The following is a 56,946-nucleotide window of genomic DNA, read 5'->3' on the forward strand; positions in this document are numbered from 1 at the left end:
TGTTAAGCACGCCGCCAGCGTTCGTCCTGAGCCAGGATCAAACTCTCCATAAATGCTTAAACGCACGACCACCCGAAAGCGATCGGCACATCTAAAGCCAGACGTGAACGGGAATCGAACACGAACCAGCAAGTTTGAAACCGACAGAACAAATCATTACTGACTTGCTTGTTTGTTTAAATGTATTCCAAAGGAATCCGAAACGAGCATCCGAAGGACACTCGCAACGGGTATTTGGCATTTGACATTGTGCACGCTGTTGAGTTCTCAAGGAACGGACGCTCCCGACACCGACCATCACAGCCAGCCATCGGAGCTCACACTCCACCGCTCCCCGTGGGAGTGATCCAGACAACAAAGCCCAGCACTCACGTCGGAAGCAGAATCAGACCCTAGCTCAGTTGATGGTAAACACGCAACCCTTCAGGGCCACGGCAACTTCTGTTTCACCAGGATCACCCACCAGAACAGCTCCGGAAGCTTCTCAGCTCCCCGCCCGTTCCGGCGACAAGAGGAGACATTACGCGGACCACCCCACCCCCGCAAAACAACCCGCATCCCGGGCGTGTCGCGAAGGTGTCCCGGAGACGACGGAGCGGCGGCCCCAGGGGGCCGCCGCCGCGGGCATCAGTGGAAGAAGTGGCGTTCTCCCGTGAAGTACATGGCGACGCCGGCGGCACGGGCGGCCTCGACTACCTCCTCGTCGCGCACCGAGCCCCCGGGCTGGACCACCGCGCGGACGCCCGCGTCGAGCAGCACCTGGAGTCCGTCGGCGAACGGGAAGAACGCGTCGGACGCGGCCACCGATCCGGACGCACGGTCACCCGCGCGCTGGACGGCGAGCTGGCAGGAGTCCACCCGGTTGACCTGGCCCATGCCCACTCCCACGGATGCGCCGTGGTGCGCCAACAGGATCGCGTTCGACTTCACGGCCCGGCAGGCCTTCCACGCGAACTCGAGATCCGCGAGGGTCTGCTCGTCCACGGGATCCCCGGTGGCCAGGGTCCACGTCGCCGAGAGGCGCGTGCCGTCCGTGGGGAAGGCATCGCCGGACTGCACGAGGTAGCCCCCCGAGATCTGCCTGGCCTCGAGGGCCTCGCGGTGGTACCCCTCGGGGAGCGTCAGCAGGCGGAGGTTCTTCTTGGTCTTGAGGAGGGTGAGCGCGTCGTCGTCGAACCCGGGCGCGACGAGGACCTCGGTGAATATCTCCTTCACCGTCTCCGCCATCCCCAGCGTGACGATGCGGTTCGCCGCGATCACCCCCCCGAAGGCCGAGACCGGGTCGCAGTCGTGCGCGCTGCGATGCGCCGCGGCGATCGCGTCGACCGCTCGGGGAGCCGCGACGGCGATGCCGCACGGGTTCGCGTGCTTGATGATGGCGACCGCCGGCTCCGCGAAGTCGTAGGCGGCGCGGACCGCCGCGTCCGCGTCGACGAAGTTGTTGTAGGACATCTCCTTGCCGTGCAGCTGCACCGCCTGCGCGATGCCGGCGCCGTCCGGTCGACGGTAGAGCGCCGCGTCCTGGTGGGAGTTCTCGCCGTACCGGAGCACCTGGGCGAGTTCGCCCCCGACGTCCCAGCTCACGGGCCAGGTGGAGTCGACCCGCTCGGAGGATCCCGTGCCGACGACGGTCGAGCGGAAGTAGTCGGCGACTGCCCGGTCGTAGTCGGCCGTGTGCGCGAAGGCCGAGGCCGCGAGGCGACGGCGCTGCGCGAGGGTGGTCCCCCCGGACCGCACGGCCTGGATCACCTCGTCGTAGCTCGACGGGGACACGACGACAGCCACGTTCGCGTGGTTCTTGGCGGACGCCCGGACCATGGCGGGGCCGCCGATGTCGATCTGCTCGATCACGTCCGACGCCGGGGCTCCCGACGCGACCGTCTCCACGAACGGGTAGAGGTTCACGACCACGAGCTGGAACGGGGAGATGCCGAGCTCCGCCAGCTGCACCTCGTGCGACTCGAGCCGCAGGTCGGCGAGGAGGCCGGCGTGCACGGCGGGGTGCAGGGTCTTGACGCGTCCGTCGAGCGCTTCCGGGAACCCGGTCACGTCCTGCACCGGCGTGACAGGGAAGCCCGCGTCTGCGATGGTGCTGGCCGTCGACCCGGTGGAGACGATCTCGACCCCGGCCTCCGCGAGCGCCGCGGCCAGCTCGAGCAGCCCCGTCTTGTCGCTGACGGAGACGAGGGCGCGCGCCACCTCGATGGCGTCTCGATCGCGGAACAGGGACGGGTCGTGACGGGGTCCGCTCATGCCGGGGACAGCTCCTTGAGGTCGATGGTGCCGAGGGAGATCGCGCGCACCGTGTCGACGAGGAGCCTGCGCTCCACGACCTTGATGCGCTCGTGCAGGGTGTGCTCGGTGTCGCCGGGTTCCACGGGTACGCGCTCCTGCGCGAGCACCGGCCCGGTGTCGACCCCGGTGTCGACGACGATGATGGACGCCCCGGAGCTCGTGGCCCCGGCGGCGATGGCGTCCCGGACGGCGTGGGCTCCGGGGAACTCCGGCAGGTACGCCGGGTGCGTGTTGACGATGCGGGGCGCGAACGCCGCGACGGCGCGCGGCGGGAGGAGGCGCATGAACCCGCTGAGGACCACCAGGTCGGGCTCCCAGCCTGTGATGGCCGCGGCCAGCTCGTCGCCCCAGGCCGCCCGATCCGGGAAGCTCGCGAACGGGACCGTGAAGGTGGGGATGCCGCGCTCCTCGGCGAAGCGGAGGCCGTCGGCGTCGCGATCGGCTCCGACCGCGATCACCCGAGCCGGGTAGTCCGCGTGGTCGGCCGCCTCGAGGAGGGCGTGGAGGTTGGTCCCGCTGCCGGAGATGAGGACGACCACGTTGAGCACGCGCACAGCCTATCCGCGTCCTTCCGGGCTGCGCCGGACGAGGGGGGCCATCAGGCCCGAGACGAACATGCCCGCCACCGCGGCGACGCCGATCTCGAGGAAGCCGACGAGGAGGATCCACCCGGCCGCCGGGCCGACGTCGGCCAGGCGGCCCGGCCCCGCCGCTCCGCCGGAGATGACCGCCAGCAGGGCGAGCACCGCCGCGCCGACCACGCCCATTCCGAGGCCCGCGGCGAGGAACCAGGGCCAGCGCCGCGCCTCGGGCTCCGGGATGCGGGCGACGCGGGGCGACAGGGCGACCGCGGCGACGAAGGCCACGACGACCGGGACGAGGATCCCCAGGTAGCCGAGGTCGAACGCGCCCTGCGGCAGGATGCCGAGGACGGGCACCGACGGGATGGGCCCGACGGTCGTGCCGAGCGGCGAGATGGACGACCCGGTGCCGAGCGCGAAGCCGGGTCCGACGAGCCACGACGCCGTGAAGATCACCAGGTTCGGGAGGAGCGCGATCTGCGCCAGCGTCAGGGCGACGCCGCCGACGATTCCGGTCTGCAGGGTCTCGTAGAGGGTGATGACGGTCGCGTACTGGAGGCCCAGCAGCACGGCGACGACGACAGCGGAGATCGCGACGACCCCGAACGCCGCGGCCGCTCCCCCGCGGACGGCCGTGGCGGCGACGGATGCCGCGCCGTCCGGCAGGCGGTCGAGCGCGTCCCGAGCGCTTCGGACGGCGCCGGCCGCTCGGCCGGACGACAGGGACGCCCCCCAGCGAGCGGCCCGCGCTCGATCGGCGCGGGCAATTCCTCCGACGAGGAGGCCGAGGGCGAGGACCAGAGTGGGCAGGATCGCACCGCGCACGACGGCCGGGGAGACGCCCTCGTGCTGTGCCGCGAGCGCGAGGCCGAGGGACAGCACGGCGGTGGTGGCCACGGCGGAGAGCGCACCGACGCCGGGGTGGTCGGTCTCGACGATGCGGCGGCCGGCGCGGATCCCGAGGAGGAGCGTGAGGAGCGCGAAGCCCAGCGGCGCGAGCGTGAGCGCGAACGGCGCGTCCACGCCCGGGAGCCCGAAGGACGAGGCGAGCGCCGGATCCAGCGACGCCGTGAGCGGGACGCCGTGCCCGAGGAGCCACAGGTCGATCGCCGTGCGCGCGAAGACGCCCCAGTCGATCTGCAGGTCGTACTGGCCGGCCCACAGCGCCGTGAGCGGCACGAGGGGCAGGGCGACGCCGACCCCCACCACCAGGAGCGCCTCGAGTGCCGCGAACAGGGCGGTTGCGTGTCGGTTCATGCCTCGACGACCCTACCGGCCGGGCCATGCGCGACCCGTCCGGCGACGGGCGCGCCGGGGCATCCGTGGGCCGATCCGGATGTGGAGGACCCGGGTACGGCGACGGCCCGCATCCACCGGGGATGCGGGCCGTCGTCGTGCGCTCGCGAGCGCGTCGGCGCTACAGGGCGGCGAAGACCTCGCGGAGGAGGTTGGCCGTCTCGGTCGGCGTCTTGCCGACCTTGACGCCGGAGGCCTCGAGGGCCTCCTTCTTGCCCTGGGCCGTGCCGCTGCCGCCGGAGACGATGGCGCCGGCGTGACCCATGGTCTTGCCCTCGGGAGCGGTGAAGCCCGCGACGTACGCGACGACCGGCTTGGTGACGTGGGCCTTGATGTACTCGGCCGCGCGCTCCTCGGCGTCGCCGCCGATCTCGCCGATCATGACGATGGCGCGCGTCTCCGGGTCGGCCTCGAACGCCTCGAGGGCGTCGATGTGCGTGGTGCCGATGATCGGGTCGCCGCCGATGCCGATCGCGGTCGAGATGCCGAGGTCGCGCAGCTCGAACATCATCTGGTACGTGAGCGTGCCCGACTTGGAGACGAGGCCGATGGGGCCGGCCTCGGTGATGGTGGCGGGGATGATGCCGGCGTTCGACTTGCCGGGGCTGATGATGCCGGGGCAGTTCGGGCCGACGATGCGCGTCTTCCCGCCGGTGCTCTTGGCGTGCGACCAGAACTCGGCGGAGTCCTTGACGGGGATGCCCTCCGTGATGACGACCGCGAGCGGGATGGCGGCGTCGATCGCCTCCACCACGGCGCTCTTCGCGAAGGCCGGCGGGACGAAGATGACCGACACGTCGGCGCCCGTCTCCGTCATGGCCTCGGCGACCGAGCCGAAGATCGGGAGCTCGACGCCCTCGATGGTGACCGTGCTGCCGGCCTTCCGCGGGTTGACGCCGCCGACGACCTTGCTGCCGGACGCGAGCATGCGGCCCGCGTGCTTGGTGCCCTCGGAGCCCGTGAGGCCCTGGACGATGATCCTGCTGTTCTCGTCGAGAAGAATCGACATGTTCGTGTTCCTGTTCTCTCTCGGGAGTTACGCGGCGGCGAGCTCGGCGGCCTTGTCGGCCGCCTCGTCCATGGTGCCGACGACGGTGACGAGGGGGTGCGCGCGCTCCTCGAGGATGCGGCGGCCCTCCTCGACGTTGTTGCCGTCGAGGCGGACGACGAGCGGCTTGGTGGCGGCGTCGCCGAGCTTGTCGAGCGCGCCGACGATGCCGTTCGCGACCGCGTCGCAGGACGTGATGCCGCCGAAGACGTTGACGAAGACGCTGGTGACCTGCTCGTCGCCGAGGATGACGTCGAGGCCGGCGGCCATGACCTCCGCCGACGCTCCGCCGCCGATGTCGAGGAAGTTCGCCGGACGCACGCCGCCGTGCTGCTCTCCGGCGTAGCTGACGACGTCGAGCGTCGACATGACGAGGCCCGCGCCGTTGCCGATGATGCCGACCTGGCCGTCGAGCTTGACGTAGTTGAGGTCGGACTCCTTGGCCTTCGCCTCGAGCGGGTCCGCGGCGGCCGCGTCCTCGAGGGCCGCGTGGCCCTCATGGCGGAAGCCGGCGTTCTCGTCGAGCGTGACCTTGCCGTCGAGGGCGATGATGTCACCCGACTCCGTGAGGACGAGCGGGTTGACCTCGACCAGCGTCGCGTCCTCGTCGCGGTAGACCCACCAGAGGCGCTCGAAGACGGGCGCCACCTTGGCGATGAGCTCCTCGGGGAACGACGCCGCGCGGGCGATCTCCTCGGCCTTGGCGGCGTCGATGCCGGCGACCGGGTCGATCTCGATGCGGGCGAGCGCCTCGGGCCGGGTGACCGCGAGCTCCTCGATCTCCATGCCGCCCTCGTAGCTGGCGAGGCACAGGTAGGAGCGCTCGGCGCGGTCGAGGAGGATCGAGAAGTAGAACTCCTGCGCGATGCGGGCGCCGGCCGCGACCATCACCCGGTGCACGGTGTGGCCCTTGATGTCGAGCCCGAGGATGGCCTCGGCCGCCTCGTGGGCGGCGTCGGCGCTCTGGGCGACCTTGACGCCGCCGGCCTTGCCACGGCCCCCGGTCTTCACCTGCGCCTTCACGACGACGGTGCCGCCCAGCTTCTCGGCCGCGGCGCGCACCTCCTCGGCGGTGTCGGCGACGATCCCCGGGAGGACCGGGACGCCGTAGGACTCGAAGAGGTCCCTGGCCTGGTATTCGAAAAGATCCACGCGTGTCATCCCATCCGCACCCGCGCCTGGCGGTTACGTGCGTCATTCGAGGCTGCGGTGCCGCGACCGTCTGGTGGCGGCACCCGGTGTGTTGCGGCTGGCCGACGCGCCCGCCGCCCACCTGGATGGGCCGGCCCGCCGCGTCGGCGACCGTGGAGAGCCTATCGGGTCGCACGTGGGCCGGTCCTGGTGCGCGTCGACCGTGCGCCCGGGCGCGATCGGCGGGCTGGGGAGGGGAGACTGGGCGGATGAGACCGTGGACGCATCCCGCACGTCGGTCCGGCGGCTCGATCCGCGACGTCGCGGGCGAGGGGATCCTCCTGGCAGCGGGCGCCCGGGCGATCCTGCTCCAGGTCGCCGACCCGTCGGTGGCGCGCGGCGTGGCCGAGCACAGCGACTTCGCGACGCGTCCGCTGGACCGGCTCGAGGGCACGCTCGGCTACATCTACGCCGTCGTGTTCGGCTCCCCCGACGAGGTCGCGCGCGCCCGGCGGATCGTCGGCAGAGCACATGCGCCCGTCCGGTCCACGGTCGCTGCGGCCGACGGCTCGGCGCCGGCCTACTCCGCCTACGACCCCGAGCTGCAGCTCTGGGTGGCGGCGACGGTCTACCAGTCGGCCGTCACGATGTTCGAGCTCTGCTTCGGCCCGCTGCACGAGGAGGCCGCCGACAGGATCCACCGGCAGTACGCGGTCCTCGGCACGGCGCTGCAGGTGCCGGACGGGATGTGGCCCGAGGACCGGGCGGCGTTCCGCGCCTACTGGGACGCGCGGATCGCGACGCTCGAGCCGACGGCGGACGCGCGTCGGATCGCGCGGACGCTGCTGGAGGGGCAGGGAGCGCCGAAGGCGGTCCGCGTGTCCATGCCCCTCGTCGCGCTCGTGACGGCATGGCTCCTGCCACCGCGGATCCGGGCCGGCTTCGGGATGCGGTGGGACGCGCGGCTCGAACGCCGCTGCACGCGCCTGCTCACCCCCGTCCTCGTCGTGTACCGGGTGCTGCCGCGCCTCGTCCGAGAGACTCCGCGCACGGTCATCACGCGCAGGTACCGGCGGCGCGACGCCGGGTAGCCGACGGTCGGCCGCTCCTGCACAGGCGCGCAGCCGTGGATCCCGTCCCCTGGTCGCCACCCGGCGCGCGGGGACGGCTCGATCGACCCGCACTGTGCGGCCATGACACGGAACCCATCGGCAGCTCGCTCCTCCTCCTCATCGTCGACCCGGCACCGGCATGCCCGTCCGCCGCGGCGGCCGCGGACCGCCCGGAGCGTGTCGGTGCTCGTGGGCGCCGGACTCGCGATCGGCCTCGCGGCGAGCGCCGTTCCGCCCGCGCAGGCGCTGAGCGCGGTCTCCCATGGAGTCGGCTACGCGTCCGGGAGGGATGGCCGTTGGCTGGGCTCGTACCGGATGGACGACGGGCGGCTCGGCTTCTGCATCGACGTCGGGCTCGCCGCGCCACCCGGCCACGACTACTCCCCCGTCGAGGACGCGGGCACGACTCCCGACGACCGGGCGCGCCTCGCCTACATATCGAGGCGCTGGGCGGGATCCACGGATGCCGACACCGCGGCGGCGGGGCAGTTGGCGACCTGGATCATCACCGGCCTCGGCGGGCACGACCTCTCCTGGTACGCGGACCGGGCCGGCGATCACGCGGGGGCGGTCGAGTCCCGTGCGCGCGAGATGCTGGCGGAGGCGACGTCGGGCGCCTCGCGCTCGGTGTCCGCCACGGCGACAGCGGCTCTCGGGGACGACGGACGCGGGACCGTGCGCGTCGACCTGCGCGCCGACCTCGTCGCGACCGGCCCGACGGACGTGGCGGCAGGGTCGCAGTCGGGCACCATCGCCCTCGACGGCGCCGTGTTCGACGACGGGAGCACGACAGAGCAGGTGACGAACGGCATCGCGGTGCCGATCCGGGCGACGGGTTCGTCCGCGGTGCTGCACGTGACGGCGAGCGCTGCCTTCTCGTCGCTCCCCTTCGGCGACGCCCTCGACGCCGTGGGCGACGGCGGGGCGTCGCAGCGGATGATCCTGGCCCGGCCTGCGGACGCACGCGCCGAGGCGCGGGCCGATGCGCAGGCACCGAGCCCGCTCCCCTTCGCCCCACGCGTCGTCACGCGCACGTCGCGCGCCGTGGCGGCGGTCGGCGACGAGCTGGCGGACGCGCTCCGGGTGTCCGCCGACCCGGCGGGATCCGCTGACCACGGGAAGCCGGCGACATCCGACGGCTGGGGGCTGACCCGCGGAGCGGACGGGCGCCTGGCGCCCGTCCCGGTCACGGTCCGGAGCAGGCTCCTCGGGCCGTTCTCGGAGCAGGTCGGGCCCGAGCGCGACGAGGTCCCGGCCAGCGCCCCGGAGGTGTGCGAGGTCGTCACGCGCGTCGACCGCGGGCCGGGCGACTACGACTCACCCGCGTGCCGGCTCCCGGCCGGCGGCTTCTACACCTGGGTCGAGTCCATCTCGCCCGACGACACCGCCATCGCGGACGGACGCGCTCGGGTGCTGCCCTGGCATTCGACCTTCGGCGCGGCGACCGAGACGACGCAGGTCCCGCAGCCGCCGCGGGTCACGACGACCATCGGGGCCTCGGAGATCGCGACGGGCGCATGCCAGACCGACACGCTGCACACGACGTCGTTCGTCGGGGTGGGCCCCGTCCCCGTGCACGTCCGCCTCATGGGTCCGTTCGCCACCGCGCCCGTCGACGGGGAGACGGTGGCCGTCCCCGAGGGCGCTGGCTCGGATGGTCCCGCGTCCGACGTCACCCTCACCGACGACGGCGAGGTGACGACGCCCTGCATGCGCGTGCTCGCGCCCGGGTGGTACGTCGCCGTCCTCGACAGCCCGGGCCGTCCCGCCGGCGACGCGGACGGGGCCGCCATCGCGCCGTTCGCCGATCACACGGCGCACGCGGGCGAGACCTTCCACGTCAGTCCGCCGCCTCCGGGCGAGGTGCATCCGGCGCAGGGGCATGCCCAGCTGGCCATGACGGGCGGGGCTCCGGGCATCGACGTCCCGGGCTCCGGCGGGGCGCGACGCATCGGCGCACCGCAGCTCTCGTGCGCCGCCTCGCTCCTCGGCGCGCTGGGTGCCGCCGGCATCGGCGCGCGTCGTGCCGGACGACGCCGATCCCCGGCTAGAGCTTCTCGATGGGCGCGATCTTGATGAGCAGCCGCTTGCGGCCCGCCGGCCCGTCGAACTGCACCTCGGCGATGCGCTTGCGGCCCTCCCCCGTCACGCCCGTGACGCGGCCCTCGCCGAAGTCGGTGTGGCGGATGCGATCGCCGAACGCGAGCTCCAGGTCACCGTTGTCGCGCACCTGGCCGGTGACGGTGTTGGCCCACTGCGTCTTGGGGCGCGGGGGCGGCGGCAGGGCGGGATCCTCGAAGCCGCTCGAGGACCGCGAGCGGCCGCCGTACCCGCCGCCCTCACGTCGGGCGTTGAGGGCTCGCGGTTGAGTGCCACCGCGCGAGGTGGCCATGCCGGGCGACTGCTTCCAGTCGATCAGCTCGGCCGGGATCTCCTGCAGGTACCGGCTCGGCATCGCGACGTTGACCTCGCCGAACTGGGCCCGCGTCATCGCCAGGGAGATGAAGAGGCGGCGACGAGCCCGGGTGATGCCGACGTAGAAGAGGCGACGCTCCTCAGCCGGGCCACCTGGCTCGTTGGCCGACATCCGGTGCGGCAGCAGGTCCTCCTCGACGCCCGTGAGGAACACGGAGTCATACTCCAGGCCCTTCGCCGTGTGCAGGGTCATGAGGGAGACGGTGCCGCTCGAGTCGTCGAGCTCATCCGCCGCGGCGACGAGCGAGACCTCCGTCAGGAAGTCCACCAGCTGGCCCTCGGGGTTGTTGCGCGAGAACTCCTTGGTGACGGCGACGAGCTCCTCGACGTTCTCGGCGCGGGCCTCGTCCTGGGCGTCCTTGCTCGCCCGCAGCGCCTGCACGAGGCCGCTCCTCTCCAGGAGGGTCGTGACCAGGTCGCCCACGGACGTTCGTCCCTCCGGCCGATCGGGATCCAGCAGCAGCGCCACCTCGTCGAGCATGCGCGAGAGCGTGAGGATGGCCTGCGTCACCTTGGGTCCGAGCCCCAGCTCCGATGCGCGGCGCATGGCCTCGCGGAAGGTCACGCCATGCGACTCGGCGAAGTTGGCCAGGGCCGTCTCCGTGGCGGGCCCGATGCCCCGCTTCGGGGTGTTGAGGATGCGCCGGAGCGCCAGCACGTCCGCGGGGTTCGCCACGGCGACGAGGTACGCCATCGCGTCCTTGATCTCCGCCCGCTCGTAGAACTTCGTGCCGCCCATGATCCGGTACGGCACGGCCGAGCGGATGAGGATCTCCTCGAGCGCGCGCGTCTGCGCGTTGGTGCGGTAGAAGACGGCGATCTCGGAGTAGGCGGTGCCCTCCTCGTGCAGCTTCTGGATCTCGTCCGCCACGAACTGCGCCTCGTCATGCCCCGAGTACCCGGTGAAGCCGATGATCTTGTCGCCGTCGCCGATGGAGGTCCACAGCTTCTTGTCCTTGCGGTCGAAGTTGTTCGAGATGACGGCGTTGGCGGCGGTGAGGATGTTCTGGGTCGACCGGTAGTTCTGCTCGAGGAGCACGACCTTCGACTGCGGGAAGTCGCGCTCGAACTCCGTGATGTTGCGGATGTCCGCACCGCGGAATGCGTAGATCGACTGGTCGCTGTCGCCCACAACGGTGAGCGAGGCCCCGTCGATCCCGCCCATTCCGTTCGTGGACATGCGCGTGTCGACGGGCACGTCCTCCGGTGCCACCGGGCGCGTCAGCTCGCGGATGAGCGAGTACTGGGCGTGGTTCGTGTCCTGGTACTCGTCCACCAGGACGTGCCGGAAGCGCCGCTGGTAGAGCGCCGCCACCTTGGGGAACGCGCGGAAGAGGTAGACGGTCTGGCCGATGAGGTCGTCGAAGTCGAAGGCGTTGGCGGCCGCGAGCGAGCGCGTGTACTGACGGAATATCTCCACGAACATGGCCTCGGCCGGGTCGTTGAAGTTCGCCGTGCGCGCGAACGTGTCCGCGTCGGACAGCTCGTTCTTCAGCTTCGAGATGCGGCCTGACACCGACGAGACGGTGAAGCCGAGCGTGTCCGCGTCGAGCTGCTTGATGATCCGCTTGATGAGCACACGGCTGTCCGCGGAGTCGTAGATGGTGAAGTTCTGCGTGAAGCCGAACGCTTCCGCCTCGCGTCGGAGGATGCGGACGCACGCGGAGTGGAAGGTCGAGATCCACATGCCCTCGGATGCCTGACCGAGCAGCGACTCGACCCGCTCCCGCATCTCGGCGGCGGCCTTGTTCGTGAAGGTGATGGCGAGGATCTGGCTCGGCCACGCCTCCCGGGACTCGATGAGGCTCGCGATGCGGTGGGTGAGGACGCGTGTCTTGCCGGACCCGGCGCCCGCGACGATGAGGAGGGCGGGACCTCGGTAGACGACGGCCTCCCGCTGCTCCGGATTGAGGCCCTCCAGCAGCGGATCCGTCGCGCCGCCCGCCCCTGTGTCGGCACCCGACCGGCCGTCGAGGATGATCGGCGTGCTGGAGGGGGAAAGGGCGGCGGGGTCGGCACTCATGTCGGCATCGATCCTAGGCGCTGCCCCCGACGCGCGACCGGGCGGGCGGGCTGCCCCGCCTGCTCCGCCTGCCCCGGCCAGCGGACCGAGCGCCGCCCGCTACCGCCCCGCGGCCTCCGCCCGCTCGGCCACGAGCCGAACCGCGAGATCCGGGTGGTCGGCGAAGACCCCGTCGACGCCCGCGTCGAGGAGCCGACCCCAGTGCGTGCCGAAGTCGCCGTGCGCGGACTTCGGACCGGGACCGCGGAGAGGCCGGGGCAGGAAGGCGTTCTCGGGGCGCAGCGTCCAGGTGAACACCGAGAGGCCGGCGTCGTGCGCGCGAGCGACCAGATCGGACACGGGCGCGGCCTCTCCTGCGGATCCGAACCCCGCGGCGGGGCAGATGCGCTCGAGGCCCACGCTGATGCCGTCGACCTCGGCCGCGAGCGCCGCGAGCCCCTCCTCGGTCAGCTGCTCGTCGAAGGTCACGGCGGACTCTCCATGACGCGCGACCTCGTCGATCGCCGCTCCGCGCCCCTCGAGGAGGTAGACGAGGCGAGCTTCGATGCCGCGCGCGCGGACGCCCAGGAGCGCGGTCCGCTCGAACGACTCGATGGTGAGCCGCGACGCGTCCGACGCCCAGCCGTGCGCCTCGAGGTCGCGGGCGAGCAGATCGTCGAGCGGCATGCCGAGCGCGGCGAAGTGCGTGGCGTGCTTGATCTCCGCGACCATCCCGAGCGGGCGGCCGTGGCGTGCCGACTCCTGGTCGATGATCCGCAGCAGGTCGGGCAGGGAGAGCACGGTCTCCTCGTCGTCGTGGGACGCGCTGTCCGGTCGGGCAGCGGGGATCCGCTCGCGGCAGCGCAGCGTGCGGATCTCGGCCCACGTCATGTCCTCCGTGAACCAGCCGGTGCGCTCGACGCCGTCGACGACGCGCGTGCTGCGGCGGTCCGCGAATTCGGGGCGGTGAGCGACGTCGGTCGTGCCGGACAGCTCGTTCTCGTGCCGGATGACGAGGACGCCGTCGGAGGAGGCGACGAGGTCGGGTTCGACGGCATCCGCGCCCTGCGCGAATCCGAGACGCACGGCGGCGGCGGAGTGCTCGGGGCGGTAGCCGCTGGCTCCGCGATGGGCGATGACGAGGGGGCGGGGGCGGGGGCGAGGGGCGTGATCCACGCGGGGCACGCTACAGGCGCCGGGTGGACGACGAGCTCGTACTCATCTGAGGAAATACACGGCTCGCGCCTGTGGTCTCCCAGCCTGGCCAGCTAAATTGGTGGTCGATCACGTTCAACCACCATTGAGAGTAGAAGGACCATGGCCAACCCCACGTTCTCCAACAACCCGGTCTTCAACGGCCGGGGTGCGACGCCCACGAGGGATGTGACCCCGGAGAGCCTCGACGAGCTCTACAACCGCCCGTCGGCGACGCCGCTCGAGACCGACCGCATGTCCTTCGAGGACACGACCGTCAAGACGGTCAGCCTGCTCGCGATCGTCGTCGTCCTCGGCGCCGTCGCGTGGCTCTCGGGCCCGCTCGCCCTCCCCCTCGCCATGCTCGGCGCCATCGGCGGCCTCGTGCTGGGCCTCGTCAACTCCTTCAAGAAGGAGCCGTCCGTCCCGCTGATCGTCGCGTACGCGGCGTTCGAGGGGCTGCTCGTCGGCGGCATCTCGCGCGTCTTCGAGGGCATCGCCCCCGGTGTCGCGACCCAGGCCCTCCTCGGCACGGCCGCGGTCTTCGCGACTGTGCTGATCCTGTTCCGCAGCGGCAAGATCCGGGCCTCCGCGAAGGCGACCAAGATCTTCATGATCGCGATCATCTCCTACGCGGCGTTCTCGCTCGTGAACTTCGCCCTCATCGCGTTCGGCGCCATCCAGAGCCCATACGGCATGCGCGACGTCATGATCTTCGGCATCCCGCTCGGCGTCGTCCTCGGCCTGCTCGCCGTCGTGCTCGGTGCTTACTCGCTGGTCCTGGACTTCGACTTCATCCAGCGCGGCGTCCGCGCCGGCGCGCCCCGCAAGTACGGCTGGACCGCGGCGTTCGGCCTCGTGGTCACCATCGTGTGGCTGTACGTCGAGCTGCTGCGCCTCTTCGCGATCCTGCGCGGCAACAACTAGCACCACCGCAGGTCCCTGGCACAGCACCGCGGACCGGCAGAACGACGAAGGCCGCTCCCCGAGGGGAGCGGCCTTCGTCGTGTCAGCGCCGGGGCGCCGGCGTGAGGATCACTCCCACTCGATGGTGCCCGGCGGCTTCGACGTGACGTCGAGCACGACGCGGTTCACGCCGTCGACCTCGTTAGTGATGCGGTTCGAGATGCGCGCCAGCACGTCGTACGGCAGGCGCGTCCAGTCGGCGGTCATGGCGTCCTCGCTGGAGACGGGGCGCAGCACGATGGGGTGGCCGTAGGTGCGGCCGTCGCCCTGCACGCCGACCGAGCGGACGTCCGCGAGGAGCACGACCGGGCACTGCCAGATCTCGCCGTCGAGGCCGGCCGCGGTGAGCTCGGCGCGCGCGATGGCGTCGGCCTTGCGGAGCAGCTCGAGGCGCTCGGCCGTGACCTCGCCCACGATGCGGATCCCGAGGCCGGGGCCGGGGAACGGCTGGCGCCCCACGATGACCTCGGGAAGACCCAGCTCACGGCCGATGGCGCGGACCTCGTCCTTGAAGAGGGTGCGGAGCGGCTCGACGAGCTCGAACTTGAGGTCCTCCGGGAGGCCGCCGACGTTGTGGTGGCTCTTGATGTTCGCGGTGCCCGTGCCGCCGCCCGACTCCACCACGTCCGGGTAGAGCGTGCCCTGCACGAGGAAGCGGATGGGCTCGCCGTCGGCCTTCGCCTCGAGGACGAGCGCCTCGGCGGCGCTCTCGAAGGTGCGGATGAACTCGCGGCCGATGATCTTGCGCTTGGCCTCGGGATCCGTGACGCCCGCGAGGCCGTCGAGGAACTGGTCCGCGACGTCCACCGTGACGAGGCGGACCCCCGTGGCGGCCACGTAGTCCTCCTCGACCTGGCGGCGCTCGTCCTGGCGGAGGAGGCCGTGGTCGACGAAGACGCAGGTGAGCTGGTCGCCGATGGCGCGGTGCACGAGGGCGGCCGCGACCGCGGAGTCGACGCCGCCGGACAGCGCGCAGATGACGCGGGCCTCGCCGACCTGGGCGCGGATCCGCTCGACCTGCTCGGCGATGACGTTGCCGCTGTTCCAGTCGCCGGGGATGCCCGCGGCGCGGTGCAGGAAGTTCTCGAGCACGGCCTGGCCGTGCGCGGAGTGCTTGACCTCGGGGTGCCACTGCACGCCGTAGAGGCGGCGCTCGTCGCTCGCGAAGGCGGCGACGGGCGTCGACGCGCTCGAGGCGAGCACCTCGAAGCCCTCCGGCGCCTTCGACACCGAGTCGCCGTGGCTCATCCACACGGTCTGGTCGTCGGGCTGGCCGTCGAGCAGCGTGCTACCGGGCGTGAGCGTGACGGCGGTGGATCCGTACTCGCGGGCACCCGTGTGCGCGACCTCGCCACCGAGCGCGCGCGCCATGACCTGGAATCCGTAGCAGATGCCGAGCACGGGGACGCCGAGGTCGAGGATCCCCTCGTCGAGGCCGGGCGAGCCCTCCTCGTACACGCTCGACGGGCCGCCGCTGAGGACGATGCCGGACGGGTCCTTCGCGCGGATCTCCTCGGCCGTGATCGTGGACGGCACGATCTCGGAGTAGACGTTGGCCTCGCGGACGCGGCGGGCGATCAGCTGCGCGTACTGGGCGCCGAAGTCGACGACGAGGACGGGGCGCTGGTTCGTGGGGTTGTCGACGCTCAAGTGGTGGCCTCCGGGGTGGTGGTCGGGTCGATGGGGCGGGGATCCGCGTCGTCGTCGCCCGCCGAGGCAGCCGGCGCCGTGCGGCGCGGCGCCTCGAGCTCGGCGATGGTCGCCCGCACCTGACGGGCGATGCGCGCTTCGACGATGAAGGAGAGGAACGGCACGACGCCGCCCGCGGCGATGAGGATGAAGCGGGTGAACGACCAGCGCATCTTCTGCCAGAGCAGGAAGTCGCTGATGAGGTAGACCACGTAGATGTTGCCGTGGACGATCTGGATCAGGAGGCTCAGGTTGGTGCCCGTGAGCGTGTCCGCGGGCGACAGGGCGAGGAAGCCGGACGGCCCGTTCAGCTCGAGCTCGTAGCCGGCGCCGGCGAGGTACTGCAGCGATCCGTCGACGAACTGGAAGCCGGGCAGGTACTTGATGCCCATCTCCACGACGAGCAGGAGGAGGAAGGCGCCGGTGACGAACGCCATGACGCGGTAGAAGCCGAGGACCCTCCGGATCTGCGGGACGTCGGAGCGCTTGAGTCCGTAGGCCATGCGAGGATCCTACCGGTCGGCGTCTGCGCGGCTCCCCCGCCGGGGAGCGTCGAGGGCGGCGTCGGAGGCGCCCGCGGGGAGCGGGTCGTCGTCCTCGTCATCGTCGTCGTCCTCGCGGTAGCCGGGCTGCTCGCGGGTCCAGGTGTCGCGGACGGTGCGGTACCAGATGACGATCGCGAAGATCGCGAACACGGCCCACTCGGCCGCGTAGAAGATGTTGAGCCAGTTGAGCTGCACGGCCTCGCTCGGCGGCGGCGAGTCGATGGCCGTCAGGCCGGCTACGGGCGCCGACGCGACGATGAAGCCGTTGTAGACGTCGCCCACGTCGCCCGGCCAGAGGTTGACGAGCGCCGCCGTGCTGAGCCGGGTCATGCGCTGGGGGTCCTGGCCCTCGGCTGAAGGCTCGGGCTGCTCGCTCGGCAGGAAGCGGCCGACGATCTCCTGGACTCCCGTCGGGGATCCGTCGCCCGCGTCGAACGACGCCGCGACGGCCGCCGCCTCCTCGTCGGTCGCGGCCCACCCGAGCGCGACGGGGACGCTGGCGGGAAGCGCGTCGGGCGCCGGATCCGCCACGGCGCCGTCGTCCGTGATGGACAGGTGGCCGACGACCCAGGCGCCGGTGCGGCCGGCGTTGAGGCGGTCGGAGACGACGACGAAGTCGCCGGGGACGAACGCGCCTGCCACGGTGACCATGTGCCCGGCGGAGGTGTCGGTGACGTAGCCCTGCGGCGCGACCAGCGTGCCGAGCGGCAGCGCCGTCTCGGTGTCGCGCTCGATGACGACGCCCGACTCGACCGCGCGCGCCAGCTGCCACTGCCCGAGCGCGGCGAAGCCCGCCGCGATGACGAGCGCGAGCGCGAGCAGCGCGAGCGAGCGGGGGCGGCGGGCGACCTGGCCGATGGTGGGGCCGGTGGCGTCGGGTCCGCCCGGGCCGGATCCGGTGGGCGCGGCGTCGGGACGCGGTGCGGCGTCGGAGCAGGGGTCGGGTGCGTTCGTCATCAGTAGTCGGGTTCCCGTTCGCGGGTGGGTGGGGTCCAGGTGTCGTGGTCGGACTGCTGGCCGGCCTGCTCGGCGCGGCGCCGGTCGGGTGCGGGCCGCGGGCCGTCGCCGGACGAGTCGTCGGTGGTCTCGGCGTCGTCCGACCCGCGCGAGGAGCCGGCGCCGCCCTCGGCCTCGGGCCCGGTGCCCGGCGTGGTGCCGCGCGCGGCGGCGCCCGGACGGGGTGCCGCCGCCGCGAGCCCGTCGTCGAAGGCGTCGCCGCGCGCCTGCTCGCCGCGCTCGGCGGCCTCGAACAGGGCGAGCGCGCCGGCCCGCTCCGCGTCGCGCCCGGCCTTCTCGGCCGCGCGCTTCGTGGCGGAGCGGTACTTCGTGGGCAGCACGGCCGTGCCGATGCGCACGGAGTTCGCGGCGAGGAGCGGCCCCATGATCGCCATCACCAGCACGTAGAGGCCCGCGAACGGCTGGATCCGCTCGTCGAGCCCCGCCGACAGCGACAGCGTCGCGAGGATGAGCGCGAACTCGCCGCGGTTCTGCAGGATGAACGCCGTGTTGATGCCGGCCTGCGCACCGTGCCCGTTGAGCCAGGCGACGAACTGCCCGGCGATGATGTTGAGCACGACCGTCATGAGCACGGCGCCGAGCACCGGGACGACGACGGTGGGGAACTCCCCCGGATCCAGTGCCAGGCCGAAGTTCAGGAAGAAGAACGCGCCGAAGACGTCGCGCAACGGGATGGCGATCTGCTCGATGCGGTTGCGCACCCGCGTCGCGCCGAGCACGAGCCCGATGAGGAACGCGCCGATCGCGTCCGTGACGCCGAGCACCTCGCCGATGCCGCCGAAGAGGATCGCGAGGCCGAAGAAGAGGACGGTGAACAGCTCGACGTCGCGCGTGCGCATGAAGCGCGACAGGAACGCCCCTCCCTTGCGCGCGACCGTGAACATCACGACGAGGAAGGCGAACGACACCGCCAGCTGGCCCACCACCGCCCAGGGCTCGGTCTCGCCGCTCAGCACGACGGACACGATGGCGAGGTAGACCGCGATGAAGATGTCCTCGACCACGGTGACGCCCAGGATCATGGGCGTCTCGTCGTTGGCCAGCCGGTTCAGCTCGATGAGCAGCTTGGTGACGATGGCGCTCGAGGACGTCGCCGTCATGCCCGCGATGATGAGCGCCTCGCGTGTGCCCCAGCCGAGGGCGAAGCCGAACGCGAACCCGACGCCCATGTTGATGAGCACGTACGAGCCGCCCGAGATGATGAGCTTGCCTGCGTTGCCGAAGAACTCGTCCTGGTCGAACTCCAGTCCCAGGTTGAACAGCAGGAGGATGAGGCCGAAGACGGCGATCAGCTCGATGTCGCCCGAGGCGAAGTCGAGCGGGAACCAGTCGACGCTCGGGCTCGCGAGGAGCCCGACGAGCATGTAGATGGGGATCGCGGGCAGGCCGATGCGCTTGCCGAGCTGGCCGAACGCGTAGGCGAGGACGAACAGCAGGCCGAGGACGATGAGGTCGTGGCCGTGGTGCACCCGCTACCCTCCGTCCGGCGCGGAGCCGGGCGCGGGGCGGTGCGGGAACTCGCCCGTCCGGTAGAACGCGAAGGCCTTGGCGACCTTCTCGGGGGATCCGGCCACGACGAGCGTGTCGCCCGGGTAGACGGTGAAGTCGTCGGAGGGCGCGGGGTTCGCCGACTCGCCGCGCACGACCGCGACGACCGTGAGGCCGACGACGCCGCGGGACGCGAGGTTGCCGAGCGCCTGGCCGGCGATGTGGTCGTCGTAGTCGACCGTGAACCAGTCGATGCTGAGGCCCGGGATCTGGTCGAGCTTGTCGAGCGACTCGGTGATGCGCGTGCCGCCGAGCAGCTCGGCGAGCGTGTGCGCCTCGTCCTCGCTCAATCGGAGCGACACCTTCTGCGTGTCGGGCCCGTCCTGCTCCTCGGAGAAGGTGATCAGGTCGCTGTGACCGGAGCGGTGGGCGATGACGCCGACCTTGCCCCCGTCGTCGGTGATGAAGGTGTGCAGCACGCCGACACCCGGCAGCTTGACGCGACGGACCTCCGCCATGCGCGCACCTCCCTCTTCCTGTGGATCACAACGCGGGCCGCGCCCCGCATGTTCCCGGACCGCTCGACGCGGGACGGGTCCGGCCGGACGGCCGGTGCGGACTACTTGCCGTAGGGCGCGACGACGACCTCGACGCGCTGGAACTCCTTGAGGTCGGAGTAGCCGGTGGTGGCCATGGCCCGGCGCAGCGCGCCGACCAGGTTGGCGCTGCCGTCGGCCGTGGTGGACGGGCCGTAGAGGATCTGCTCGAGCGGCGCGACCTGGTCGACGCGCACGCGGTGGCCGCGCGGCAGCTCGGAGTGGTGCGCCTCGGCACCCCAGTGGTAGCCCTGGCCGGGTGCGTCCGTCGCCCGCGCGAGCGTGCTCCCGAGCATGACGGCGTCGGCCCCGACCGCGATGGCCTTGACGATGTCGCCGGAGCTGCCGAGGCCGCCGTCGGCGATGACGTGCACGTAGCGGCCGCCCGACTCGTCCATGTAGTCGCGGCGCGCGCCCGCGACGTCGGAGAGCGCGGTGGCCATGGGCGCGTGGATCCCGAGGGTGGAGCGCGTGGTGGACGCCGCTCCCCCGCCGAACCCGACGAGCACGCCCGCCGCGCCCGTGCGCATGAGGTGCAGGGCCGCCGTGTAGGTGGCCGCGCCGCCGACGATGACCGGGACGTCGAGCTCGTAGATGAACTTCTTGAGGTTGAGCGGGGCCGCGCCCTTGGAGACGTGCTCGGCCGAGACGGTGGTGCCGCGGATGACGAAGAGGTCGACGCCGGCCGCGACCACCGTCTCGTAGTGGTCGGCCGTGCGCTGGGGCGAGAGGGCCGCGGCGACGACGACGCCGGCGGCACGGATCTCCGCGATGCGCGCCGTGATCAGCTCCGGCTTGATCGGCTCCGCGTAGATCTGCTGCATGCGGGCCGTGGCCGACTCGGGCGGGAGCGAGCGGATCTCCTCGAGCAGGCGCTCGGGGTGCTCGTACCGCGTCCAGAGGCCCTCGAGGTCGAGCACGCCGAGGCCGCCGAAGCGACCCATCGCGATGGCCGTCGCGGGGGAGACGACCGAGTCCATGGGAGCGGCGAGGAACGGGATCTCGAACTGGTACGCGTCGATGGACCAGGAGACCGAGACGTCCTGCGGGTCGCGCGTGCGCCTCGACGGGACGATGGCGATGTCGTCGAACGCGTACACACGGCGGGCCCGCTTGGCGCGGCCGATCTCTACATCACTCACCCGCACAGCCTAGCGGCGGGCTCCTGCGCGACCTGCCGACCACCGGATCCGCGGGCGCCCGCTCAGGGGCGCGCGGCCCGACGCTCGGGCGCGAGACCCGCGTGCAGCAGGAGCGCGCGCAGCCGCCCCGCGCCCAGCACGTCCCCTTCCCCCGCGAGCACCACGCGCCAGCCGCTGGCCTCCCGGGGCGACGCGCGGCCGGGATCGTCACCGGCATCGGACCTGATCCGCCCCGCGGACGCCGGCCCGGCGATCCGCAGCCCGACCCGCTCGCGCGCCCATGCCAGCGCGAGCCGCCCGTGATCGCCGACCACGATCCCCACCTCGGGCGGCGCGAGCCCGGCCTCGTGCGCGACGCCGCGTGCCACGGACTCCATCGGGCTGCGCGCGGCACCGTCCGCCGCCCGGACGAGCTGCTCCGCGCGTCGGCTCCACGGACCCGGACCGCGGAGCTCCCGCTCGCGCTCGAGGTCGGCGTGCGTCGTCGGCGACGCGCGCGGCGGCGCGAGCGCGTGGTCGAGCGCGACCAGGCCGTGCGCGAACCACCCCGGGCCTCGCGACGCGGCACCCCGCACCGCGAGCATGGCCGCCTCGTGCGACGCGGCGAGCGCCGTCGCCGCGAGCCCCGGCACCCGCACGCCCTCCGCCGCCGGCACGAGACGTGATCTCCCGTGCGCGGGATCGCGGACGAGGCGCGTGCCCGCGGGGCGCCCCGACCGGATCCCCGGCACCTCGAGCAGCGTCACGAGCGCGGGCCACGGGGCGAGACGCGGCAGCCCGTGCACGGCGGCAGCCGACGCCCCGCCGAGCACCACCCGGTCGGGCGCCACCCGGGCGAGCGCGCGGATCCGCAGCAGGTGACGATCGCGCGCCGACACCGCCTCCCACTCGGAGCGCCGCACGTGCACGCCGGCGCGCAGCCGCACGAGCTCGCCGCGCGCCTCCGCCCGGGCGACGGCCGCCGCGTCCGCGCGCTCTTCGTCTCCCGTGAGGCGCCACGAGGCCGCGGTCGACGACCCCGACAGGATCAGCGCCGCCGCGGGCGGCCCCAGCGACGCCGTCTCGAGGGGATGGGCGACGTGGCGCGGCGGGGTCGATGTCATGCGGGCAGTGTCGCGGGCTGCGGGCGCCGAGGACGCGTCGCGCCGCGACGCGCCGGACGTGCGTCCGGACCCGCGCCCTGTGAGGGACTCCGGCATGCGCGAGGGGCCGGTGCGCACGGCACCGGCCCCTCGTCGTCACCGCGCGGGATCCGCGCGTCTCACCGCATCAGCGCCGGTAGTTGGGCGCCTCGACCACCATCTGCACGTCGTGCGGGTGCGACTCCTTGAGCCCGGCCGCCGTGATCCGCACGAAGCGACCGCGGTCCTTGAGCTCGCCGACCGTGCGCGCGCCGACGTAGAACATCGACTGCCGGAGGCCGCCGGTGAGCTGGTACACGACGTTCGCGAGGGATCCGCGGTAGGGCACCTGGCCCTCGATGCCCTCGGGGATGAGCTTGTCGTCGTTCGGCACGTCCGACTGGAAGTAGCGGTCCTTCGAGTAGGAGGTCTTCGAGCCGCGCGTCTGCAGGGCGCCGAGCGACCCCATCCCCCGGTAGCTCTTGAACTGCTTGCCGCCCACGAACATGAGGTCGCCGGGGCTCTCGTCGCAGCCGGCGAGGAGGCTGCCCAGCATCACGGTGTCGGCACCGGCGACGAGCGCCTTGGCGATGTCGCCCGAGTACTGGAGACCGCCATCCGCGATGACGGGGATGCCGGCTGCACGGGCCGCGAGCGACGCCTCGTAGACCGCGGTGACCTGCGGCACGCCGACGCCCGCGACGACGCGCGTGGTGCAGATGGAGCCGGGGCCCACGCCGACCTTGATGGCGTCAGCGCCCGCCTCGATGAGCGCCTGGGCGCCCGAGCGGGTGGCGACGTTGCCGCCGATGACGTCCACGTGCGAGGTGGCCGGGTCGGTCTTGAGGCGGCGGATGATGTCGAGCACGCCCTTGCTGTCGCCGTTGGCCGTGTCGACCACGAGCACGTCCACGCCCGCCTCGACGAGCGCGAGCGCGCGCTGCCACGCGTCGCCGAAGAAGCCGATGGCCGCGCCGACGCGCAGGCGCCCCTCGGCGTCCTTCGTCGCGTCCGGGTACTGCTCCGACTTGTCGAAGTCCTTCACGGTGATGAGGCCGCGCAGCTTGCCCGCGTCGTCCACCAGCGGGAGCTTCTCGATCTTGTGCTCCGCGAAGATCGCGATCGCGTGGTCGGGGTCGATGCCGACGCGGCCGGTGATGAGCGGGGTGCGCGTCATCACGTCGCGCACGAGCGTCGTCGCGGCCTGCACGGGCGAGACGAAGCGCATGTCGCGGTTGGTGATGATGCCGACGAGCGTGCCGTCGGACTCGACAACCGGGAGGCCGGAGACGCGGAACTGGCCGCAGAGCGCGTCCACCTCGGCGACCGTCGCGTCGGGGCGCGTGGTGACCGGGTTCGTGATCATGCCCGACTCGCTGCGCTTCACCTTGTCGACGAAGGCGGCCTGGTCCTCGATGGAGAGGTTGCGGTGGATCACGCCGAGCCCGCCCTGCCGCGCCATGGCGATGGCCATGCGCGCCTCGGTGACGGTGTCCATGGCGGAGGAGAGGAGCGGAGCGGCCACGCTGATGTTGCGCGTGAGGCGGGACGTGGTGTCCGCCTCGCTCGGGATGACGTCGGTGTGTCCCGGCAGGAGCATGACGTCGTCGTAGGTGAGGCCGATGACGCCGAACGGGTCGGACTGGTCCAAGTTCCCTCCAGGGGGATGAGAGGCGGATGGGGATACCCGGGGGACCGCGTCGGCAACCGGTGTCTCAATGTTAACGGGGCGCGACGACCGGCATTCCCCACATATCACGCCTCCACGCCGTACGCGCCCGAAACATCCAGGACATAATCAGCACGTACTGTCAACCAACGTCGTCCTGACGGTAGTCGCGGTGCCTGTGCGGATGTACCCGTCGCACGGCTCCCCCTATGGAGGTCTAGTGATAGCCACTGGTTCGGCCGGAGCACGCGCGCAGCGCGTCTGGGCCCTGATTCTCGCGGTGGCGTTCGCCTGCACCGCACTTCTCCTCTCGGCCCCATCGGCTGCCCACGCGGATCCACGCGCGGCGCCCCAGGCGGTCGACCCGGCGTCCGCCGAGCAGTCGCTGCTCGTCTGGGTCCGGGCGGACGCCGACAAGACCGGCATCGCCGGGGTCACCGTGAAGGTGTCGGGCGGTGGCGTCGAGGCCACCGGCACGACCGGCGCGGACGGCAAGGCCGAGGTCGGCCTCAGCGCGCCCGGCTCGTTCACGGTCGAGGTCGACGCGTCGACCATCCCGGAGGGCGCGGGCGTCCCCCGTGCGGGATCCAGCCCCCGCGAGATCGACGTTGCCGCGGGCAACAAGAACGTCCCGGCCTTCTTCTTCATCTCCCCCGACGGCGCGGCGAGCGGCGCGGCCGGGTCCACCCCCGCGCCGAGCGCCAGCGCCGATGCCGGGACGGGCACGTCCACCGGAGGCTCGACCGCCGCCCCGGACACCGAGACGGGCACGGTCACCGCCACGGCGGAGCCGGTCACCCAGAACAACTTCTGGAAGATCTTCTGGCCCAAGGTGGTGACGGGCCTGATCTTCGGGCTCCTGCTCGCCCTCGCGGCCATCGGCCTCTCCCTCATCTACGGCACGACGGGGCTCAACAACTTCGCGCACGGCGAGCTCGTCACCTTCGGCGCGCTGATGGCGTACCTCTTCAGCAACGTGCTCGGCCTCAACCCGGTGCTCGCGATCGCCATCACCGTGGTCCTCGGCGGCGCCTTCGGGTACGTGCAGGACGCGGCGCTCTGGGCGCCCCTGCGGCGCAGGCGGCTGGGGCTCGTGCCGTTGATGATCGTCACCATCGGCCTGTCGCTCGCCCTGCGGTACACCTTCCAGTTCATCTTCGGCGCCGACCGGCTGACGCTGCCGAACAGCTCGGCGCCGTTCCTGGTCGTCGGGCCGGTGAGCCTCAAGTTCACGGACGTGGTCGGCGCGATCGTCTCCGTCGTGCTGCTCGTCGCCGTCGCGTACGTCCTGCTCTACACGAAGATCGGCAAGGCCACCCGCGCCGTCTCCGACAACCGCTCGCTCGCCGCGGCGTCGGGCATCGACGTGGAGGGCGTGATCCGCGTGGTCTGGATCGGCGGCGCCGCGCTGGCCGCCCTGTCCGGCGTCTTCATCGCCTACTACCAGTCGCTGCGCTGGGACACGGGCGCGTCCATCCTGCTGCTCGTCTTCTCGGCCGTCGTCCTCGGCGGCCTCGGCACGGCGTTCGGCGCGCTCATCGGCTCGATCATCATCGGCGTGTTCATCAACGTCAGCACGATGGTCCTGCCCGAGAACATGAAGTACGTGGCCGCTCTCGTGGTCATGATCGTCATCCTGCTCGTCAGGCCCCAGGGCATCCTGGGTCGGAAAGATCGGATCGGTTAGCCGCGCATGAACTCCAACTTCATCTTCCTGGCGATCGGCGAGATCTTCTCGCCCACCACCGCGGCGTACGCGCTCGCGACCGTCGGCCTCGTGATCCACTTCGGCTTCACGGGCCTGCTCAACTTCGGCCAGGCCGGCTTCATGGCCATCGGCGGCTACGCGTTCGCCATCACGGCGGTCATGTACGAGTGGCCCGTCTGGGCGTCGCTCCTCGCGGCGATCGTCGCGTCCACCGTGTTCGCGCTGATCCTCGGCATCCCGACCCTGAGGTTGCGGGCGGACTACCTGAGCATCGTGACCATCGCCGCGGCCGAGATCATCCGGCTGAGCGTCAAGACACCCGAGTTCTCGTCGGTCACCGGCGGCTCGGAGGGCATCAACGGCGCGGCCAACGGCTTCAACGAGCTGAACCCGCTGCCCGAGGGTCGCTTCGGCGCCGGCGTGCTCACGTACTCCTCCGACCAGTGGTGGATCCGCATCGTCGGCTGGGGCCTCGTCGGCATCGCCTGCCTGCTGGTCTTCCTGCTCATGCGCAGCCCCTGGGGCCGCGTGCTGAAGGGCGTGCGCGAGGACGAGGACGCGGTCCGCGCGCTCGGCAAGAACGTGTACTCCTACAAGATGCAGGCGCTCGTGCTCGGCGGCGTGTTCGGCGGGCTCGCGGGCGTGGTCTTCATCCTCCCGAGGTCGCTGCAGCCCGACAACTACGGCACGCAGCTCACGTTCTTCCTCTACACGATCATGCTGCTGGGCGGTGCGGCCACGATCTTCGGGCCGGTCATCGGCTCGATCATCTTCTGGGTCACGCTGTCGCTCTCCGACGGCCTGCTCAGCCTCGCGGTGACGAACGGCTGGCTGCCCATCTCGAGCACCCAGCAGGGCCCGATCCGCTTCATCATCGTGGGCGTCGCGCTCATGCTGCTCGTGATCTTCCGACCACAGGGCATCTTCGGGAAGAAGAAGGAGACGCACTTTGCCTGACAAGACCCCAGTCTCGGCCATCCTCGACGGCGACGCCGGTCCGGGCTGCGCCAAGAAGGACCCCATCATCGTCGCGCACGGCGTCAGCCGGCAGTTCGGCGGCCTGAAGGCGGTCGACGTCGACCACCTCGAGATCCCCCGCGGCTCCATCACGGCGCTCATCGGCCCGAACGGCGCCGGCAAGACCACGTTCTTCAACCTGCTGACCGGCTTCGACAAGCCGAACACCGGCACGTGGGAGTTCTCCGGGCGCGACCTCGCCGGGATGAGCGCGTTCCGCGTCGCCCGCCTCGGCATGGTCCGCACCTTCCAGCTCACCAAGGCCCTCGGCGGCATGACGGTGCTGGAGAACATGCGCCTCGGCGCCACGGGCCAGGGCGGAGAGAACTTCTTCTCCGCGCTGATCCGGCCCCTCTGGCGCAAGAAGGAGGACGAGATCACGGAGCGCGCCCGTGGGCTCCTGACCAAGTTCAAGCTCGACGCCAAGGAGGAGGACTACGCGGACAGCCTCTCCGGCGGTCAGCGCAAGCTCCTCGAGATGGCGCGCGCGCTCATGACCAAGCCGGAGCTCGTCATGCTCGACGAGCCCATGGCCGGCGTCAACCCGGCGCTGACGCAGTCGCTGCTGCACCACATCCTCGACCTCAAGACCGAGGGCATGAGCGTGCTGTTCGTCGAGCACGACATGCACATGGTCAACGAGATCGCCGACTGGGTGGTCGTGATGGCCGAGGGCCGCATCGTCGCCGAGGGCCCGCCCTCGACCGTGATGAGCGACCCGGCCGTCATCGACGCCTACCTCGGCGCCCACCACGACACCGATCTCGGCACCCTCACGGGCCAGCGCGAGGTGGCGAAGGACATGGACTCCGACCTCGTGAAGAGCGAGATCGAGAAGGAAGCGGCAGACAAGTGACGGTAGAGCGGGTCCTCCAGACCACCGACCTCCACGCGGGCTACCTGCCCGGGGTCAACATCCTCAACGGGTGCAACGTGCACGTCGACAAGGGCGAGCTCGTCGGCATCATCGGCCCGAACGGCGCCGGCAAGTCCACGCTGCTGAAGGCGATCTTCGGCCAGGTGAACGTGCGCGGCGGCAGCATCGAGCTGAACGGCCAGGACATCACCGGGCTCAAGGCCGACAAGCTCGTCTCCCGCGGGGTGGGAATGGTGCCGCAGAACAACAACGTGTTCCCGACGCTCACCATCGACGAGAACCTCCAGATGGGCGCGTACCAGAAGCCCAAGATGTACAAGGAGCGGCTGGCGTTCGTCACCGACCTGTTCCCGGAGCTCGGCAAGCGGCTGAAGCAGCGCGCCGGATCCCTCTCGGGCGGCGAGCGCCAGATGGTCGCCATGTCGCGCGCGCTCATGATGGACCCGACGGTGCTGCTCCTCGACGAGCCGTCCGCGGGCCTCTCCCCCGTGCGCCAGGACGAGACGTTCATCAACGTGGCGCAGATCAACCGCGCCGGCGTCTCCGTGATGATCGTGGAGCAGAACGCCCGCCGCGCGCTGCAGATCTGCGACCGCGGCTACGTGCTCGACCAGGGCAAGGACGCGTACGAGGGTCGCGGGCGCGAGCTCATGAACGACCCGAAGGTGATCGAGCTGTACCTCGGCACGCTCGCGGCCGACCAGGAGAAGGCCAAGGCGGCGCCCCAGCCCTGATCCGTCCCCGGCACGACACGACGCGGCATCCCTCCGGGGGTGCCGCGTCGTCGTGTGCGGGGCCCGCACCGCGGTGCGCTCCCGAGGACGCGGCCGGCCACGGCGCGGGCCCGATCGCGTGGCGCGGCGGTGACGGTAGCGGTCGCCGCCCCTCGGACGATGACGCTCCGCTGGATCGACGTGGCGGCTCGCGGATCCAGGAGCCGGCACCACCGCGAGGCGCGAGCGCGAGCGCGAGGCGGCGCCCGGGCACGCCGAAGGGCCCGGTCCATCCGGACCGGGCCCTCAGCCGTGCGTGGTGCGGGTGCTAGTCGAGCTTGCCGTAGACCTGCTCGGAGAAGGTCGCCTTGTTGCCCGTGCCGTACTTGTAGACGGAGACGTACGCCTCGGTCGGGTCGCCGTTCTCATCGAAGGTGATCGGCCCGGAGATGCCGTCGTAGTCGATGTCGGTGCCGGCCTCGATCAGCTTCGCGCAGTCCGCGAAGGTCGTGCACTTGGTGCCGCCCTCCGAGACCGACTGGAGGTTGTCCTTCAGCGTCGGGCCATCGGTCGCCTTGCCCTGGAGCGCGGCGAGCGCGAGGAGCACGGTGCCGTCGTACGACTCGGCGGCGTAGCTGAAGACCGTGAGAGCGGGGTCGCCGTCGGCCTTCACCATGTCCTGCAGGCCGGCCTGGAAGTCCTCCTTGGCCTCGACGCCGGGGTTCGTGAACTGCGCGCCCGCGATGTCGACGTTCGTGTCGGTCTCCTTGATGACGCCGTAGTTGCCGTCCGTGCCGTAGAAGCTCGCGAAGTCGAAGCCCTTCGACGCCAGCTGGTCGGCGATGGTCTTGATCTCGTCGAAGGAGATGACGACCAGCGCGTCCGGGTTCGGCGCGAGCACCGACGTGATGGCGCTGTTGAAGTCCGTGCTCGACGGCTCGAAGGTCGCCTCGGCGGCGATGGACGCGCCACCGGCCTCGAGGGTCTTCTTGATGTTCTCGCGGAGGCCCTTCCCGTACGCGTCGTTCATGTAGAGGATCGAGACGTTGGTCTTGCCGTCCTGCAGGATCTTGTTGCCGAGGATGCGGCCCTGGAGCACATCCGACGGGGCGGTGCGCCAGTAGTAGCCGTTGTCCTTGTACGTGCTGAACTCCGGAGCCGTGTTCGCCGGCGAGAGCTGGACGACGTTCGCCGAGACGACCTGGTCGATGAAGGTCTTCGAGACCCCCGAGGAGGCGGCGCCGATGATGGCGCTGTTGCCGTCCGCGATGAGGGACGTGGCCGACTGGCTGGCGATGTCGGTCGTCGCGTCGCCCGAGTCCTTGTCGGTGACGGTCATCGTGATGCCTGCCTTGGCGTCGTTGATGTCCTGCTCCGCCTTGTGCACGCCCGCGAACTCGGGCGGGCCGAGCACCGCGAGGGAACCCGTCTGCGGCAGGATTGTGCCGATCTTGAGGTTCAGGCCGCCGTCGGCCGTGGTGCCCCCCTGGCCTCCGCCGCCACCGGAGCAGCCGGCGAGGACGAGGGCGCCGGCCACCGCGATGGTGAGGGCGCTGAGTGCGGTGCGGGCGGATCGTGAGCGGGAGGCCGAAGCCCTGCCGAATGCGCTCATGGTGCTCCTTATGGATGTGTGTGGTGATGCTCGGGAATGTGGTGCATGAGGCACGCGAACGCGCGCCTCGCCTGCTGCGACCCTATGGCGCGGATGAGACGGACACAATGCATCGGCATTTCCGTCGTGTAACGCGACCTGATCGTTATCATTCGCGGATTGCGCGACGGGATCCGAATCAGATGCCGTCGACGACGGATGGATCCCTCTGCGCGGGCACCGGAGCGGGGATGGCCCGGCGCGAGGCGCGGATCATGTCGATCGTGAGCAGCACGAGCGCCGCCCACACGATCGCGAATCCCGCCCACCGCTCGGGCGGCATGGCCTCGTGCTGCACGAAGACGCCGAACGCGAATTGCAGCAGCGGCGCCAGGTACTGCGTGAGCCCGATCACCGAGAGGGGCAGGCGCCCGGCGGCGAATCCGAAGAGGAGGAGCGGGCCCGCGGTCACGACGCCCGTGCTGACGAGGAGGAGCGTGTGCCCGAGCGACACCGTGCCGATGGTGAGGCCCGCGCCCGCGCCCGTGATCACGAGCATCGTGGTGGCGGCCGGCACCAGCCAGGCCGTCTCGAGCGCGAGGCCGGAGAGCGCGTCGGCGCCGCCGCTCACGCGCTTCTTCACGAGCCCGTAGAGCCCGAACGACCCGGCGAGGGCGAGCGACACCCAGGGGAGCTGCCCGTAGCCGACGGCGATGACGGCCACCGCCACAGCGGACAGGCCCACGGCGGTCCACTGCAGCGGGCGCAGGCGCTCGCGCAGGAGGATCACGCCGAGCAGCACCGTGACGATCGGGTTGATGAAGTAGCCGAGCGCGGTCTCGACGACGTGGCCGGAGAGCGTGCCGTAGACGTACACGGTCCAGTTGACGAGGATCAGGTGGCCTGCGAGGCCGAGGCCCAGCAGGATCCGGGGGCGGCGCACGATGGCGGCGACGCGCCCCCACCGGCGCGCGGCCGTGATGACCACGGCGCAGACGACGAGCGAGAAGAGGATCCGCCAGCCGACGATCTCGAACGCCCCGGCCGGCACGAGCAGCAGGAAGAAGACGGGGAGGACGCCCCACAGCCCGTAGGCGCCGACGGCGGCGATCAGGCCGGTGCGGGTCGAGGACTCCGAGGCGGGGCGCGTCACCTCCCGAGGCTAGCGCCGCGGACACCGGATGCCGCGGCGGAGCGGGACCCGGACGCACGGGGCGGGAGCGTCCGGACGCACGGGAGCCCGGCCGAACGAGTCGGCCGGGCTCCCGGGTGAAGCGGTGGTGCGGTGTCGCTGGTGCGGAGCGTCAGCGCTCGATGACGGCGAGCACGTCGCGCGCGGAGAGGACGAGGAGGTCCTGGCCGTCGTACTTGACCTCGGTTCCGCCGTACTTGGAGTAGATGACCTTGTCGCCCACGGCGACGTCGAGCGGGACGCGGTTGCCGTTGTCGTCGATGCGGCCGGGGCCCACGGCCACGACCTCGCCCTCCTGGGGCTTCTCCTTGGCGGTGTCGGGGATGACCAGACCAGACGCGGTGGTCTGCTCGGCTTCGACCTGCTGGATGACGATGCGATCCTCGAGCGGCTTGATGGAGACCGACACGGTTGACCTCTTCCTTCGTGACTAAGGGACAAGACTTGATTGGCAATCTCCGGGGGAGAGTGCCAGGTGAGATTCTACGGGCCGCGCTTGCACTCGCGCAACGCGAGTGCCAATCGGTGCAGAGGCGCCCCGGTACGGTGGGCGGATGGATCAGACCGACCTCCGCGAGGTGCTCTCGCTCGAGGGGCTCCGCCTGCTCGACTCCCTCCCCGCGCCGGCGCCGGGGGACGACATGGTGCGGATGGTGAGCGCGCTCCGCGGCGAGGGGCACTCCCCCGCGCTCGTGTCCGCCGTCCTCACGCAGTCGCGGCTGCGCGCGAAGGCCACGGCCAAGTTCGGCGAGTTCGCCGCGCGCATGCTCTTCACGGAGGCGGGACTCGAGCAGGCGACACGGCTGCCGGTCGCCGCGCAGCACGCGGGGCGCTTCCAGCAGGCGGGCGTCGCGCACGTGGCCGACCTCGGCTGCGGGATCGGCGGGGACGCGATGGCGATGGCGGCCATCGGGATCCGCGTCACGGCCGTCGAGCGCGACGAGGTGACCGCCGCGGTCGCCGGCTGGAACCTCGCGCCGTTCCCCGAGGCCGAGGTCGAGCAGGGCACGGCCGAGGCGTTCGACGCCGGCCGCGTCGACGGCGTCTACCTCGACCCCGCGCGGCGCACGGACGGGCACTCGTCCACCCGCCGCATCTCGGATCCGGATGCCTACTCCCCCACCCTCTCCGCCGCGTTCGAGCTGGCATCGGGCCGGGCCGCGGGCATCAAGCTCGGGCCGGGTCTCGACCGCGACCTCATCCCCGCGGAGGCCGAGGCGCAGTGGGTCTCGGTCGACGGGCAGGCCGTGGAGATGGGCCTGTGGTTCGGGCCGACGCGGCGCGACGGGATCCGGCGGGCGGCCCTCGTGATGAGCGGCGGGTCGCAGGCGGAGCTGACGTCGGCGGCCGACAGCGAGGACGCCGAGCTCGGCGAGCTGGGTGCGCACCTGTACGAGCCGGACGGCGCCGTGATCCGCGCCCGCCTCATCGGCGACCTGGCGCGCTCGCTCGACGGCCGGATGGTCGGCGAGGGCATCGCGTGGATCACGTCGGAGCGCGAGCAGGCGACGCCGTTCGCGCGCGGCTTCCGGGTGCGCGAGGTGCTGCCGCTCGACGAGCAGCGGCTGAAGCGCGAGCTGCGGGCGCGCGGGATCGGGACGCTGGAGATCAAGAAGCGCGGGGTCGACGTGGATCCGGCGCGGCTGCGGACGCGGCTGCAGCTGAAGGGCGAGGGATCGGCGACGCTCATCGCGACGCGGGTCGGCGGGCGGCGCGTGGCGATCCTCGCGGACCGGCACGGGGTCGGCGCGGGCTGAGGCCCGACCGCCGGGCCGCTCCCGGACACGACGACGCGGCCGCCCCGACGAGGGGACGGCCGCGCGTGTGGTGCGGGTGGTGCGGGTGGTGCGTGCTACGGCGCGGTCGGGATCGGCGTGCCGTTGATCTGACCGGTGTTGATCGCCGTGCTGATGGCGGCGATGAAGATGATGCCGACGATCAGGCTGAGCAGCAGACCCACGACACCCGTGATGATGCCCGCGAGAGCGAAGCCCTTTGCCTCCGGGTTGCGCTTGCGCGCGAGAACACCCGTGATGAGCGCCGCCAGGCCCGTGAAGAAGGTGAGGAACCACAGGGGCAGGAACAGCACCACGGACACGATGCCGAGCACCATCGAGGTGATGGCGAGGCCCTTCTTGGGCGCGCCGCCCTGGCCGGGCTGGTAGGGGGCCGCGTAGGGCGAGCCGGAGCCGGCCGCGGGCGCCGCCGGGTAGGCGGGCTGGCTCGGCGCGGGCGGGAAGCCGTCGTGGGAGCGGTCCGGGTTCTGCGGATCGGTCATTGTCGTTCCTTTCGTCCCTGGGAACATACCGTGATGCATGCCCCGGGATTCTCCCGTTCGGGAAATAGCCGCGAAAGGTCCCCGTAATGGGGGCGTCGGAGGGTCAGCCGACCTGGACCACGGTGACCGGGAGCGTCGAGTCGGCGCCGAACGCGAGCCCGGACGGGGCGCGGCCGGACTCGATGAGGCGCGCGCCGAGGGCCGCGATCATGGCGCCGTTGTCGGTGCACAGCGACAGGGGCGGGATCCGCAGCTCGATGCCCGCGGCCCGGCACCGCTCCGCCGCCAGCTCCCGCACGCGCGCGTTCGCGACGACGCCGCCGCCCAGCAGCAGGCGCGGGATCCCGTGGTCGACGCACGCGGCGACGGCCTTCGTGAGCAGCACGTCGACGACGGCCTCGCGGAAGCTCGCCGCGACGTCCGCCACGGGCACGGGCTCGCCCGCGTCCTGCCGCTTCTCGACCCAGCGGGCGACCGCGGTCTTGAGGCCCGAGAACGAGAAGTCGTAGCGGTGGCGCTCCATGTCCTTGGGGAGGGAGAGGCCGCGGGGGAAGCGGATCGCCCTCGGGTCGCCGTCGGCCGCGACCCGGTCGATGTGCGGGCCACCGGGGTAGGGCAGGCCGAGCACGCGCGCGACCTTGTCGAAGGCCTCGCCCGCGGCGTCGTCGATGGTCTCGCCGAGGAGCTCGACGTCGTCCACGAGGTCGCGCACGAGGAGGAGCGAGGTGTGACCGCCGGAGACGAGCAGCGCGATGGACGGCGTCTCGAGCGGCACGCCGGGGCCGCCGTCGGTGCTGAGGAGGTCGGCGCCCACGTGGCCGACGAGGTGGTTGACGCCGTGCAGCGGGATGTCGAGGGCCACGGCGAGCGCCTTCGCCGCGCCGACGCCGACCATGAGCGCGCCGGAGAGGCCAGGACCGGCGGTGACGGCGATCGCGTCGAGCTCGCGCAGGGTGACGCCCGCCTCGGCGAGCGCCGCGTCGATGGCGGGGGTGAGCGCCTCGAGGTGCGCGCGGGCGGCGACCTCGGGCACGACGCCGCCGTAGCGCGCGTGCTCGTCCATGGAGCTGGAGATGACGTTGGCGAGGAGCGTCTGGCCGCGGACGATGCCGATCCCCGTCTCGTCGCACGAGGTCTCGATGCCGAGGACGAGGGGGCCGGCGTCGCTGGCGTCGGTCTCTGCCGTGTCGTCGGCCTGCGCCTCCGCGCCCGGGGCGGTGGATGCGGCGCGCTCGCCTGGCGCGTCCCGCGGCTCGGCGACCGCGGGCGGCGTCGCGGCCAGGGCCACGCGCATCACGACGGCGTCGACGTCGTCCGGCTGGTAGTAGTGCGGGCGGACGGCGATGGCCTCGAACCCCAGCGAGGAGTAGAGCGCCTGCGCGACGGGGTTGTCGGCGCGCACCTCGAGCAGCACCTCGCGGGCGCCGCGGGCATGCGCCTCCGCGACGAGGCGGGTGAGCAGGGCGCGGCCGATGCCGCGGCCGCGGCTGCCGTCGGCCACGGCGATGGTCTGGACGTCGGCCGCGTGCGCGCCGCGCGGGCAGGAGAGGCCGGCGTAGCCGAGGATCCCGCCGCCGTCCGCGTCGACGGCCACGACGTACCAGCCGTGGCGGGCCGTCAGCTCGCCGCGCATCGCGTCGGCCGACCAGGCGTCCGAGACGAACGTGGTGGTCTCGAGGTGCATGAGCGCGGGGAGGTCGGCGACCTCGGCGGGACGGAACCGGACGCTCACGAGGTCACCCGCTTCGGCCCGGCGGAGACCGTGACGTCGGGCGAGCGGAGGTAGAGCGCCTCGTCGGCGGCGAAGGGCAGGTCGAGCTCGTCCCTCCTCCGGGCGACCTGCGCGAGGGACGCCGCGCGCACCCCGGCGGCGTCGATCCGGTGGTCGGCGGCGGGCACGTCGTCCGGCTTGCTGAGGCCGGGGCCCGCGGTGCGCTCGGCGACGCCGCCGTCGACGGGCTCGCGGTAGACGGACCAGTACAGCTCGCGGCGGCGCGCATCCGTGACGACCACGAGGGATCCGGTGCCGCCCGCCGCGTAGTGGTCGTGGGCGACGGCGTCGTGGCTGACCACGGGGATCACGCGCACGTCGAGCCCGGTGGCCAGGACGCGGGCGGCCGCGATGCCGACGCGGAGCCCGGTGAAGGGGCCCGGCCCCATGCCCGCGACGACGGCGCGGACGTCGCAGCGCTCGATGCCGGACGCGGTGAGGCACTCGTCGAGCAGAGTGCCGATGACCTCGGCGTGCCGCATGGTGTCGGCCTCCTGGCGCTCGGCGAGCACGCGGCCGTCGCGGTCGATGACGGCGACGCCCGTGCCGGCGGAGGTGTCGATCGCGAGGAGCACTGGACGAGTCTAGGCGCGGGGGCGCGCGCGGAGCCGTCGGATGCGGACGGTGCGCGGCTCCTCGGGGGCGGCGTCCGGGTCGGCGTCGGCACCGGCGGCGTCGGCCGCGTCCGGATCCGCGTGGCCCGCGCCCGTGGGACGCGCGATCCGCAGATCCCACCACTCCTCCGCGACGCCGTCGAGCTTGCCCTCGCCCCACTCGACCACCACGACCGAGCGCGCGAAGTCGATGTCGAGGTCGTCGAGCTCGCGGGCGTCGGCGAGGCGGTAGGCGTCGACGTGCACGAGCGGCGGGCCGTCGACGAGGCTCGGGTGCGTGCGCGCGAGCACGAAGGTGGGGCTGGTCACGGGTCCGCGGACGCCGAGCCCGTCGCCGAGCCCGCGCGTGAACGTCGTCTTGCCGGCCCCGAGCGGGCCGGACAGGACGACGAGGTCGCCCGCCCCGAGCTCCCGCGCCACGGCGCGGCCGAGCTCCTCCATGTCGTCGGTGGTCGCGACGGGGACGAGCTCGTCGGAGAGGACCTCGTCGGTCGGGACCTCCGCGTCCGGGCGCTCGTGCAGGTGCACGCGGTCGACGCGCGGCCCCACGCGGGTGACGATCTCGTCGCCGATCGTCTCGGCCCAGCCGGCCCACTCCTCTGCGGTGGGCTCGCCGCGGTCGCCGGGGCCGAGGACCACCGCGGTGTCCCCCACCTCGACGGGCAGGTCGCCGACGTCGAGCACGAGCTGGTCCATGGCGATGCGGCCGGCGATCGGGAACCGGCGGCCGTTGAGGAGCACGGAGGCGTGCGGCGCGGCGATGCGCGGGATCCCGTCCGCGTAGCCGAGCGGCACGAGCACGAGCGTCGACGGCCCGCTCGTGCGGTGGTCGAGGCCGTATGAGACGCCGTGCCCGGCCTCGACGCGCTTGACGGAGACGACGTCGGCCTCGAGCGTCATCGCCGGGACGAGGCCGAGGTCGCGGCCGGACCGGTCGTCGAAGGGCGAGATGCCGTAGACGGCGATGCCGAAGCGCACCATGTCGAAGCGGGCCGCGGGCAGGCGGATCCCCGCGGAGCTCGCGGCGAGGTGCTTCTCGACCGGGCGCGCGCCCAGCTCCTCGGCCACGCGCACCGCCTCGTGGAAGCGGGCGAGCGCGGCGTCATCGTCCTCGGGCGACGCGTCGGCGAGGTGCGACCAGAGCGCGTGCAGCGTGAGCTCGCCCGCCGCGTCGGCGTCGACCGCGGCCCGCACGAGATCCGGCCAGAGCTCGGGGGTGGCGCCGTTGCGGCTGAGGCCCGTGTCGGCCTTGAGGTGCACGCGGGCCCGGATCCCCGTGGCGCGCCCGGCCGCCGCGATGCGCTCCAGCTCCCACAGCGCCGAGACGCCGAGGTCGATGCCGTTCTCGACCGCGACGCGGAAGTCGGTGTCGACGCCGTGCAGCCAGGCGAGGAGGCGGGCGGTGATGCCCGCGCGACGGAGCTCGACCGCCGAGGCCACGTCGAGCACGGCGAGGCTCTCGGCGCCGGCCTCGAGGGCGGCGCGCGCGACCTGCAGGGCTCCGTGGCCGTACGCGTCGGCCTTCACGGCGACCATCGTCCGGGCGGGGGCGGCGAGCGCCGCGAGCGTGCGGACGTTGTGGCGGATCGCGTCGAGGTCGACGACGGCGCGACGACCGGGGGCGACGGGGCCGACGGGGCCGGGCGCGGATGCGGGCGCGGTCATGCGGAGTGCCTCCGGGTCACGCGGCCGGCGACGCGCGCGACGATCTCGTAGCCGATGGTGCCGGTCGCCTCGGCCCACTCCTCCACCGAGGGCGCGCCCGTCGCGGGATCCCCGAAGAGCACGGCGTCGTCGCCCACCGCGACGGGACGGCCGCCGACGACGCCGTCGCCCACGTCGACCACGAACTGGTCCATGGCGATCCGGCCGCTGACCCGGAAGCGCGCGCCGTGGATCGCGACGGGCGCGCGGTTGCTCGCGAGTCGCGGCACGCCGTCGGCGAAGCCGAGCGAGACGAGCGCGAGGGTGGTGGCCTGCGTGGTGCGGTACGTGTAGCCGTACGAGACGCCCGTGTCGGCGGGCACGCGCTTCACCGCGACGACGCTGCCGACGAGGGTCATGGCGGGCACGAGCCCCAGATCGGCGGACGTGACGCCGTCGAGCGGCGAGATGCCGTAGATCCCGATCCCGAGGCGCACCATGTCGAGGCGGGCCTCCGGCACGCGCAGCGCCCCCGCGGTGGCGGCCAGGTGGCGGATCCCCGGCTCGAGCCCCGCGGCCCGCACCACGTCGACCGCCAGGTGGAACGCGCGGACCTGCGCCCGGTCCTCGTCCGCGCCCGCGTTGGCGAGGTGGCTGAAGACGCCGCCGAGGTGGATCACGCCCTCCGCGACCAGCCCCGCGAGCTCGGCGACGACGCCCGGCCACTCCGCCGGCGTCACGCCGTTGCGCCCGAGGCCCGTGTCGACCTTGAGGTGCACCTCGGCCGCCCGACCGATCCGACGTGCCGCCTCCGCGACCTCGCGCACCTGGCGGAGGCTGTTGAGCCCGAGGTCGACGCCGGCTGCGATGGCGGCGGCGAAGTCGGCACCGGGTGCGTGCATCCAGGTGAGGATCGGGGCGTCGATGCCCGCCTCCCGCAGCGCGAGCGCCTCGCGGATGTCGACCACGCCGAGCGAGTCGGCCCCGCCGGCGAGCGCCGCGCGCGCCGACGCGACCGCTCCGTGACCGTAGCCGTCGGCCTTGACCACGGCCATCACGAGCGGCGCGCTCGTCGCGGCCCGCAGCGTCCGGACGTTCGCGGAGATCGCGCCCGTGTCGATGCGGGCCTCCCGCCGCAGCGCGGCCGGGGACTGGAGCGTCGCCTCGTCGGTCACGGCGCGTCCCCCTCGGTCACGACGAACGCGGTCGCGAGGCCGGCGTCGTGGCTCATGCTCAGGTGGATCCGCGTCACGCCCCGCGCCGCCGCGATCTCCGCGACGACGCCGGACACCCGGAAGGACGGGTCGCCGTGGTCGTCGCGGACGACCTCCATCTCCTGCCAGCTGATCCCGCCGGGACCGCCGAGCGCCTTGATGAGCGCCTCCTTCGCGGCGAACCGCGCCGCGAGGGAGCGCGCGGGCAGGGGCCGCTCGGCGGCCGCGAACAGGCGCGGCACGAGGCCCGGAGTGCGCTCGGCGCTCCGGGCGAACCGCGCCACGTCGACCACGTCGACGCCGATGCCCCTGATCACGCCGCCGCGGTCACTCGACGGTGACGGACTTCGCGAGGTTGCGCGGCTGGTCGACGTCGAGGCCCTTGGCCGCCGCGAGCTCCATGGCGAAGATCTGCAGCGGCGTGACGGCGAGCAGCGGCTCGAACAGCGGCGCGGCGAGCGGGATCGGGATGACCTCGTCGGCGTGCGGCAGGACGAACGCGTCGCCCTGCTCGGCGATCGCGATGACGCGGGCGCCGCGCGCGCGGATCTCCTCGATGTTGGAGATGACCTTCTTGTGCAGCGCGAGCTGGTGGACCGGGCTCGGCACGATGACGAACACGGGCTGGCCCGGCTCGATGAGCGCGATGGGCCCGTGCTTGAGCTCGCCGGCCGCGAAGCCCTCCGCGTGGATGTAGGCGAGCTCCTTGAGCTTCAGGGCACCCTCGAGCGCGACCGGGAAGCCGACGTTGCGGCCGAGGAACAGCACCGCGCGGGTGTCGGCCATCCACTTCGCGAGCTGGCTGATCTTCTCGCCCTGCTCCACGACGGTGGCGAGCTTCTCCGGCACGGCCAGCAGCTCCTCCGTGTTGGCGACGATCTCGTCGGCCGACAGCGTGCCGCGGATGCGCGCGAGGTGCAGCCCGAACAGGTACAGCGCCGCGACCTGCGCGACGAACGCCTTCGTGGAGGCGACCGCGACCTCGGGGCCCGCGTGCGTGTAGACGACGGCCTCGGACTCGCGCGGGATGGTGGCGCCCTGCGTGTTGCAGATGGAGAGCACGCGCGCGCCGGCCTCGCGGGCGTAGCGCACGGCGAGCAGCGTGTCCATGGTCTCGCCGGACTGGCTGATGGAGATCACGAGCGTGGTGCTGTCGAGCACCGGGTCGCGGTAGCGGAACTCGTGCGCGAGCTCGACCTCCACGGGGACGCGGGCCCACTTCTCGATGGCGTACTTGCCGAGGATGCCGGAGTACGCGGCGGTGCCGCACGCGACGATGACGATGCGCGAGATGTCCGCGAGGTCGACCTCGCCGATCGCGTCGAGGTCGGGGAGCACGACGACGCCGTCGACGATGCGGCCGCGGAGGGTGTTCGCCACCGCGTCCGGGCCCTCGCTGATCTCCTTCGCCATGAAGCTCGACCAGCCGCCCTTCTCGCTGGCGGACGCATCCCACGCGATCTCGAACTCGTGCGTCTCGACGGGCGCGCCGTGGAAGTCGGTGACCGTGACGGAGTCGGGGCGGATGGCGACCATCTGGTCCTGCCCGATGGCGACCGCGCGGCGAGTGAACTCCACGAACGCGGCGACGTCGGATCCGAGGAAGTTCTCGCCGTCCCCCAGCCCGATGACGAGCGGCGAGTTGCGGCGGGCGCCGACCACGAGGCCGGGCTGGTCGCGGTGGACGGCGAGGAGCGTGAACGCGCCCTCGAGCCGGCTGACCGTGTTGCGGAAGGCCTGCTCGAGGTCGTGCGTGATGCCGTACTCGCGCCCGAGGAGGCGGGCGGCGACCTCGGTGTCGGTGTCGCTCTCGAAGGTGTAGCCGTCCGCGAGGAGGTCGTCCTTGAGCTCCGCGAAGTTCTCGATGATGCCGTTGTGGATGAGGGCGAGCTTGCCGTCGTCGCCGAGGTGCGGGTGGGCGTTGCGGTCGGTGGGGCCGCCGTGCGTGGCCCAGCGGGTGTGGCCGATGCCGGTGGATCCGTTCGGCAGCGGCGACGCCTCGAGGTCCTCGAGCAGGCGGTCGAGCTTGCCCGCGCGCTTGCGCACGCCGAGGGTGCCTTCGGCGTCGAGAACCGCGACGCCCGCGGAGTCGTACCCGCGGTACTCGAGCCTCCGCAGCCCCCCGAGGAGCACCTCGAGGCTCTTGGACTCACCGACGTATCCCACGATTCCGCACATGGTGCACCACTTTAGCCGTCCGCGTCGGGCTTCCCCTGCGCGGCCGGGCATCGCGGCGCGCCCCGGGAGCGGAGCCGCCTGGGAGGGGGCGCCGGCCGGCGTCCGCGCGCCGGGAGCCCGCCGACCCGTTCGACGCCGCCGTAGGATGAGGGGCCATGCCAGACACCGCGACGGGTTCCCCGACGAGCCATGGGCACGTCTCCCCGTTCGTGGAGATCGCCCGTGCCGACTGGGCCGCCCTCGCCCCCGCCACGCAGCTCCCGCTCCGGGAGACCGAGCTGGTGCAGCTGCGCGGCATCGGCGACCGGCTCGACATGCGCGAGGTCGAGGACGTCTACCTCCCGCTCAGCCGCCTGCTCAACCTCTACGTCACGGGCACGAAGAAGCTGCATCGCGACACGAGCGCGTTCCTCGGCGAGCGCGCCAAGAGCACGCCGTTCGTCATCGGCGTCGCGGGATCCGTGGCCGTCGGCAAGTCGACCGTCGCGCGCCTGCTCCGCGAGATGCTGGCCCGCTGGGACGACACCCCGCGCGTCGAGCTCGTGACCACCGACGGCTTCCTGCATCCGAACGCCGAGCTCGAGCGCCGCGGCCTCATGGAGCGGAAGGGCTTCCCCGAGTCGTACGACCGCCGGGCGCTGCTGCGGTTCGTCACGCAGGTCAAGAGCGGGGTGGCGGAGGTGCGCGCCCCGTTCTACTCGCACCTCGCCTACGACATCGTCCCGGGCGCCGAGGTGGTCGTGCGGCAGCCGGACGTGCTCATCATCGAGGGCCTCAACGTCCTCCAGCCGGCGGCGTCCGGCGCGAAGCTCGCGGTGAGCGACCTCTTCGACTTCTCGATCTACGTCGACGCCCGCACGCACGACATCGCGCAGTGGTACGAGGAGCGGTTCCTGAGCCTCCAGCGCGGCGCGTTCAGCAACCCGCGCTCCTACTTCCACCGGTACGCGGAGCTCAGCCCGGCCGAGGCCGTCGCGCGTGCACGCGGGATCTGGTCGGCCATCAACGAGCCGAACCTCGAGCAGAACATCCGCCCCACCCGGTCGCGCGCGACGCTCGTGCTGCGGAAGGACGCCGACCACTCGGTCGCCAACGTCCTGCTCCGGAAGCTCTGACCTACTCGAGGACCCCGTCGGCGACGATCCCGTCCACGTCGATGCACGTGAACGAGATGGACCAGCTGTCTCCGTCGCTCAGGCGGAACGCGCCCGTGAGGTCTACCTCGGAGGGCCATCGGAAGATCCAGTCGACGACGCCGGTGAGCGGCTCGCCGCCTCCGCTCATCACGCGTTCCGCGACGACACGATGCCCTCGACCGTCCTCCAGCGATGGCAGCACCGCGTAGGACGTCGAGCGCTCCGTCGCGTGAGGGCCCACCGGAGCCGTGGGCGTCTCGGCGCGGATGCACAGCCACGCCCCCGGTCGGACATCCAGGGTCCGTAACCTCACAGCGTGAGTGCCGCTCGTCCTCCTGATGATGCAGAACACGCTGCTCATGGTGGAGGAGGCCGGGATGCCCCGACGATCACCTCCACAGCGACTCCTGAAGGGAGCACCCTGGCGCGGGCCGGCTAGATGGCGAGGCGCTCCGTCACGAGAGCGGCGAGCTCCTGGGCGTGACGCTCGGCGGTCGCCTGGTCGGCGGCCTCCACCATCACGCGGATCATCGGCTCGGTGCCCGAGGCGCGCATGAGGATCCGGCCCGTGTCGCCGAGCTCGGCCTCGGCGCGCGCGACGGCCGCGTTCAGCTCCGCGTCGTCGCCCACGCGCTCGCGGTCGACGCCGCGCACGTTGATCATCACCTGCGGGTAGACGGTCATCACCGCGGCGAGCTCGTGCAGGCTCTTGCCGGTCGCCGCCATCTCGCCGAGCAGCTGGATGCCCGTGAGGATCCCGTCGCCGGTCGTCGCGTGCTCCGCGATGACGAGGTGCCCGGACTGCTCGCCGCCGAGGGAGTAGCCGCCCTCGTTCATGGCCTCGAGCACGTAGCGGTCGCCGACACGCGTCTGCAGCACCGTGACGTCGTTCTCGGCCATCGCGATGCGCAGGCCGAGGTTGCTCATGACGGTCGCCACGAGCGTCCGCTCCGCCAGCAGGCCGCGGCGGGCCATGGAGAGCGCGAGGACGGCCATGATCTGGTCGCCGTCGATGATCGCGCCCGTGTGGTCGACCGCGAGGCAGCGGTCGGCGTCGCCGTCGTGCGCGATGCCGACGTCGGCGCCGTGCTGGAGGACGGCCTCGGCCAGCAGGTCGAGGTGCGTGGATCCGACGCGGTCGTTGATGTTCATGCCGTCGGGGTCGTTGCCGATGACCGTGACGCGCGCGCCCGCATCGGTGAAGACCTCGGGGCTGATGCCCGCGGCGGCGCCGTGCGCGCAGTCGAGGACCACGTGGATCCCGTCGAGCCGGTGCTGCAGCGTGCCGAGCAGGTGGAGGACGTAGCGGTCCTCGGCGTCGGCGAAGCGGCGGATGCGGCCGACGTCCGCCCCCGTGGGGAGCAGGACGGGCAGGCTCAGCTGCGCCTCGATGCGGTCCTCGAGCTCGTCGGCGAGCTTCCGTCCGCCCGCGGCGAAGAACTTGATCCCGTTGTCGGGAGCGGGGTTGTGCGACGCGGAGATCATCACGCCGAAGTCGGCGTCGAAGTCCGCGATGAGGTACGCCGTGGCCGGCGTCGGGATGACCCCGGCGTCGAACACGTCGACGCCGGAGCTCGCGAGGCCGGCGGCCACGGCCGCCGCGATGAACTCGCCGGACACCCGGGGATCCCGGGCGACGACCGCGACGGGTCGTCGTCCGGCATCCCGGGCACCCTGGCCGAGCACATGCGCGGCGGCCTGGGCGAGGCGCAGGGCGAGGTCCGCGGTGATGGTCTCGCCGTTGGCGAGTCCGCGGACGCCGTCCGTGCCGAAGAGCCGGGGCATGGCTGCCGGGGTACCCGAGCGCCTTAGCGCTTCGAGAACTGGGGCGCCTTGCGGGCCTTCTTGAGTCCGGCCTTCTTGCGCTCCTTGACGCGCGCGTCGCGGCTGAGGAAGCCGTTCTTCTTCAGCACGGCGCGGTTGTTCTCCTCGTCGATCTCGTTGAGGGCGCGGGCGATGCCGAGGCGCAGGGCACCGGCCTGGCCGGAGGGGCCACCGCCGGAGATGCGCGCGACGACGTCGTAGCTGCCGAGGAGGTCGAGCACCTTGAACGGGTCGTTCACGAGCTGCTGGTGCAGCTTGTTGGGGAAGTAGTCCGCGAACTCACGGCCGTTGACCGTGATCGAGCCGGAGCCGGGGACGAGGCGCACGCGGGCGATGGCCTGCTTGCGTCGTCCGACGGCGCCGCCGGACACGTTGAGGACCGCGCGGGGGGCCTTGGGGGCCTCCTCGTTCGGGGTCTCGGTCGAGAAGCTCTCGGGAGCCACGTCGAGGGAGTCTGAGATCTGAGCCACTGGGTTCGATTCCTTCTGAGGTCTTTGGTCGTCGCTGTCGGCAGCCGGAGCTACTGAGCGACCTGGCCGAGGGTGTACGGGGTGGGCTGCTGAGCAGCGTGGGGGTGCTCGGGGCCCGCGTAGACCTTGAGCTTCTTCAGCTGCGCCGCACCCAGCGAGTTCTTCGGCAGCATGCCGCGGATGGCCTTCTCGACCGCGCGCGTGGGGTGCTTCTCGAGCATCTCGACGTAGGTGGTGGCCGTGAGGCCGCCCGGGTAGCCGGAGTGGCGGTAGGCCAGCTTCTTCTCGAGCTTCTGGCCCGTGAGCGCCACCTTCTCGGCGTTGACGATGATCACGAAGTCGCCCATGTCCATGTGGGGGGCGAACGTGGCCTTGTGCTTGCCGCGCAGGAGCGCGGCGGCGTGGCTGGCGAGACGGCCGAGGACGATGTCCGTGGCGTCGATGACGACCCAGTCGTGCTGGACCTCACTGGCCTTGGGGGAATAGGTGCGCGTCATTGATCTGACTGCCTTCTTTTCGAGGTGAGATGGTCGTGGATCCCGCTCCGTGGGCGTTCTGACGAGAACGCATCCGGTGGAGGGCTCAACCTTGTACGTCGCCGCACGCAGGCGTGCAGACAACCGGTTCAGAGTACGCGATCCGGGGCGATCAGGCAATCCCGGGCGTGTCGCGGATGCGGGCCAGGTCGCGCACGGCCTCCGCGGCGCCCTCGATGATCGTGTCCACCTCGTGCGCCGCCCGGCGGTTCCTAGTGATCTCGTTCCGCGCCGCGAGCTCCGCGTCGGGCGGGTAGCCCACCCGCTCGAGCTCCAGGCCGCGCGCGGGCATCACGGTGAACTCGCTCGTCCGCTCGCGGAGCTCCAGCAGCGCGCGGAGCCGCGCGACGCCGACGCGGCCGGACGCCGCCGCGACGCACGCGCCGACGAGGGCGCGCACCATGCTGTGGCAGAACGCGTCGGCCCGCACCGTGGCCTCGAGCGCGCCGTCGGCCGCGCGGGTCCAGGTCATCTCCTGGAGCGTGCGGATGGTCGAGGCCCCCTCGCGCGGCTTGCAGTAGGCGGCGAAGTCGTGGAGCCCGAGGAGGGCGCCCGCCGCCTCCTGCAGCACGGACGCGTCGAGGGCGACCGGGATCTCGACGGTGCGGTGGCGCTGCAGGGGGTCGCGGGGGCCGGCGGCGTCGGAGATCCGGTAGCGGTACGCGCGCCACGTCGCGGAGAACCGGGCGTCGAACCCGTCGGGCGCCGGGGCGCAGGCGAGCACGACGACGTCGGACCTCGCGCCGAGCACGCCGTTCATCCGGCGCGCGAGGGCCGCGGCGGCGCGGTCGGCGGAGGGGACGTGCGGCCCCTCCCCCGCAGCGCCCGCGGCCCGGCCCCGCGGCGGCCGGTCGAGGGACGCGATCTGCGCATCCGAGAGGTCGAGGTGCGCGACCTGGCCGGTCGCGTGCACGCCCGCGTCGGTCCGCCCGGCGACGACGAGCGTCGGCGCCGGCGGCGTCCGCGCGAGCAGCTGCGCGAGCGCGTCCTCGAGCGCGCCCTGCACGGTGCGGAGCCCGGGCTGCTTCGCCCAGCCGGCGAACCCCGTGCCGTCGTACGCGATGTCGAGGCGGAGGCGCGTGCTGGCGTCCCCCGCTCCGGCATCCGCGCTCATCGGGCGGCGGATCCCCGGGGCGGCGTCATGCCGACCTCGCGCTCGTACACGGCCGAGCGGCTCGCCTGCGTGAAGCCGAGGTGCTCGTACAGGCCGAGCGCGCCCGTCGGGCTGTCGGAGTCGACGTCGAGCACGGCGCGCTGGACGCCCTCCGCGCGGAAGCCCGCGAGGGCCGCGGAGAGGATCGCCTGGGCGAGCCCGCGGCCGCGGAACTCCCGGCGCACCCCGACGAGGGCGACGTACGCGGAGCTGTAGCCCGCCGCCTCCCAGTTCTCCGGCGTGACCTCGGCCATCGCGAAGCCCGCGACGACGGCGTCGTCCCCCTCGCCCGCCACGGCGATCACGGAGAGGTCGTCGCGCGCGGTCGGCAGCGAGAGGAAGGCCTCCCACCTCTCGACGCTGACGGGCTCGGATCCCCAGTGGTCGCGAAACACCTCGTTCTTGGCGAGGCGCGCCCGCTCCCACCACTCGCGCGTCACCGGGATCAGCCGGAGGCCGTCGGGCACCGGCACGTCGGGCAGGTCCTGGGCGAGGTCGCGGTGCATCTCGATGAAGTAGCGGCTCGGGGTGAACCCGCGCGACTCGAGGAGGGCGACATGGCCCGCGGAGTCGACCTGGACGTCGGCGCCCATGCGCGTCGGCACCGGGTCCGTGATGTGCGGGGCGGGCTGAGCGACGGCGAGGGACTGCCTGGCGCGCGCGATCTGCCAGTCGAGCAGCCGCCCGCCGATGCCGCGCCGCCGGGCGTCGGGGCGCACGGATCCGGACACGTTCGCGCGGACGACGGTCTCGTCGTCCGGCTTGACGACCGCGACGCCCTCGGCCACGAGGCGCCCGTCGGCGTCGACGGCCACGACCGTGTCGCGCGCGAGGTCGACGAAGGAGAAGCCCTGCGCCATCTCGATCTCCTCGCGGGTGGCGCGGTGGTCGGGGTGGTCGGCGTCGGCCACGACGCTCATGTGCTCGACGAGGGCGTCGACGTCGTCCGGGGAGATGGGGCGCCAGGTGATCCCCTCGGGCCCCTCGGGGAGCGGGATCGGCGCGGAGGAGGAGGCGTCCGGCATGGTCGTGCTGCTGTCGGTCATCCGTCCAGGGTACCGGGGCCGTGCGCACGGGCGCCGGGATGCCCGGACGCGCGAGAGCCCCCGACGCGCAGCGCGACGGGGGCTCTCGGGGTGGTGCGGTGCTACTTGTCGGACTTCTCCGCGGCGTCGGCCTCGACCTCGGCGGCGGCCTCGTCGGTCGCCTCCGCGGGGGTCGCGTCGGTGTGCTCGACGGCGTCGGTCTCCTCGACGGGGACCTCCGCTTCCTCCGCGGGCGCCTCGGCGACCGGGGCCGCGGCGGCCGGGGCCGTCGTGGTGGAGGTGCGCGAGGAACGGACCTTCGGGGTCACGGGCTCGAGCACGAGCTCGATCTGCACCATGGGGGCGTTGTCGCCCTTGCGGAAGCCGAGCTTCGTGATGCGGGTGTAGCCGCCGTCGCGCTCGGCGACGAGGGGCGCGATCTCCGTGAAGAGCTCGTGCACGACGCTCTTCGAGGGGATGATCCCCATGACGCGGCGGCGGGCGTGAAGGTCTCCGCGCTTGGCGAACGTCACGAGGCGCTCCGCGACGGGACGCAGGCGCTTGGCCTTCGTCTCGGTCGTCTTGATGGACTTGTGCTCGAAGAGGCTCTGGGCCAGGTTCGCGAGCATGAGGCGCTCGTGCGCCGGGCCGCCTCCGAGGCGGGGACCCTTGGTGGGCTTGGGCATGGTCTTGTCTCCGTAAGTGTCGAAAGAAGGCGTACGGCCGAGGCCGGACGGATCAGTTGGTGGTGGTCTCGTCCTCGTCGTAGCTGTAGTAGTGCGCGCCGTCGAAGCCGGGGACGGCGTCCTTCAGCGACAGACCGAGCTCGACCAGCTTGTCCTTGACCTCATCCACCGACTTCTGTCCGAAGTTGCGGATGTTCATGAGCTGCGTCTCCGAGAGGGCGACGAGCTCGCTGACGTTGTTGATGCCCTCGCGCTTCAGGCAGTTGTACGACCGGACCGAGAGGTCGAGGTCCTCGATGGGCATCGACAGCTCGGAGCTGAGGACGGCGTCGACCGGCGCGGGGCCGATCTCGATGCCCTCTGCGGCCGAGTTGAGCTCGCGCGCCAGGCCGAACAGCTCCGTGAGCGTGCGGCCGGCGGACGCGATCGCGTCGCGCGGCGTGATGGCCGACTTGGTCTCGACGTCGACCACGAGGCGGTCGAAGTCGGTGCGCTCGCCGGCACGGGTGGCCTCGACGCGGTAGGTGACCTTGAGCACGGGCGAGTAGATCGAGTCGACCGGGATCTGGCCCGCCTCGCTGAACTCGCTGCGGTTCTGGGTCGCCGAGACGTAGCCGCGGCCGCGCTCGATCGTCAGCTCCAGCTCGAACTTCGCCTTCTCGTTGAGCGTGGCGATGACGAGCTCGGGGTTGTGGATCTCGACGCCGGCCGGAGCCGAGATGTCGGCGGCCGTGACCTGGCCCGCACCCTGCTTGCGCAGGTACGCGGTGATCGGCTCGTCGTGCTCGCTGGAGACGACGAGGCCCTTGATGTTGAGGATGATCTCGGTCACGTCCTCCTTCACGCCGGGGACGGTGCTGAACTCGTGCAGCACGCCGTCGATCCGGATGCTGGTGACGGCCGCGCCGGGGATGGACGAGAGGAGCGTGCGGCGGAGCGAGTTGCCGAGCGTGTAGCCGAAGCCGGGCTCGAGCGGCTCGATGACGAACCGCGAGCGGAACTCCGAGATGGACTCCTCGGTGAGGGTGGGGCGCTGCGCAATGAGCACTGTGTTGTTTCCTTTCGGCGAGGCGTCCGCTATATGACGCCTGCGATGCCCCCCGGGTGGCGGCCCGGGCGGGTAGTGAATTGGTCGATCGGACACACGGCGGATCGGCCGACGCCGTCCCCTCCTGGTGGAGCGGGACGGCAGCGACCGATCAGCGCGAGCTAGACGCGGCGGCGCTTGGGCGGGCGGCAGCCGTTGTGCGCCTGCGGGGTGACGTCGTTGATCGAGCCCACCTCGAGGCCGGCGGCCTGGAGCGAGCGGATCGCGGTCTCGCGGCCGGAGCCGGGTCCCTTGACGAACACGTCGACCTTCTTCATGCCGTGCTCCTGCGCCTGGCGGGCGGCCGACTCGGCGGCGAGCTGCGCGGCGAACGGCGTCGACTTGCGCGAGCCGTTGTAGCCGACGACGCCCGAGGACGCCCAGCTGATGACGGCACCGGTCGGGTCCGTGATCGAGACGATGGTGTTGTTGAAGGTGCTCTTGATGTGGGCCTGGCCCACGGCGATGTTCTTCTTGTCCTTGCGGCGCGGCTTGCGAACGGCCGACTTGGGTGCTGCCATGGAATTCTCCTGTGTCTACGGGTGGCGAGGCGCGGGCCGAGGGCCTAGCGCGCCTTCTTCTTGCCGGCTACGGTGCGCTTCGGGCCCTTGCGGGTGCGAGCGTTGGTCTTCGTGCGCTGCCCGTGGACAGGGAGGCCGCGGCGGTGGCGGATGCCCTCGTAGCTGCCGATCTCGACCTTGCGTCGGATGTCGGCGGCCACCTCGCGGCGGAGGTCGCCCTCCACCTTGAAGTTCCCGTCGATGTAGTCGCGGAGGGCGATGAGCTGGTCGTCGCTCAGGTCCTTGACGCGGATGTTCTTGTCGATGCCGGTGTCCTCGAGGGTCTTGACGCTCGAGGTGCGGCCGACGCCGTAGATGTACGTGAGTGCGATCTCGACGCGCTTGTCGCGCGGGAGGTCGACGCCTGCTAGACGTGCCATTGAGGCTTCTCCTGGTGGTGGATGGAGGTCTGCAGCAGAGCCTGTGCATCGGCCTCCGACCGATGGTGTCCCCCGGATCCCTCAGGACCCCGGCTTCCGGCGCTGCTGTCGTTCTTCTTCTGGTGGTGCTGGTGGTGGTGCCGTGCGGTCGTGCTGACTAGCCCTGGACCTGCTTGTGGCGGGGGTTGTCGCAGATGACGCGCACGCGGCCGTTGCGTCGGATGACCTTGCACTTCTCGCAGATCCTCTTGACGCTGGGGTTGACCTTCATGATGCTTCCTTGCTTTCGTTCTCGCTGGCCTCGTGCCACCGCGGATGCGGGGCCGTTCCTTGTGCAGCAGGCCTACTTGTAGCGGTAGACGATCCGGCCGCGGGTGAGGTCGTACGGGCTCAGCTCCACGATCACGCGGTCCTCGGGGAGGATGCGGATGTAGTGCTGACGCATCTTGCCCGAGATGTGGGCGAGGACCTTGTGCCCGTTGCTCAGCTCAACGCGGAACATCGCGTTCGGCAGAGCTTCGACAACTCCGCCTTCGATCTCGATGACGCCGTCTTTCTTGGCCATATACTCACTGTCGCTAGAGGTGGTGTCTGCTGTTCGTGCGGATGCGCATCATGGTGAGACGCAGGTGCTCGTGGCACGCCGGGAGGCGGCTGAGCACCAAGGGTCGAGAGTACGGCATCCCCGGGCGTGTCGCAATTCTCCCCGCGTGTCGCGGGCGGATCCGCGGATCCTGCGCTAGCGGGCGCACGACGCGCCGGACGCACGACGGGCCGGACGGTCGCCCGTCCGGCCCGTGCTGGTCGCGTGCCGGTGATGGCACCGCTGGCGCGACGGCTACGCGCGGTGGCGCGGGGCGCTGCGGCGGTCGGCCTGGGCGGCGTCGACGACGGCGACGAGGTCGGGCGTCAGCGGGTGCTGGTCGTCGAGGCCCGTGACGCGGCGCACGAGGTCCGCCGCCGTGTCCGTCGCGAGCAGGCCCTGCAGCTCGAGCGCCTGCGGGTCGCCCGCGGGATCGAAGCGGAGCGCCTGCCCCATCGCGCGCACGAGCGCCGCGTACGGCAGCCCGCGCTCGGCGAGCTGCGACGCGGGACCCACGAAGCGCTCCTCGCGGGAGAGCTTGCGCAGCGGCTGGCGGCCGACGCGCTCGACCGTGTCGGCGAGCGCCTGGTTGGCGAAGCGCGCGAGGTTCTTCTCGCGGTACGCCGCCTGCTCCCCCTCGTCGAGCCCGTGCTTCGCGACGAGCAGCGCGCTCGTCTCCTCGAGCACCTGGCGCACCTCGTCGGCGACCTCGGGGATCGCCATCGCGTCCGACTGGCTCACGGCGCCGCGCGCGTAGCCGTGGTAGGCCACGGTCGCGTGGCCCGTGTTCACCGTGAAGAGCTTCCGCTCGATGTAGGGCGCGAGGTCGTCGACGAACGTGGCGCCCGCGATCTCGGGCACGGCGTCGCCGAACGGCGTGCGCTCCACGACCCACTCCGAGAAGTCCTCGACGGTCACGTCGAGGCCCGCGGCGGGATCCTGGTTCGGCACGATGCGGTCGACGGCCGTGTTCGCGAACACCGCGCGTCCGAGGGCGTCGGTCTCGTCGCCGAGCGCCTTCGCGATCTCGTCGCGGAGGGTGTCGGTCGCGTTGATCGCGTTCTCGCACGCCATGACGGCGACGGGGCCGAGGTCGGCCGAGCGCGCGCGGAGGCCGGCGGCGATCGCGGGGGCGACGAAGCGGAGGATGGCGGGTCCCACCGCGGTCGTCACGACCTCGGCCGTCGCGATCTCCTGGATGAGCGCCTCGCCGTCGGCCGCGCTGTCGATCGCGCGGAAGCCCGTGACGGTCCAGTCGCGCGCATGCGGGCCGACCTCGGTCACGCGGTAGGAGTCGGCGGACGCGAGGTGCCCGATGAGCTCGGCGTTGACGTCGGCGAAGACGACCTCGTAGCCGGCCTCGTGCAGGATCAGCCCGACGAAGCCGCGCCCGATGTTGCCCGCGCCGAAGTGGACGGCCTTCACGCCTCGTTCACCTCGGCCAGGAGGGCGTACAGCGCCGCGGCATCGGGGGCGTCGAGGAGCTTCTGCACCTCGTCGTCGTCGCTGAAGATGATGGCGATCTTGCTGAGGATGTCGAGGTGGCCGTTGTCCTTGCCGGCGATGCCGACCACGAAGCGCACCTCGTTGCCCGCCCAGTCGATGGGGGCGTCGTAGCGGACGAAGGAGAGGGCGGAGTCGAGGATCGTGTCCTTGCCCTCGTTGGTGCCGTGCGGGATGGCGAGGAGGTTGCCCATGTAGGTCGAGACGCTCGTCTCGCGCTCGAGCATGTACCCCTGGTACTCGGGGGTGACGGCGCCCGCGGCGACGAGGATGCCCGCCGCCTCGGCGATGGCCTCCTCGACGGAGGACGCGGTGCCGCCGACGCGGATCTGGGCGGGTTCGAGGACGTTCGACATGGTGCTCCTGACGTGTGTGCGTGGTGCGGGGGCCGGGCGCCTTCCAGCATGGCCCAGCCTCCGCGGTGCGGTGGTGCGGGGGTCCGCCGCGCGGGCGGACCCCGGGTGATCAGCTGTCCGAGCGCTGCTTCCGGACCAGCTCGACGATCTCGTCGTAGCGCGGCGAGTTCATGAAGTTGTCGACGGAGACGTGCTCCGAGGACGGGCTCTTCTGGCGGGCGCGGTCGGTGAGCTCGCGCTGCGTGATCACGAGGTCGGCCGTGCCGTCGAGGGCCGCGATCGCCTTGTTGACGACCGTGACGTCGGTGACGCCGGCCTTCTTCATCTTGTTGCGGAGCACCGAGGCGCCCATGGCGGACGAGCCCATGCCGGCGTCGCAGGCGAACACGATGTCCTGGATGCGGGTGGCCGTGGCCGTGCCGCCGTCCGTGCCCGTGCCGGTGGCGCTCGCGCCGTCGGCGAGGCCGCCGACCGTGCCCGCGGTGCCGGTCTCGGCGCCGAGGCCGGAGAGGATCGAGGACTCCTTGCCCTTGTTGGCCTGCGTCGCGGCGACCGCGGCGCCGAAGTCGCCCTCGGTCTTCTTGCCGGTGCGGAGGATGACCGCCGCGACGACGAAGGTGACCGCCGCCGAGATGATGACCGAGAGGATCACGCCCGGGAAGCTGTCGCTGGCGGTCTGCCCGAGCACGGCGATGATGCTGCCGGGCGAGGCGGGGGCGCGGAGGCCCGAGCCGAACGCGACGTTGGTCGCGACGCCGGACGCGCCACCCGCGATGACCGCGAGGAACAGGAGCGGCTTGGAGAGCACGTAGGGGAAGTAGATCTCGTGGATGCCGCCGACGAACTGGATGAGGATCGCGCCGGGGGCGGTGGAGCGGGCGGCACCCGCACCGAAGATCGCGAACGCGAGGAGCACGCCGAGGCCGGGGCCGGGGTTCGCCTCGAGCAGGAACAGGATGCTCTTGCCCTTCTCCAGCGACTCGGCGGTGCCGAGCGGCGTGAGGATGCCCTGGTTGATGGCGTTGTTGAGGAACAGGACCTTGGCGGGCTCGATCACGATGCTCGTGAGCGGCAGCAGGTTGTTGTCGACGAGGAAGCCGACCCCGCCGCCGAGGACCGACGTGATCGCGCGGATGATCGGGGTGAGGCCGAAGAAGGCGCCGATCGCGAAGACCGCGCCGAGGATCCCGGCGGAGAAGTTGTTGACGAGCATCTCGAAGCCGGGGCGGATCCGGTCGATCCAGAGCCGCTCGATGACCTTGAGCAGGTACGCCGCGAGCGGGCCCGTGATCATGGCGCCGAGGAACATCGGGCTGCCGCCCTCGAAGTACGGGTCGCCGATGGTGCCGGCGATGACGCCCATGGTGGCGATGGTCGCGACCACGCCGCCGCGGGCGTCGTAGACCATGCGGCCGCCGGTGTTCGCGATGAGCAGCGGCAGGAGGAAGAACAGGATCGGGCTGATCAGCTTCGCGATGTCCGCGTTCGGCAGGTAGCCGTCCGGGATGAACAGGGCCGTGAGCAGGCCCCAGGCGATGAACGCCGCGATGTTCGGCATGATCATGCCGCTGAGGAACGTGCCGAACTTCTGCACGCCGAGCCGCACGGTCTTGCCCGTGCTGCGGGTGGGTGACGTCGTCGTCATGGGGGTGGTGCTCCTGTTCGTGGTGGTGGCGGGCCTGCTGCGGCCCGCCGTGCTGCGGGTGGAGGGATGTGCGGTGGTGCGGTGGAGAGGGCCGTGCGGTGGGTCGGTGGTGCGGATCAGACGGTGGCAGGCGCCGATGCCGCGGTGACCGCGGCGCGCGCCTCGACGGCGCTGTCGGCGGCGAGGGCGACGGCGGCCAGGGCCTCCGCCTCCTCGCGCGTGTGGAGAGCGAGCTCGGCGCGCACGTCGGCGAGGGCCGCGGGCGACATCGAGAGGCTGGTGGCGCCGAGGCCGACGAGCACGACGGCGAGCAGCGGGTCGGCCGCCGCCTCGCCGCAGATGCCCACCGGCTTGCCGAGCGCGCGGCCCGCGGTGCCGACCTCCTGCACGAGGCGGAGGACGGCGGGGTGCCACGGATCCTGGAACGCGGCCACGGATCCCAGCAGGCGGTCGGCCGCGAGCGTGTACTGCGTGAGGTCGTTGGTGCCGATGCTCGCGAAGTCGGCGTTGGCGAGGATCCGGTCGGCGAGGAGCGCGGAGGACGGGACCTCCACCATCACGCCGACGGTCGTGAGGCCCAGCTCGCGGCCGAGGGCCGTGAAGTAGCGCGCCTCCTCGACGGTCGAGACCATGGGCGCCATGACCCACAGGTCGGCGTCGGTGGCGGCGTCGGCCTGCGCGAGCGCGGTGAGCTGGTCGCGGAGGATCTGCTCGTTGGCCCGCAGCGCGCGGAGGCCGCGGAGCCCGAGGGCCGGGTTCTCCTCGTCGGCGTCGTTGAGGAAGCTCAGCGGCTTGTCGGCGCCGGCGTCGAGCGCGCGGACGACGACCTTCTGCCCGGGGAACGCCTCGAGCAGGCGCGTGTAGTGCGCGCGCTGCTCGTCGACCGTCGGCGCGCTCGTGGCGTCGAGGAAGAGGAACTCGGTGCGGAAGAGCCCGACGCCCTCGGCGCCCTTCTCGACCGCGTCGGCCGCACCGTCGGCGGATCCGAGGTTGGCGAGCAGCGGGATCGCGGTGCCGTCGGCGAGCGCGCCGGGTCCGGTGGGGACGGCGACGCGCGCCTTCCGGGCGGCGATGGCGTCGCGCGCGGCGGACTCCTCGTCGGCGCTCGGGTCGACCGTGACGGCGCCCGTCAGCGCGTCCACCACGACGGTCTCGCCGTCGGCCAGGTCGGCGGCCGCGGCGACGCCGACGACCGCGACGATCGCCTTCTCACGGGCGAGGATCGCCGTGTGCGAGGTGGGCCCGCCGTCGGTCGTGATGAGGGCGAGCACCTTGTCGAGGTCGAGGAGGGCGGTGTCGGCGGGGGCGAGGTCGCGGGCGACGAGCACGAAGGCGTGGTCGGGATCCGGCACGCCGGGGGCCGCGACGCCCTGCAGGTGCGCGACGACGCGCTGCGAGACGTCGTCGAGGTCGGTGGCGCGCTCGCCCATGTAGCCGCCCATGCTGAGGAGCAGGTCGCGGAAGCCGGCGAAGGCCTCGTGCACGGCGCGCTCGGCAGTGCGTCCCGTGGCGAGGCGGGCGGTGATGTCGTCGACGAGGGTGGGGTCCTCGGCCATGAAGGCCTGCGCCTCGAGGACGTCCTTCGCGGCGCCGCCGGCCTTCTCCCCGCGGATGCGGATGTCGGCGGCCGTCGCGGCGAGGGACGCGCTCACGCGGATCCGCTCCTCGTCGGCGGTCAGCGCGCTCGCGGTGTCGGCGGGCTCGGGGAGCGGGTCGGGCATCCGGATGACGGGACCGACGGCGGATCCCCGGCCGATGCCGATGCCGTTCAGGACGCGGGAGCTCATGCGGCGTCCAGATCCGACTCGAGGAGCGTCGCGAGGTCGGTGACGACCTGCTCGGCGTTCTCGCCCTCGGCGGAGACGACGACCTCGTCGCCCGTGTCGACGCCCAGCGAGATCACGCCGAGGATGCTCGCGGCGTTGACGCTGCGGTCGCCCTTGGCGAGCTGCACGGGGATCCCGGCCTTCGCGGCGGCCTGCGTGAACAGCGAGGCGGGGCGGGCGTGCAGCCCGTGCGACGAGGCGATGGTGACGGTGCGTTCTGCCATGGTGGCTCCTTCGGTCGGCCCCGGCGGTGGGGCCCTGGTGGGCGGGCGTCGTGCTGTCGTGCGGGTCGTGCGGTGTCGGCGCGGGGCGGGAGGTCAGGTGACGGGCGGGGATCCCCCGACGGGACGGCCGTGCAGCCCCGGGCCGAGGCGGAGCGAGCGGGCACCCTGGCGCATGGCGGCGACAGCCCGGTCGAGCGCGGCACGAGCTCCCTCGGGGCGCGCGGCGTCGGCGTCGAGGAGCACCGCGGTCGCGCCCTCGTCGGCGGCGGCCTCGCGCACGTCGTCGAGCCGGTCGGCGAGGTGGGCGCCGAGGAGGACGACGTCCATGCCGGCGGCGTCGAGGCGCACCTGCGCGAGGGATCCGGCGACGGCCTCGATCTCGAGCCCGTCGGCCTCGGCGAGCGCGCGGAGGCGCTGGGCGAGGAAGGTGCTGGATGCGCCGGAGCCGCAGACGACGAGGATCCTCCCGGTCATGCTGTGCCTCCTCGCGTCGTCGCTGGTCGTCCCATCGTGCTCCGCGGGAGGGCGCGGGTGCCAGCAGATCCGATTCCGCGGGGTAGGAAGACCAGGCCGGCGGGCGTCCGGGCGGGCCTCGACGGCGGGCGCGGATGGTTGACTCGTCTCCGAGAGCGGCACGCTCCGTCCGCCGCCCGAGGGGACGAGATCCGCCGCGCAGGGAGACGACCATGCTGAGCGAGAACCAGGAGAGGCTGCTGGACTACCTGTCCACGGCCGACCGCTGGGTCGAGGCCGGCGAGCTCGCGGACCGCCTCGGGGTCACCACGCGCAGCGTCCGCAACTACGTCACGGCGGTGCGCGAGCGCTCGACCGTGGCCATCGCCTCCTCCCCCGACGGCTACCGGATCGACGCCGGCAGCTACGCCCGCCACCTCGGCACGCGCACGGGCGGCGATCCTCAGGGCACGCCCCGCGACCGCCTGCACGCGCTCGTCCGCCGCCTCGGCGACGCGCCCGACGGCCTCGACGTCTTCGCGCTCGCGGGCGAGCTGCACGTGAGCGAGTCCACGGTCGAGGCGGACCTCCGGAAGGTGCGCGCCCTCGTCGAGGACGCCGGGCTCGCCCTCCGCCGGGCCGGATCCACCGTCGCGCTCGAGGGCTCGGAGCGCGACTTCCGTCGGCTGCTGTCGCGCATGTTCCGCGACGAGAGCGCGCAGGGCTTCCTGCCGCTCGAGACGGTGCAGCGGGAGTTCGCGTCCGACTCCCTCCGCGCGTTCAAGACGGACCTGATCCGCGAGCTGACCGAGGGCGGCTTCTTCGTCAACGAGTACGGGGTCGACAACGTGCTGCTGCACGTGGCGATCGCCGTCGACCGGCTCGCGCGGGCGCCGCGGCGGACGGACGCGGACGCGGATCCCTCCGTGGACGCCGCGCTCGGCGCCGCGTCCGCGCCCACGGGACCGGCCGCCGCCGACGACGCCGCGTCACCCGTGCCCTCCGCCGATCCCACCGCCCTCGCGATCCGGACCGTGCTGGCCCGTCTCCTCGCCGCGCACTTCGACGTGCCGGTGCCCGCCGGGGACGTGGCCTACCTCGCGCTCCTCGTCCGCACGCGCGTCGTCACGCCCGGCAACGAGCAGTCCCTCGCGACCGTGATGCGCGAGCACGTCGTCGAGAGCGACCTGGACGTGGTGCGGGCCATCGTCCGCCGCGTGAAGCAGGAGTACCTGGTCGACCTCGAGGACGAGGACTTCACGGTGCGCTTCTCGCTGCACCTCGGCAATCTCGTCGCCCGCGCCGCCGACCGGTCCTTCTCGCGCAACCCGCTGG

Annotated in this window: 53 protein-coding genes (1 of these 53 only partly in view); 10 read left to right on the top strand and 43 right to left on the bottom strand. The window is 72.2% G+C overall.

All coding sequences use genetic code 11. The features are described from left to right. Positions 1-627: 627 nt before the first annotated feature. The 5 genes from purH to sucC all read right to left on the bottom strand — a co-directional run bounded on the left by purH (position 628) and on the right by sucC (position 6,372). Entirely contained in the window at positions 628-2,253 is a 1,626-nt protein-coding gene (gene purH / locus ITJ40_RS10210; protein ID WP_194667004.1) for a bifunctional phosphoribosylaminoimidazolecarboxamide formyltransferase/IMP cyclohydrolase, read from the bottom strand. Then, positions 2,250-2,843, bottom strand: a complete 594-nt coding sequence (gene purN, locus ITJ40_RS10215; RefSeq protein ID WP_370532032.1) for a phosphoribosylglycinamide formyltransferase — start codon at positions 2,841-2,843, stop codon at positions 2,250-2,252. Before purN ends, purH begins: the two co-directional genes overlap by 4 nt. A gap of 9 nt (positions 2,844-2,852) precedes the next feature. After that, complete coding sequence (locus tag ITJ40_RS10220; RefSeq protein WP_194667006.1) at positions 2,853-4,133, bottom strand: DUF6350 family protein; 1,281 nt, start codon at positions 4,131-4,133, stop codon at positions 2,853-2,855. 160 nt (positions 4,134-4,293) lie between these two features. After that, a complete protein-coding gene (sucD, locus tag ITJ40_RS10225; RefSeq protein WP_160447835.1) occupies positions 4,294-5,181 on the bottom strand; it encodes a succinate--CoA ligase subunit alpha in 888 nt (295 codons plus the stop codon). A gap of 27 nt (positions 5,182-5,208) precedes the next feature. Then, on the bottom strand, positions 5,209-6,372 hold the full coding sequence (gene sucC, locus ITJ40_RS10230; protein WP_194667007.1) for an ADP-forming succinate--CoA ligase subunit beta: 1,164 nt from the start codon (positions 6,370-6,372) through the stop codon (positions 5,209-5,211). Positions 6,373-6,620: 248 nt separating this feature from the next. Between sucC and ITJ40_RS10235 the strand changes: the two genes are divergently transcribed. After that, the gene (locus ITJ40_RS10235) at positions 6,621-7,442 is read left to right on the top strand and encodes an oxygenase MpaB family protein (RefSeq protein WP_194667008.1); all 822 of its coding nucleotides are present in this window, start codon (positions 6,621-6,623) and stop codon (positions 7,440-7,442) included. Between the two features lie 210 nt (positions 7,443-7,652). Beyond that, positions 7,653-9,539 carry a thioester domain-containing protein gene (locus ITJ40_RS10240; RefSeq protein ID WP_370532033.1) on the top strand — a complete coding sequence of 629 codons (1,887 nt, stop codon included), beginning with the start codon at positions 7,653-7,655 and terminating at the stop codon, positions 9,537-9,539. Here the strand turns inward: ITJ40_RS10240 and ITJ40_RS10245 are convergent. Both ITJ40_RS10245 and ITJ40_RS10250 read right to left on the bottom strand, forming a co-directional pair. After that, a complete protein-coding gene (locus tag ITJ40_RS10245; RefSeq protein WP_194667010.1) occupies positions 9,511-11,961 on the bottom strand; it encodes an ATP-dependent helicase in 2,451 nt (816 codons plus the stop codon). The genes ITJ40_RS10240 and ITJ40_RS10245 overlap by 29 nt on opposite strands. 99 nt (positions 11,962-12,060) lie before the next feature. Beyond that, a complete protein-coding gene (locus tag ITJ40_RS10250) occupies positions 12,061-13,125 on the bottom strand; it encodes a glycerophosphodiester phosphodiesterase family protein (RefSeq protein ID WP_194667011.1) in 1,065 nt (354 codons plus the stop codon). 132 nt (positions 13,126-13,257) lie between these two features. Here ITJ40_RS10250 and ITJ40_RS10255 point away from each other — a divergent pair, with 132 nt between their 5' ends. Continuing rightward, a complete protein-coding gene (locus ITJ40_RS10255; protein ID WP_194667012.1) occupies positions 13,258-14,061 on the top strand; it encodes a Bax inhibitor-1/YccA family protein in 804 nt (267 codons plus the stop codon). Positions 14,062-14,169: 108 nt separating this feature from the next. Here ITJ40_RS10255 and guaA read toward each other — a convergent pair whose 3' ends face one another. The 8 genes from guaA to guaB form a co-directional block, all read right to left on the bottom strand. Continuing rightward, complete coding sequence (gene guaA / locus ITJ40_RS10260) at positions 14,170-15,750, bottom strand: glutamine-hydrolyzing GMP synthase (RefSeq protein ID WP_194667013.1); 1,581 nt, start codon at positions 15,748-15,750, stop codon at positions 14,170-14,172. Continuing rightward, positions 15,747-16,292: a DUF3817 domain-containing protein gene (locus ITJ40_RS10265; RefSeq protein ID WP_194667014.1), complete on the bottom strand. Its 546-nt coding sequence runs from the start codon at positions 16,290-16,292 to the stop codon at positions 15,747-15,749. Before ITJ40_RS10265 ends, guaA begins: the two co-directional genes overlap by 4 nt. Positions 16,293-16,301: 9 nt before the next feature. After that, the gene (locus ITJ40_RS10270) at positions 16,302-17,291 is read right to left on the bottom strand and encodes an SURF1 family protein (protein ID WP_194667015.1); all 990 of its coding nucleotides are present in this window, start codon (positions 17,289-17,291) and stop codon (positions 16,302-16,304) included. After that, entirely contained in the window at positions 17,291-18,820 is a 1,530-nt protein-coding gene (locus ITJ40_RS10275) for a cation:proton antiporter (protein ID WP_194667016.1), read from the bottom strand. Before ITJ40_RS10275 ends, ITJ40_RS10270 begins: the two co-directional genes overlap by 1 nt. A 3-nt stretch (positions 18,821-18,823) precedes the next feature. After that, entirely contained in the window at positions 18,824-19,357 is a 534-nt protein-coding gene (locus ITJ40_RS10280; protein ID WP_012039247.1) for a cation:proton antiporter regulatory subunit, read from the bottom strand. Positions 19,358-19,458: 101 nt separating this feature from the next. Further along, the gene (locus ITJ40_RS10285; RefSeq protein WP_194667017.1) at positions 19,459-20,577 is read right to left on the bottom strand and encodes a GuaB3 family IMP dehydrogenase-related protein; all 1,119 of its coding nucleotides are present in this window, start codon (positions 20,575-20,577) and stop codon (positions 19,459-19,461) included. 62 nt (positions 20,578-20,639) lie between these two features. Continuing rightward, positions 20,640-21,680 carry a hypothetical protein gene (locus tag ITJ40_RS10290; RefSeq protein ID WP_228512330.1) on the bottom strand — a complete coding sequence of 347 codons (1,041 nt, stop codon included), beginning with the start codon at positions 21,678-21,680 and terminating at the stop codon, positions 20,640-20,642. A 166-nt stretch (positions 21,681-21,846) separates the two neighbouring features. After that, a complete protein-coding gene (gene guaB / locus ITJ40_RS10295; RefSeq protein ID WP_194667018.1) occupies positions 21,847-23,349 on the bottom strand; it encodes an IMP dehydrogenase in 1,503 nt (500 codons plus the stop codon). Positions 23,350-23,647: 298 nt separating this feature from the next. On the opposite strand from guaB, the gene ITJ40_RS10300 reads away from it, so the two are divergent. Genes ITJ40_RS10300 through ITJ40_RS10315 form a run of 4 tightly spaced genes read left to right on the top strand, consistent with a single transcriptional unit; the run spans position 23,648 to position 27,703 of the window. Beyond that, positions 23,648-25,054, top strand: coding sequence for a branched-chain amino acid ABC transporter permease (locus tag ITJ40_RS10300; protein WP_370532034.1), 1,407 nt, complete (start codon positions 23,648-23,650; stop codon positions 25,052-25,054). A 6-nt stretch (positions 25,055-25,060) separates the two neighbouring features. Beyond that, positions 25,061-26,032 carry a branched-chain amino acid ABC transporter permease gene (locus ITJ40_RS10305; protein ID WP_194667020.1) on the top strand — a complete coding sequence of 324 codons (972 nt, stop codon included), beginning with the start codon at positions 25,061-25,063 and terminating at the stop codon, positions 26,030-26,032. Further along, positions 26,025-26,948: an ABC transporter ATP-binding protein gene (locus ITJ40_RS10310; protein WP_194667021.1), complete on the top strand. Its 924-nt coding sequence runs from the start codon at positions 26,025-26,027 to the stop codon at positions 26,946-26,948. The genes ITJ40_RS10305 and ITJ40_RS10310 overlap by 8 nt, the downstream gene beginning before the upstream one ends. Next, a complete protein-coding gene (locus ITJ40_RS10315; protein WP_104235996.1) occupies positions 26,945-27,703 on the top strand; it encodes an ABC transporter ATP-binding protein in 759 nt (252 codons plus the stop codon). Before ITJ40_RS10310 ends, ITJ40_RS10315 begins: the two co-directional genes overlap by 4 nt. A gap of 307 nt (positions 27,704-28,010) precedes the next feature. Here the strand turns inward: ITJ40_RS10315 and ITJ40_RS10320 are convergent, their stop codons facing one another. The 3 genes from ITJ40_RS10320 to groES all read right to left on the bottom strand — a co-directional run bounded on the left by ITJ40_RS10320 (position 28,011) and on the right by groES (position 30,874). After that, a complete protein-coding gene (locus ITJ40_RS10320; RefSeq protein ID WP_194667022.1) occupies positions 28,011-29,294 on the bottom strand; it encodes an ABC transporter substrate-binding protein in 1,284 nt (427 codons plus the stop codon). 178 nt (positions 29,295-29,472) lie between these two features. After that, entirely contained in the window at positions 29,473-30,426 is a 954-nt protein-coding gene (gene rarD / locus ITJ40_RS10325; RefSeq protein ID WP_194667023.1) for an EamA family transporter RarD, read from the bottom strand. Between the two features lie 151 nt (positions 30,427-30,577). Continuing rightward, complete coding sequence (groES, locus tag ITJ40_RS10330; RefSeq protein WP_012039257.1) at positions 30,578-30,874, bottom strand: co-chaperone GroES; 297 nt, start codon at positions 30,872-30,874, stop codon at positions 30,578-30,580. Between the two features lie 145 nt (positions 30,875-31,019). Between groES and ITJ40_RS10335 the strand changes: the two genes are divergently transcribed. Then, a complete protein-coding gene (locus ITJ40_RS10335) occupies positions 31,020-32,222 on the top strand; it encodes a class I SAM-dependent methyltransferase (RefSeq protein WP_194667024.1) in 1,203 nt (400 codons plus the stop codon). A 95-nt stretch (positions 32,223-32,317) separates the two neighbouring features. On the opposite strand, the gene ITJ40_RS10340 is transcribed toward ITJ40_RS10335, so the two are convergent. From ITJ40_RS10340 to glmS, 7 genes are all read right to left on the bottom strand, one after another. Next, complete coding sequence (locus tag ITJ40_RS10340) at positions 32,318-32,743, bottom strand: DUF4190 domain-containing protein (protein WP_194667025.1); 426 nt, start codon at positions 32,741-32,743, stop codon at positions 32,318-32,320. Between the two features lie 103 nt (positions 32,744-32,846). Further along, positions 32,847-34,475, bottom strand: coding sequence for a tRNA (adenosine(37)-N6)-threonylcarbamoyltransferase complex transferase subunit TsaD (gene tsaD, locus ITJ40_RS10345; RefSeq protein ID WP_194667026.1), 1,629 nt, complete (start codon positions 34,473-34,475; stop codon positions 32,847-32,849). Next, a complete protein-coding gene (tsaB, locus tag ITJ40_RS10350) occupies positions 34,472-35,089 on the bottom strand; it encodes a tRNA (adenosine(37)-N6)-threonylcarbamoyltransferase complex dimerization subunit type 1 TsaB (RefSeq protein ID WP_194667027.1) in 618 nt (205 codons plus the stop codon). Before tsaB ends, tsaD begins: the two co-directional genes overlap by 4 nt. Positions 35,090-35,098: 9 nt before the next feature. After that, positions 35,099-36,793 (bottom strand): alanine racemase, encoded by a 1,695-nt coding sequence (alr, locus tag ITJ40_RS10355; RefSeq protein WP_194667028.1) that lies wholly within the window; start codon positions 36,791-36,793, stop codon positions 35,099-35,101. Continuing rightward, positions 36,790-37,947 (bottom strand): alanine racemase, encoded by a 1,158-nt coding sequence (alr, locus tag ITJ40_RS10360; protein WP_194667029.1) that lies wholly within the window; start codon positions 37,945-37,947, stop codon positions 36,790-36,792. The genes alr (ITJ40_RS10355) and alr (ITJ40_RS10360) overlap by 4 nt, the downstream gene beginning before the upstream one ends. Continuing rightward, the gene (locus ITJ40_RS10365) at positions 37,944-38,303 is read right to left on the bottom strand and encodes a holo-ACP synthase (protein WP_194667030.1); all 360 of its coding nucleotides are present in this window, start codon (positions 38,301-38,303) and stop codon (positions 37,944-37,946) included. Before ITJ40_RS10365 ends, alr (ITJ40_RS10360) begins: the two co-directional genes overlap by 4 nt. Before the next feature lie 10 nt (positions 38,304-38,313). Next, on the bottom strand, positions 38,314-40,164 hold the full coding sequence (gene glmS, locus ITJ40_RS10370; protein ID WP_194667031.1) for a glutamine--fructose-6-phosphate transaminase (isomerizing): 1,851 nt from the start codon (positions 40,162-40,164) through the stop codon (positions 38,314-38,316). A 155-nt stretch (positions 40,165-40,319) separates the two neighbouring features. Between glmS and coaA the strand changes: the two genes are divergently transcribed. Beyond that, on the top strand, positions 40,320-41,279 hold the full coding sequence (gene coaA / locus ITJ40_RS10375) for a type I pantothenate kinase (protein WP_194667032.1): 960 nt from the start codon (positions 40,320-40,322) through the stop codon (positions 41,277-41,279). A gap of 1 nt (position 41,280) precedes the next feature. Here coaA and ITJ40_RS10380 read toward each other — a convergent pair whose 3' ends face one another. The 18 genes from ITJ40_RS10380 to ITJ40_RS10465 form a co-directional block, all read right to left on the bottom strand. Further along, the gene (locus ITJ40_RS10380) at positions 41,281-41,448 is read right to left on the bottom strand and encodes a hypothetical protein (RefSeq protein WP_194667033.1); all 168 of its coding nucleotides are present in this window, start codon (positions 41,446-41,448) and stop codon (positions 41,281-41,283) included. Between the two features lie 287 nt (positions 41,449-41,735). Then, entirely contained in the window at positions 41,736-43,085 is a 1,350-nt protein-coding gene (gene glmM / locus ITJ40_RS10385) for a phosphoglucosamine mutase (RefSeq protein ID WP_194667034.1), read from the bottom strand. Between the two features lie 23 nt (positions 43,086-43,108). Then, the gene (gene rpsI / locus ITJ40_RS10390) at positions 43,109-43,594 is read right to left on the bottom strand and encodes a 30S ribosomal protein S9 (RefSeq protein ID WP_012039268.1); all 486 of its coding nucleotides are present in this window, start codon (positions 43,592-43,594) and stop codon (positions 43,109-43,111) included. 50 nt (positions 43,595-43,644) lie between these two features. Beyond that, complete coding sequence (gene rplM / locus ITJ40_RS10395) at positions 43,645-44,091, bottom strand: 50S ribosomal protein L13 (RefSeq protein ID WP_012039269.1); 447 nt, start codon at positions 44,089-44,091, stop codon at positions 43,645-43,647. 151 nt (positions 44,092-44,242) lie between these two features. Beyond that, positions 44,243-45,244: a tRNA pseudouridine(38-40) synthase TruA gene (locus tag ITJ40_RS10400; protein ID WP_194667035.1), complete on the bottom strand. Its 1,002-nt coding sequence runs from the start codon at positions 45,242-45,244 to the stop codon at positions 44,243-44,245. Next, positions 45,241-46,329, bottom strand: a complete 1,089-nt coding sequence (locus tag ITJ40_RS10405) for a GNAT family N-acetyltransferase (RefSeq protein WP_228512331.1) — start codon at positions 46,327-46,329, stop codon at positions 45,241-45,243. Before ITJ40_RS10405 ends, ITJ40_RS10400 begins: the two co-directional genes overlap by 4 nt. 101 nt (positions 46,330-46,430) lie before the next feature. Next, positions 46,431-46,994: a 50S ribosomal protein L17 gene (rplQ, locus tag ITJ40_RS10410; protein ID WP_194667036.1), complete on the bottom strand. Its 564-nt coding sequence runs from the start codon at positions 46,992-46,994 to the stop codon at positions 46,431-46,433. 52 nt (positions 46,995-47,046) lie between these two features. Next, complete coding sequence (locus tag ITJ40_RS10415) at positions 47,047-48,042, bottom strand: DNA-directed RNA polymerase subunit alpha (RefSeq protein WP_012039273.1); 996 nt, start codon at positions 48,040-48,042, stop codon at positions 47,047-47,049. A gap of 161 nt (positions 48,043-48,203) precedes the next feature. Beyond that, complete coding sequence (gene rpsK / locus ITJ40_RS10420; RefSeq protein WP_012039274.1) at positions 48,204-48,602, bottom strand: 30S ribosomal protein S11; 399 nt, start codon at positions 48,600-48,602, stop codon at positions 48,204-48,206. Between the two features lie 44 nt (positions 48,603-48,646). Beyond that, a complete protein-coding gene (gene rpsM, locus ITJ40_RS10425; protein WP_015491172.1) occupies positions 48,647-49,021 on the bottom strand; it encodes a 30S ribosomal protein S13 in 375 nt (124 codons plus the stop codon). A gap of 157 nt (positions 49,022-49,178) precedes the next feature. Continuing rightward, positions 49,179-49,292, bottom strand: a complete 114-nt coding sequence (gene rpmJ, locus ITJ40_RS10430; RefSeq protein WP_012039276.1) for a 50S ribosomal protein L36 — start codon at positions 49,290-49,292, stop codon at positions 49,179-49,181. A gap of 72 nt (positions 49,293-49,364) precedes the next feature. After that, positions 49,365-49,586, bottom strand: a complete 222-nt coding sequence (gene infA, locus ITJ40_RS10435) for a translation initiation factor IF-1 (RefSeq protein WP_012039277.1) — start codon at positions 49,584-49,586, stop codon at positions 49,365-49,367. 273 nt (positions 49,587-49,859) lie between these two features. Then, positions 49,860-51,029, bottom strand: coding sequence for a mannitol-1-phosphate 5-dehydrogenase (locus ITJ40_RS10440; protein ID WP_194667037.1), 1,170 nt, complete (start codon positions 51,027-51,029; stop codon positions 49,860-49,862). Then, complete coding sequence (locus ITJ40_RS10445; protein WP_194667038.1) at positions 51,026-51,463, bottom strand: PTS sugar transporter subunit IIA; 438 nt, start codon at positions 51,461-51,463, stop codon at positions 51,026-51,028. The genes ITJ40_RS10440 and ITJ40_RS10445 overlap by 4 nt, the downstream gene beginning before the upstream one ends. A 109-nt stretch (positions 51,464-51,572) precedes the next feature. Next, positions 51,573-53,108: a PTS mannitol transporter subunit IICB gene (locus tag ITJ40_RS10450; RefSeq protein WP_194667039.1), complete on the bottom strand. Its 1,536-nt coding sequence runs from the start codon at positions 53,106-53,108 to the stop codon at positions 51,573-51,575. A gap of 116 nt (positions 53,109-53,224) precedes the next feature. Continuing rightward, on the bottom strand, positions 53,225-54,895 hold the full coding sequence (gene ptsP / locus ITJ40_RS10455) for a phosphoenolpyruvate--protein phosphotransferase (RefSeq protein WP_194667040.1): 1,671 nt from the start codon (positions 54,893-54,895) through the stop codon (positions 53,225-53,227). Further along, on the bottom strand, positions 54,892-55,158 hold the full coding sequence (locus ITJ40_RS10460) for an HPr family phosphocarrier protein (protein WP_012039282.1): 267 nt from the start codon (positions 55,156-55,158) through the stop codon (positions 54,892-54,894). Before ITJ40_RS10460 ends, ptsP begins: the two co-directional genes overlap by 4 nt. Before the next feature lie 93 nt (positions 55,159-55,251). After that, positions 55,252-55,632 carry a PTS sugar transporter subunit IIB gene (locus ITJ40_RS10465; RefSeq protein ID WP_194667041.1) on the bottom strand — a complete coding sequence of 127 codons (381 nt, stop codon included), beginning with the start codon at positions 55,630-55,632 and terminating at the stop codon, positions 55,252-55,254. A 212-nt stretch (positions 55,633-55,844) separates the two neighbouring features. Here ITJ40_RS10465 and ITJ40_RS10470 point away from each other — a divergent pair, with 212 nt between their 5' ends. Then, a protein-coding gene (locus ITJ40_RS10470; RefSeq protein WP_194667042.1) for a transcription antiterminator crosses the window boundary here: on the top strand, positions 55,845-56,946 show its 5' portion. Its footprint extends 896 nt past the window's final position; only the first 1,102 of its 1,998 coding nucleotides appear in the window; the start codon lies at positions 55,845-55,847; its stop codon lies beyond the right edge, outside the window.

This window comes from Clavibacter sp. VKM Ac-2872 (genome assembly GCF_015351105.1).
Taxonomy (GTDB): Bacteria; Actinomycetota; Actinomycetes; order Actinomycetales; family Microbacteriaceae; genus Clavibacter.

Bases quoted from the DNA above. Each gene is read 5' to 3' on its own strand.
- ITJ40_RS10220 (WP_194667006.1), bottom strand. From the start codon at position 4,133: ATGAACCGACACGCAACCGCCCTGTTCGCGGCACTCGAGGCGCTCCTG.
- ITJ40_RS10305 (WP_194667020.1), top strand. From the start codon at position 25,061: ATGAACTCCAACTTCATCTTCCTGGCGATCGGCGAGATCTTCTCGCCC.
- infA (WP_012039277.1), bottom strand. From the start codon at position 49,586: ATGGCCAAGAAAGACGGCGTCATCGAGATCGAAGGCGGAGTTGTCGAA.
- ITJ40_RS10450 (WP_194667039.1), bottom strand. From the start codon at position 53,108: ATGACGACGACGTCACCCACCCGCAGCACGGGCAAGACCGTGCGGCTC.
- rpsM (WP_015491172.1), bottom strand. From the start codon at position 49,021: ATGGCACGTCTAGCAGGCGTCGACCTCCCGCGCGACAAGCGCGTCGAG.
- ITJ40_RS10335 (WP_194667024.1), top strand. From the start codon at position 31,020: ATGGATCAGACCGACCTCCGCGAGGTGCTCTCGCTCGAGGGGCTCCGC.
- glmM (WP_194667034.1), bottom strand. From the start codon at position 43,085: ATGCCCCGGCTCTTCGGCACGGACGGCGTCCGCGGACTCGCCAACGGC.
- rplM (WP_012039269.1), bottom strand. From the start codon at position 44,091: ATGACGCGCACCTATTCCCCCAAGGCCAGTGAGGTCCAGCACGACTGG.
- ITJ40_RS10400 (WP_194667035.1), bottom strand. From the start codon at position 45,244: ATGAGCGCGGATGCCGGAGCGGGGGACGCCAGCACGCGCCTCCGCCTC.
- ITJ40_RS10465 (WP_194667041.1), bottom strand. From the start codon at position 55,632: ATGACCGGGAGGATCCTCGTCGTCTGCGGCTCCGGCGCATCCAGCACC.
- alr (WP_194667028.1), bottom strand. From the start codon at position 36,793: ATGACCGCGCCCGCATCCGCGCCCGGCCCCGTCGGCCCCGTCGCCCCC.
- purH (WP_194667004.1), bottom strand. From the start codon at position 2,253: ATGAGCGGACCCCGTCACGACCCGTCCCTGTTCCGCGATCGAGACGCC.
- ITJ40_RS10270 (WP_194667015.1), bottom strand. From the start codon at position 17,291: ATGACGAACGCACCCGACCCCTGCTCCGACGCCGCACCGCGTCCCGAC.
- ITJ40_RS10265 (WP_194667014.1), bottom strand. From the start codon at position 16,292: ATGGCCTACGGACTCAAGCGCTCCGACGTCCCGCAGATCCGGAGGGTC.
- ITJ40_RS10405 (WP_228512331.1), bottom strand. From the start codon at position 46,329: ATGACCGACAGCAGCACGACCATGCCGGACGCCTCCTCCTCCGCGCCG.
- ITJ40_RS10255 (WP_194667012.1), top strand. From the start codon at position 13,258: ATGGCCAACCCCACGTTCTCCAACAACCCGGTCTTCAACGGCCGGGGT.
- ITJ40_RS10460 (WP_012039282.1), bottom strand. From the start codon at position 55,158: ATGGCAGAACGCACCGTCACCATCGCCTCGTCGCACGGGCTGCACGCC.
- ITJ40_RS10290 (WP_228512330.1), bottom strand. From the start codon at position 21,680: ATGACATCGACCCCGCCGCGCCACGTCGCCCATCCCCTCGAGACGGCG.
- rpmJ (WP_012039276.1), bottom strand. From the start codon at position 49,292: ATGAAGGTCAACCCCAGCGTCAAGAGGATCTGCGAGAAGTGCAAGGTC.
- rpsK (WP_012039274.1), bottom strand. From the start codon at position 48,602: ATGGCAGCACCCAAGTCGGCCGTTCGCAAGCCGCGCCGCAAGGACAAG.
- ITJ40_RS10280 (WP_012039247.1), bottom strand. From the start codon at position 19,357: ATGGCGGAGGTCCGTCGCGTCAAGCTGCCGGGTGTCGGCGTGCTGCAC.
- ITJ40_RS10320 (WP_194667022.1), bottom strand. From the start codon at position 29,294: ATGAGCGCATTCGGCAGGGCTTCGGCCTCCCGCTCACGATCCGCCCGC.
- rplQ (WP_194667036.1), bottom strand. From the start codon at position 46,994: ATGCCCAAGCCCACCAAGGGTCCCCGCCTCGGAGGCGGCCCGGCGCAC.
- ITJ40_RS10235 (WP_194667008.1), top strand. From the start codon at position 6,621: ATGAGACCGTGGACGCATCCCGCACGTCGGTCCGGCGGCTCGATCCGC.
- ITJ40_RS10245 (WP_194667010.1), bottom strand. From the start codon at position 11,961: ATGAGTGCCGACCCCGCCGCCCTTTCCCCCTCCAGCACGCCGATCATC.
- ITJ40_RS10445 (WP_194667038.1), bottom strand. From the start codon at position 51,463: ATGTCGAACGTCCTCGAACCCGCCCAGATCCGCGTCGGCGGCACCGCG.
- ITJ40_RS10380 (WP_194667033.1), bottom strand. From the start codon at position 41,448: ATGAGCGGAGGCGGCGAGCCGCTCACCGGCGTCGTCGACTGGATCTTC.
- ptsP (WP_194667040.1), bottom strand. From the start codon at position 54,895: ATGAGCTCCCGCGTCCTGAACGGCATCGGCATCGGCCGGGGATCCGCC.
- coaA (WP_194667032.1), top strand. From the start codon at position 40,320: ATGCCAGACACCGCGACGGGTTCCCCGACGAGCCATGGGCACGTCTCC.
- glmS (WP_194667031.1), bottom strand. From the start codon at position 40,164: ATGTGCGGAATCGTGGGATACGTCGGTGAGTCCAAGAGCCTCGAGGTG.
- ITJ40_RS10340 (WP_194667025.1), bottom strand. From the start codon at position 32,743: ATGACCGATCCGCAGAACCCGGACCGCTCCCACGACGGCTTCCCGCCC.
- sucD (WP_160447835.1), bottom strand. From the start codon at position 5,181: ATGTCGATTCTTCTCGACGAGAACAGCAGGATCATCGTCCAGGGCCTC.